The organism is Terribium retamae (genome assembly GCF_022347545.1).
GTDB classification, from domain to species: Bacteria; Pseudomonadota; Alphaproteobacteria; order Rhizobiales; family Rhizobiaceae; genus Mesorhizobium; species Mesorhizobium retamae.
Window position 1 is genome coordinate 1 of the sequence record NZ_JAKREW010000011.1, and the last position, 57,671, is coordinate 57,671.

Annotated in this window: 49 protein-coding genes and 1 pseudogene (1 of these 50 running past the window's edge); 22 read left to right on the plus strand and 28 right to left on the minus strand. The window is 59.4% G+C overall.

Annotation, left to right across the window (positions count from 1 at the left end; genetic code table 11):
- Positions 1-226 (minus strand): annotated as a pseudogene (locus L4923_RS13300) (hypothetical protein); the annotation flags it as partial.
- 491 nt (positions 227-717) lie between these two features.
- On the opposite strand from L4923_RS13300, the gene L4923_RS13305 reads away from it, so the two are divergent.
- The 7 genes from L4923_RS13305 (at position 718) to L4923_RS13335 (ending at position 6,990) form a co-directional block, all read left to right on the plus strand.
- Positions 718-1,509, plus strand: a complete 792-nt coding sequence (locus L4923_RS13305; RefSeq protein ID WP_239365744.1) for a hypothetical protein — start codon at positions 718-720, stop codon at positions 1,507-1,509.
- 170 nt (positions 1,510-1,679) lie between these two features.
- Entirely contained in the window at positions 1,680-2,273 is a 594-nt protein-coding gene (locus L4923_RS13310; protein WP_239365747.1) for a helix-turn-helix domain-containing protein, read from the plus strand.
- Between the two features lie 448 nt (positions 2,274-2,721).
- On the plus strand, positions 2,722-3,372 hold the full coding sequence (locus L4923_RS13315; protein WP_239365749.1) for an ABC transporter permease subunit: 651 nt from the start codon (positions 2,722-2,724) through the stop codon (positions 3,370-3,372).
- Entirely contained in the window at positions 3,369-4,133 is a 765-nt protein-coding gene (locus tag L4923_RS13320; protein ID WP_239365751.1) for an ABC transporter ATP-binding protein, read from the plus strand. Before L4923_RS13315 ends, L4923_RS13320 begins: the two co-directional genes overlap by 4 nt.
- Positions 4,134-4,142: 9 nt before the next feature.
- Positions 4,143-5,183, plus strand: coding sequence for an ABC transporter substrate-binding protein (locus L4923_RS13325; protein WP_239365753.1), 1,041 nt, complete (start codon positions 4,143-4,145; stop codon positions 5,181-5,183).
- 2 nt (positions 5,184-5,185) lie between these two features.
- On the plus strand, positions 5,186-6,559 hold the full coding sequence (locus tag L4923_RS13330) for an LLM class flavin-dependent oxidoreductase (RefSeq protein ID WP_239365755.1): 1,374 nt from the start codon (positions 5,186-5,188) through the stop codon (positions 6,557-6,559).
- Complete coding sequence (locus L4923_RS13335) at positions 6,556-6,990, plus strand: OsmC family protein (RefSeq protein WP_239365757.1); 435 nt, start codon at positions 6,556-6,558, stop codon at positions 6,988-6,990. Before L4923_RS13330 ends, L4923_RS13335 begins: the two co-directional genes overlap by 4 nt.
- 230 nt (positions 6,991-7,220) lie before the next feature.
- Here the strand turns inward: L4923_RS13335 and L4923_RS13340 are convergent, their stop codons facing one another.
- From L4923_RS13340 to L4923_RS13380, 9 genes are all read right to left on the minus strand, one after another.
- A complete protein-coding gene (locus L4923_RS13340; RefSeq protein ID WP_239365759.1) occupies positions 7,221-7,631 on the minus strand; it encodes an acyl-CoA thioesterase in 411 nt (136 codons plus the stop codon).
- Between the two features lie 8 nt (positions 7,632-7,639).
- Positions 7,640-8,656 carry a histone deacetylase family protein gene (locus tag L4923_RS13345; protein WP_239365762.1) on the minus strand — a complete coding sequence of 339 codons (1,017 nt, stop codon included), beginning with the start codon at positions 8,654-8,656 and terminating at the stop codon, positions 7,640-7,642.
- A 121-nt stretch (positions 8,657-8,777) separates the two neighbouring features.
- Positions 8,778-9,704: a 3,5-dioxohexanoate:acetyl-CoA acetone transferase gene (gene kce, locus L4923_RS13350; RefSeq protein ID WP_239365765.1), complete on the minus strand. Its 927-nt coding sequence runs from the start codon at positions 9,702-9,704 to the stop codon at positions 8,778-8,780.
- Between the two features lie 4 nt (positions 9,705-9,708).
- Entirely contained in the window at positions 9,709-11,067 is a 1,359-nt protein-coding gene (locus tag L4923_RS13355) for an aminotransferase family protein (RefSeq protein WP_239365768.1), read from the minus strand.
- Positions 11,064-12,704 (minus strand): N,N-dimethylformamidase beta subunit family domain-containing protein, encoded by a 1,641-nt coding sequence (locus L4923_RS13360; RefSeq protein WP_239365771.1) that lies wholly within the window; start codon positions 12,702-12,704, stop codon positions 11,064-11,066. Before L4923_RS13360 ends, L4923_RS13355 begins: the two co-directional genes overlap by 4 nt.
- Positions 12,705-12,708: 4 nt before the next feature.
- Complete coding sequence (locus tag L4923_RS13365) at positions 12,709-13,455, minus strand: amino acid ABC transporter ATP-binding protein (RefSeq protein WP_239366005.1); 747 nt, start codon at positions 13,453-13,455, stop codon at positions 12,709-12,711.
- 14 nt (positions 13,456-13,469) lie between these two features.
- Positions 13,470-14,126: an amino acid ABC transporter permease gene (locus tag L4923_RS13370; protein WP_239365773.1), complete on the minus strand. Its 657-nt coding sequence runs from the start codon at positions 14,124-14,126 to the stop codon at positions 13,470-13,472.
- Positions 14,127-14,129: 3 nt separating this feature from the next.
- On the minus strand, positions 14,130-14,777 hold the full coding sequence (locus L4923_RS13375; protein ID WP_239365776.1) for an amino acid ABC transporter permease: 648 nt from the start codon (positions 14,775-14,777) through the stop codon (positions 14,130-14,132).
- Positions 14,778-14,827: 50 nt separating this feature from the next.
- Entirely contained in the window at positions 14,828-15,610 is a 783-nt protein-coding gene (locus L4923_RS13380) for an ABC transporter substrate-binding protein (protein WP_239365778.1), read from the minus strand.
- 126 nt (positions 15,611-15,736) lie between these two features.
- On the opposite strand from L4923_RS13380, the gene L4923_RS13385 reads away from it, so the two are divergent.
- Positions 15,737-16,687 carry a LysR family transcriptional regulator gene (locus L4923_RS13385; protein WP_239365780.1) on the plus strand — a complete coding sequence of 317 codons (951 nt, stop codon included), beginning with the start codon at positions 15,737-15,739 and terminating at the stop codon, positions 16,685-16,687.
- 402 nt (positions 16,688-17,089) lie between these two features.
- On the opposite strand, the gene L4923_RS13390 is transcribed toward L4923_RS13385, so the two are convergent.
- From L4923_RS13390 to L4923_RS13410, 5 genes are all read right to left on the minus strand, one after another.
- Entirely contained in the window at positions 17,090-17,470 is a 381-nt protein-coding gene (locus L4923_RS13390) for a hypothetical protein (protein WP_239365782.1), read from the minus strand.
- A 14-nt stretch (positions 17,471-17,484) separates the two neighbouring features.
- The gene (locus tag L4923_RS13395; protein ID WP_239365784.1) at positions 17,485-17,850 is read right to left on the minus strand and encodes a lysozyme inhibitor LprI family protein; all 366 of its coding nucleotides are present in this window, start codon (positions 17,848-17,850) and stop codon (positions 17,485-17,487) included.
- Positions 17,851-18,156: 306 nt separating this feature from the next.
- Positions 18,157-19,305: a GGDEF domain-containing protein gene (locus L4923_RS13400; RefSeq protein WP_239365786.1), complete on the minus strand. Its 1,149-nt coding sequence runs from the start codon at positions 19,303-19,305 to the stop codon at positions 18,157-18,159.
- Positions 19,306-19,521: 216 nt separating this feature from the next.
- On the minus strand, positions 19,522-20,592 hold the full coding sequence (locus L4923_RS13405; RefSeq protein WP_239365788.1) for a helix-turn-helix domain-containing protein: 1,071 nt from the start codon (positions 20,590-20,592) through the stop codon (positions 19,522-19,524).
- Between the two features lie 813 nt (positions 20,593-21,405).
- Positions 21,406-21,633, minus strand: a complete 228-nt coding sequence (locus tag L4923_RS13410; RefSeq protein WP_239365789.1) for a hypothetical protein — start codon at positions 21,631-21,633, stop codon at positions 21,406-21,408.
- Between the two features lie 1,621 nt (positions 21,634-23,254).
- On the opposite strand from L4923_RS13410, the gene L4923_RS13415 reads away from it, so the two are divergent.
- Both L4923_RS13415 and L4923_RS13420 read left to right on the plus strand, forming a co-directional pair.
- A complete protein-coding gene (locus L4923_RS13415) occupies positions 23,255-26,602 on the plus strand; it encodes an autotransporter outer membrane beta-barrel domain-containing protein (RefSeq protein ID WP_239365790.1) in 3,348 nt (1,115 codons plus the stop codon).
- Positions 26,603-26,733: 131 nt separating this feature from the next.
- Positions 26,734-27,372 (plus strand): L,D-transpeptidase, encoded by a 639-nt coding sequence (locus tag L4923_RS13420; RefSeq protein WP_239365792.1) that lies wholly within the window; start codon positions 26,734-26,736, stop codon positions 27,370-27,372.
- A 486-nt stretch (positions 27,373-27,858) separates the two neighbouring features.
- Here L4923_RS13420 and L4923_RS13425 read toward each other — a convergent pair whose 3' ends face one another.
- From L4923_RS13425 to L4923_RS13440, 4 genes are all read right to left on the minus strand, one after another.
- The gene (locus L4923_RS13425; protein WP_239365794.1) at positions 27,859-28,374 is read right to left on the minus strand and encodes a L,D-transpeptidase; all 516 of its coding nucleotides are present in this window, start codon (positions 28,372-28,374) and stop codon (positions 27,859-27,861) included.
- Positions 28,375-28,563: 189 nt separating this feature from the next.
- Positions 28,564-29,361, minus strand: coding sequence for a DUF6065 family protein (locus L4923_RS13430; RefSeq protein WP_239365796.1), 798 nt, complete (start codon positions 29,359-29,361; stop codon positions 28,564-28,566).
- Positions 29,362-29,444: 83 nt separating this feature from the next.
- Positions 29,445-30,887: a collagen-like protein gene (locus L4923_RS13435; protein ID WP_239365798.1), complete on the minus strand. Its 1,443-nt coding sequence runs from the start codon at positions 30,885-30,887 to the stop codon at positions 29,445-29,447.
- Between the two features lie 442 nt (positions 30,888-31,329).
- Positions 31,330-32,085 (minus strand): response regulator transcription factor, encoded by a 756-nt coding sequence (locus L4923_RS13440; protein WP_239365801.1) that lies wholly within the window; start codon positions 32,083-32,085, stop codon positions 31,330-31,332.
- Between L4923_RS13440 and L4923_RS13445 the strand changes: the two genes are divergently transcribed.
- Positions 32,056-34,173, plus strand: a complete 2,118-nt coding sequence (locus tag L4923_RS13445) for a sensor histidine kinase (protein WP_239365804.1) — start codon at positions 32,056-32,058, stop codon at positions 34,171-34,173. The two genes, L4923_RS13440 and L4923_RS13445, sit on opposite strands and share 30 nt — an antisense overlap.
- A gap of 438 nt (positions 34,174-34,611) precedes the next feature.
- Entirely contained in the window at positions 34,612-35,433 is an 822-nt protein-coding gene (locus L4923_RS13450) for a universal stress protein (RefSeq protein ID WP_239365807.1), read from the plus strand.
- A 121-nt stretch (positions 35,434-35,554) separates the two neighbouring features.
- Here the strand turns inward: L4923_RS13450 and fixJ are convergent, their stop codons facing one another.
- Together fixJ and L4923_RS13460 are read right to left on the minus strand one after the other, a co-directional pair.
- Positions 35,555-36,163: a response regulator FixJ gene (gene fixJ, locus L4923_RS13455; RefSeq protein WP_239366007.1), complete on the minus strand. Its 609-nt coding sequence runs from the start codon at positions 36,161-36,163 to the stop codon at positions 35,555-35,557.
- Complete coding sequence (locus L4923_RS13460; RefSeq protein ID WP_239365809.1) at positions 36,159-37,667, minus strand: PAS domain-containing sensor histidine kinase; 1,509 nt, start codon at positions 37,665-37,667, stop codon at positions 36,159-36,161. Before L4923_RS13460 ends, fixJ begins: the two co-directional genes overlap by 5 nt.
- A 142-nt stretch (positions 37,668-37,809) precedes the next feature.
- Between L4923_RS13460 and ftsH the strand changes: the two genes are divergently transcribed.
- Entirely contained in the window at positions 37,810-39,648 is a 1,839-nt protein-coding gene (gene ftsH / locus L4923_RS13465; protein ID WP_239365811.1) for an ATP-dependent zinc metalloprotease FtsH, read from the plus strand.
- Between the two features lie 187 nt (positions 39,649-39,835).
- Here the strand turns inward: ftsH and L4923_RS13470 are convergent, their stop codons facing one another.
- From L4923_RS13470 to L4923_RS13495, 6 genes are all read right to left on the minus strand, one after another.
- On the minus strand, positions 39,836-40,495 hold the full coding sequence (locus tag L4923_RS13470) for a phosphoribosyltransferase (RefSeq protein ID WP_239365814.1): 660 nt from the start codon (positions 40,493-40,495) through the stop codon (positions 39,836-39,838).
- 4 nt (positions 40,496-40,499) lie between these two features.
- Complete coding sequence (locus L4923_RS13475; protein ID WP_239365817.1) at positions 40,500-40,928, minus strand: DUF2267 domain-containing protein; 429 nt, start codon at positions 40,926-40,928, stop codon at positions 40,500-40,502.
- Positions 40,929-40,997: 69 nt separating this feature from the next.
- Positions 40,998-41,534: an Hsp20/alpha crystallin family protein gene (locus L4923_RS13480; RefSeq protein WP_239365820.1), complete on the minus strand. Its 537-nt coding sequence runs from the start codon at positions 41,532-41,534 to the stop codon at positions 40,998-41,000.
- Positions 41,535-42,076: 542 nt separating this feature from the next.
- Positions 42,077-43,699 (minus strand): chaperonin GroEL, encoded by a 1,623-nt coding sequence (gene groL / locus L4923_RS13485; RefSeq protein WP_239366009.1) that lies wholly within the window; start codon positions 43,697-43,699, stop codon positions 42,077-42,079.
- A gap of 225 nt (positions 43,700-43,924) precedes the next feature.
- The gene (locus tag L4923_RS13490) at positions 43,925-44,140 is read right to left on the minus strand and encodes a hypothetical protein (RefSeq protein WP_239365822.1); all 216 of its coding nucleotides are present in this window, start codon (positions 44,138-44,140) and stop codon (positions 43,925-43,927) included.
- Positions 44,141-44,360: 220 nt separating this feature from the next.
- A complete protein-coding gene (locus tag L4923_RS13495; RefSeq protein WP_239365825.1) occupies positions 44,361-44,945 on the minus strand; it encodes a hypothetical protein in 585 nt (194 codons plus the stop codon).
- A gap of 196 nt (positions 44,946-45,141) precedes the next feature.
- Here L4923_RS13495 and L4923_RS13500 point away from each other — a divergent pair, with 196 nt between their 5' ends.
- From L4923_RS13500 to arcC, 9 genes are all read left to right on the plus strand, one after another.
- Positions 45,142-45,768, plus strand: coding sequence for a hypothetical protein (locus L4923_RS13500; protein WP_239365827.1), 627 nt, complete (start codon positions 45,142-45,144; stop codon positions 45,766-45,768).
- Entirely contained in the window at positions 45,765-46,835 is a 1,071-nt protein-coding gene (locus L4923_RS13505) for an HlyD family secretion protein (protein ID WP_239365830.1), read from the plus strand. Before L4923_RS13500 ends, L4923_RS13505 begins: the two co-directional genes overlap by 4 nt.
- On the plus strand, positions 46,832-49,582 hold the full coding sequence (rbbA, locus tag L4923_RS13510) for a ribosome-associated ATPase/putative transporter RbbA (protein WP_239365832.1): 2,751 nt from the start codon (positions 46,832-46,834) through the stop codon (positions 49,580-49,582). The genes L4923_RS13505 and rbbA overlap by 4 nt, the downstream gene beginning before the upstream one ends.
- Positions 49,582-50,694: an ABC transporter permease gene (locus L4923_RS13515; RefSeq protein ID WP_239365834.1), complete on the plus strand. Its 1,113-nt coding sequence runs from the start codon at positions 49,582-49,584 to the stop codon at positions 50,692-50,694. Before rbbA ends, L4923_RS13515 begins: the two co-directional genes overlap by 1 nt.
- A 134-nt stretch (positions 50,695-50,828) precedes the next feature.
- The gene (locus L4923_RS13520; protein WP_239365836.1) at positions 50,829-51,266 is read left to right on the plus strand and encodes a DUF2267 domain-containing protein; all 438 of its coding nucleotides are present in this window, start codon (positions 50,829-50,831) and stop codon (positions 51,264-51,266) included.
- A 311-nt stretch (positions 51,267-51,577) separates the two neighbouring features.
- On the plus strand, positions 51,578-53,044 hold the full coding sequence (gene arcD, locus L4923_RS13525) for an arginine-ornithine antiporter (RefSeq protein ID WP_239365838.1): 1,467 nt from the start codon (positions 51,578-51,580) through the stop codon (positions 53,042-53,044).
- Positions 53,045-53,055: 11 nt separating this feature from the next.
- On the plus strand, positions 53,056-54,270 hold the full coding sequence (locus L4923_RS13530) for an arginine deiminase (protein WP_239365840.1): 1,215 nt from the start codon (positions 53,056-53,058) through the stop codon (positions 54,268-54,270).
- 11 nt (positions 54,271-54,281) lie between these two features.
- Entirely contained in the window at positions 54,282-55,283 is a 1,002-nt protein-coding gene (gene argF / locus L4923_RS13535; RefSeq protein ID WP_239365842.1) for an ornithine carbamoyltransferase, read from the plus strand.
- Between the two features lies 1 nt (position 55,284).
- Positions 55,285-56,190, plus strand: coding sequence for a carbamate kinase (gene arcC, locus L4923_RS13540; RefSeq protein ID WP_239365845.1), 906 nt, complete (start codon positions 55,285-55,287; stop codon positions 56,188-56,190).
- Positions 56,191-56,252: 62 nt separating this feature from the next.
- Here the strand turns inward: arcC and L4923_RS13545 are convergent, their stop codons facing one another.
- Positions 56,253-57,671, minus strand: partial view of a cation-translocating P-type ATPase gene (locus L4923_RS13545; RefSeq protein ID WP_239365847.1) — the 3' portion only. It continues 1,170 nt past the right edge of the window; 1,419 of the gene's 2,589 nt are visible here — the last part of the coding sequence; its start codon lies off the right edge, out of view — the gene reads right to left on this strand; the stop codon is at positions 56,253-56,255.

Below are 57,671 nucleotides of genomic sequence, written 5' to 3' on the forward strand. Positions count from 1 at the left end.
CCCCGGCACCGCCGCCGCCGGCGCCGGCCGGCCTGGTGATGTCGAGCGGGGGATTGCCAGCTTCACCTGTGTAGCCTTGCCCGCCCGTGCCGTACCAGTAGCCAAACCCGGTGCCGCCATTACCGCCGCCTGCCAACGCAGGTCCCACGGCAGCCGCAAGCAGCGCCATGGCGGTTGCCGCCCTCAGGGCAACCGCGTAATTCGAGATCTTTCCCGGTGCGTTCATGTCAGCCTCCCCGCCGCGGCGCGCAGGACAGGAAGGCCCCGTGAGTTGGGGTAGGACTGCAATCAGTCCGGCTCTGGCCCGCTCGCCGCGCTCTAGATGCAATCGATTGCACCACATTTACCCGATCGACAACCAACGTCGGGTTGTTTTTGTTTGTCGCAATACTTGGAGATTGCCTTATTGCCGAAGCAACACACCTCCATGACGAGGTGTACGACGCGCAAAGAACTGCGATAAGCCACCCCAAGTCCCGTTGCCCGGCGGCAATCTCTTCCCGATCGCTCGCCCCGTGTGCCGCCGCCACTTGCTCGCCATGTCGCGCGCTGAACCGAAAAACCGAGCCTGCCGGAGCTGCCACGCCGAATTCACCCATAATGCTTCGATGGGTAAGGCTTATTGCGCATCGAAGAGGGTGTTCACCAATCCAAACTTTGCACCATTCCCAATTTTCGGGTTGCTTAGGAAGGGCATCGCTGGCAGCGGAGCGGAGGATGAGGAACCACCCCAAGTTCAAAGAGGCGGTCGCGCAATATTGCGAAACGATGATCGAGCCTCCGCCATCGGCCTGGCCGTTGCGGAAACTGCTCAATCAGTTCGATCGATACTACGCCGCCTATATGCTCATCTGGAACTACTACGGTTGGGTGGAGGAAGGCACGCCCTCGCCCACCTTGGCGCGCTTGAAAACCGTCTCCGGGCTCAGTCCTCGCCAGTTGACGAGTTTGGTGAACGTCCTCAAGCGGGCGGAACTCGTGTCGGGCGAAGCGGACACAGGAAATCGTCGCCGCATGTTGCTGAGGCCACAACCGCTTCTCATCCAGGAGATCAGCCGATCCTGCGTCGCTTTCCTGGCAGCGCACGACCATATTCATGGCGGAAAGCTGGCGCGCCTCGCCGCAGCCTCCCCAGACAGGCTTGGCCGGATGATCTGGGGGTCGGCCAGGCTTGTCCTGTCCTCCGGAACCATCATCGCCCCGTTTCCGACCGTACTTGCAATGGCAGGCTACGACGGCGGCTATCCCGTGTTGACGGCCATCATGGCCGATCACTATCGGCGCATGACAGGGCGAGGCAGGATAGCGCTCGGCTACGCCGCGCTGGCCGAGAGATTTCAGGTTTCGCGGTCACATATCGGAAATGTCCTCACTTGGCTTTATCAGAACGGGGCGATCGATCGTGATCGCATGGCGAGCAGCGCTCTTGTCGATGAGTTCGAGCAATGGGGCATCTCCGAGATGAGCCACTACGCCGATCTGGTGGGTTCGGTTTTGCAAAAAACATAAAGGTGCCATGATCGCCCTACGCCGGAAGCCACCGCGCAGCGTGGAGGTTCGATGGCCTCCACGATATCTACTGTCGGGCCAAGCCTGGTTTGCGGGGACCGCGCATGGCGGCCACCCAACAACCTCCCTGCCGATCGCTCATTGTTCCAAGAAGGGTGCTGGGCGGAATAATGCGGGGCACGCTGAAGCCGCGCCTTGACGCGCCTCGCAACGAACTCCTCAGCGCCTACATGCGTTCGCTGCACGAACGCAGCTCCCAGATCTGGGAACACGAGGTTCCTCGCATCGTTTCCGACACAGCGGATTTCCTGAGACGGTTGTTGCTGCAGCCGGACTTCACCTGCAGAAGTTCGCTACAAGCCGATGATGACCTCCTGTCGCTGGCCGAGGCAGCAATTCGTGACAATCTCTCCGTTGGCAAACTCTCTCCGGATTTCCTGGCGGAGAAGCTCGGCATCTCGCGGGCGACGCTCTATCGCGTCTTCGCCCCGCACGGCGGCATCATGCGTTACGTACAAGAGCGCCGGCTCATCGCTGTGCAGGCAGCCTTGAGCGACCCTCTCGAAACGCGCAAATTGTCCCAAATTGCATTGGATCTCGGTTTCAACAGCGAGGCCCATTTCAGCCGCGCCTTCCGCCAACGGTTCGCCGGGACCGCGAGCGAATACCGCCGAGAGCAATTGGAGGCCTCGGCGCGGACTCAATTGACCAGCCCGGAAGTGGTGAACCGATGGTGGCTGGAGGTGGCCGCGAGGGCACGGTGAGTTTGTCGGGCACGGATCGCCGGATCATCTGCGAGGCTGCGTGAGTTGTCAGCCGGGAAGTCGATTCCAACGAGATTTTCCAAAATACTTTCTAAATATGGAACGTGTTTTCTATCAAATGACCGCTCGCTCCTTACTCTATCGAATTAGTAGAGTAACACGGATCGAACGGGCGGGATGAGTTTGACAGGGCACCAGGCCCCTTCATATCTGTGGTGGGCATCCACTACTGAAATCCAGCAGTTGCGCCATGGTTGATGCAACCAGCGGCAACCTTTCGGCGTCCGGTGACCTTCCGCCTTCAGGGCTGTGGCGCCTGTCAGGCCGAGTTGCGTGGCAACTGCTGCCGTGGGTCCTCCCAGTCTTACTCATCCTGCTTTGGCATGGGGCGGCCATCAGCGGCCACCTGAACCGAAGTGTTCTGCCGGGGCCGTTGGACGTGGTCGACGTGACGATTTCGCTCGTCAACCGCGGCCAGCTTCAGCACCACATACTGGTGAGCCTGCAACGGGTGGCTTTGGGCTTCGCACTGGGAGCTGTGACGGGATTGGCTCTCGGCATCATCGTCGGCTTGTCGATCGCGGCTCGCCAAATAGCGGACCTTACGGTGCAGATGGTCCGGACAGTACCGCATCTGGCGCTGGTTCCCCTGATGATCTTCTGGTTTGGCATCGGGGAAGAGCCGCGCATTCTGCTGGTTGCCCTTGGCGTCGTGTTCTCGGTCTATATCAATACCGTATCCGGCATCCGCAGTGTCGACCCGAAGCTCGTCGAGATGGGTCGGAGCTACGGGTTGTCGAAGGCTGAGCTGATCTGGTCCATCATCCTTCCGGGCGCTCTGCAACAGATCTTAACAGGAATCCGATACGCGCTGGGCGTGGCTTGGCTGACGCTGGTCGTGGCCGAGACCATCGCGTCGCGTGAAGGTCTTGGTTTCCTGGCCCAGGATGCGCGCGAGTTGCTTCGTCTTGACGTGATCGTCCTTGTCATCCTGATTTATGCCGTGGCTGGTTGGCTCGCAGATTTCCTGACGCGGCTTGTCGAAGCCAGATTGCTGTCCTGGCATCCCTCCTACAGCCAGCAAGGGTCGCGAACGTGAGCGGGGCGATCGTCAATGTCCGCCATCTCGCTCGGAGCTTCGGTGGCAAGAGGGTGCTTGACGGCATCGATCTGGACGTCGGCGCGGGAGAGTTCGTGTCTCTGATCGGCGCGAGTGGCGTGGGCAAGTCCACATTGCTTAAGATCGTTGCGGGGCTGGATCAACCCACCTCCGGCACCCTACGCATCCATAAACCCGGCAAGCCTGCCGAAGTCCGAATGATGTTCCAGGAAGATCGCCTGCTCCCATGGCGCACCGTCCTCGGAAATGTCATTTTAGGAACCAAAGGCCACGAAGCCGACGGCGTTGACATCCTGTGTGCCATCGGTCTCGGCGGACGTGAGAACGAATATCCCTCGGTCCTTTCCGGAGGCCAGCGGCAGCGTACCGCCCTGGCCCGAGCCCTCCTTCATCAACCTGACCTCCTGCTCCTCGATGAGCCCTTCGGAGCTTTGGACGCTCTCACGCGCGCCGCCATGCAAGAATTGCTGTCGTCGCTTTTGCGGGAGTCACCACGCACCGTGCTTCTCGTGACGCATGATGTCGAAGAAGCGTTGCTTCTCTCGGATCGCGTTATCGTCATGCGATCCGGAAAGATCGCGCGAAGCCTCTCCCTGCCCGGTCCCAGACCCCGGGCGCGAGGAGACGCTGAACTCGCGCGGCTCAAGGAAGAACTCATCAGCAGCCTCCTCCATGACGAGGGGGCGCCCGCACCATCGAACGCGGCGCGCCTTGAGCGCGCTCTGCAACCTCACGACTAGGAACGAGCTATGATTACCCTCAACCGCCGCAGCTTCATCGCCGCCGGAGCAACCTCCATCGTCGCTTCCACTCTCGGGCTTCCCGCGATCGCGCAGGCCGCGCCCGAGGTGACGATTGCTATCATCGGTGACGGCCGCACAGGTCCCTGGGCGGCCGCCCGGGCCAATATCACAGGATATGACTTCGAAAAGGCGATCGGCGCGGCCCCGAAATGGCAACCTGGGTTCACCGCTTCCTTGCCTGTCATGGAGGCAATCCGATCAGGCGACGTGGACTTTACCTTCGCGACGTCAACAGCCGTTGTGAACGCTGTGGACGTCGGCATCCCGATTGTCCCCATCGCAGCGTTCCCGCTCCCGGTGAACACTGTCGACGGCGTCGCGCGCAAGGAAAGTGGTATCACCGATGCCGCCAGCCTCCGCGGCAAGAAGGTCGCTTACCAGCGAGGCACTACCGGGCACTTCAGCCTGCTCAAATATCTGGAAGCGGCCAAGGTGGACTTTGGCGAGGTTCAGGGTGTGAGCCTTTCAGGTGCGGACGGATTCACGGCACTCTCCCAAGGTGAGGTGGACGCATGGTTTCACTGGCAACCCGCAGCGACGATAGGACTGTCAAGGCTGACAGATCAGGTCGTCAGGCTCGAGAATGTGCCAACCTACGACTACGCGTTCTACGTCGCACGGGAAGGGTTCTACGAAGAGCAACCGGAGATCGCCGTGAAACTCGCAGTCGCGGTGCGCGAGGTCCAGAAGCGCATCAATGACGATCCGGCAGGCACGGTCGCGCTCTGGGCTGCCAACGGCGGCTTCGAGGCGGGCAGCGTTGAGGCGAAAGCGTTCGAGCAATTGTTGAGGGAGAAGCGTGTCTCGGAATCGACGGCCGTCGATCTGCATCCTGCCGACAGGCGCGCTGCGGATGCCACACAGATACTTGCGACGAGCTTTTATAAACACGGCGTGCTGCCGCGCGAAGTCGATCTATCGGCATTTGTCCTCAATCCAAAGTTCGACGCCGTGCGCGACGCGGTGGCGAGTGCTCTGGCGGCCTGACCATGACTGCATCAGATCGCAACGAGCAACTCCACTTGGGCGCTTTCGTCATTGCAGGACCGGGACGGCCGGGCGGCTGGCGGTATCCCCAATCCGAAGACGGCTGGCTGGACATCGATTATTACCGCCGAATTGCCGAGGTACTTGAACGTGGACGGTTCGACCTGGCCTTCTTTGCGGATATCCTTGCGGTTCCGAACCGCTATGGGAGCTCACACGACAGCCAGTTGCGCTACGGTGCGCTGGGGTCCCTTCGGCTCGAACCCTTGCAGGTTCTCGCGGCCATGGCAGGGGCGACGAAGCACCTCGGCCTGGCAGCGACCAAATCGACCTCCTACTACGAGCCGTTCGATATCGCGCGCGGGATCGCCACGCTGGATCACCTGAGCGGCGGTCGGGCGGCTTGGAACATCGTGACATCGTTCCAGGACGCCGAGGCGCGCAACTTCTCGCGCGAGGAGCACATCCCGCGCGACAAGCGTTATGATCGCGCCGATGAATTTCTGGAGGTGACACACAGACTCTGGGACAGTTGGGCCGACGATGCGCTCGTCGCTGATCGCTCAGCACCGCTCTTTGCGGATCCGGACAAGGTGACGCCTATACTTCACAAGGGCGAGTGGTTCAATGTCGACGGCCCCCTGAACGTCCCGCGCCCTCCCCAGGGGTACCCAGTCCTCATTCAGGCTGGAGCATCAGATCGGGGTCGCGATTTTGCCGCTCGCTGGTCGGACCTGATCTTCGTCACGCACTATTCAATGGAGAGCGCCATCGCCTTCTCGAAGGAGATGAAGGAACGTGCGGCTCGTCATGGGCGAAATCCGAAGGACTTGAAAATCCTTCCCGGCATAACCCCCTTGGTCGGCGAGACGGAGACCATCGTCGCCGAGAAACGACAGGTTCTCGGAGACCTGATCGAGCCTGTCTCCGGTCTGACCACGTTGTCTTACCATCTCGATGTCGATCTCTCGGTCTATCCGCTCGATGAACCGCTTCCACATCTGAAAGTCCCGGGCGTGACCGGACACTACGACGAAATGCGCGAAGCCTCCGACAAAGGTGGACTTCCACTTGCCGAGGTTGGACGCATGTATGCCAACCGCTACGAAGGCGATTTCCTGGGTACGGCAGGGCAAATCGCCGACAAGATGCAGGAATGGTTCGAAGCAGGTGCGTGCGACGGCTTCATGGTAGCCGCGCATTGGCAACCTGGAGCCTTCGACGAGTTTGTCCGACTGGTCGTTCCCGAGCTCCAGCGCCGAAAGCTCTTTCGCACCGAATATTCCGGCACCACTCTGCGCGATCACCTTGGGCTGACCCGTCCCGCCGTCGGCGGTTGGCGACGCTTCAACGACCAGCGAAAGGATCAAAAATGACCCAGGAAGTTCTCGATCCGGACGTCGGTTCAAGAGTAAGCGGCCAGGCCGGGGAGACCTATGGGCGCTTCATCTTGTCATCTCGGCACAATCATTTCGTATCGGACGGCCGGGCATCACAAGGCGCACCGGGCGAAGCGATCTTCGCTGGGGAACTGCTACTGGCCTCACTCGTCTCATGCGGCTTGGGCCTGGTCCATGCAAGCGCGCGAGAACGGGGCGAACCGAAGCCGGAAGTCAAGCTGACGGCGCAATTTCTGCGCGACACCGACGATCCGACACGCTTCGCCTCTCTGACGTTGACTTACAAATTCAACGCCGTAGCACGTGAACTGGCTGACATCTATGTCAATCATTTCACATCGAAATGCCCGATCTACAATACGCTTAAGCGCGGCGGCCCCATTGAAGTCATCGTGCAGACCGGCTGAATCGAAACTAGGTCTCTAACGGAACGACCGAGGCTGAGCACCAGTCTTGAGCTCGAAATTCCAGTCGCGGCAACGACCAAAATTAGGCGCTCCCTTAACGCTCCGGAATCATCGTCTGCTGGCAGTTCAGTTAGGCCAAGTGTCGAATTGTGTCCGATTTAATTCCCTGACAAGGGAATGATGGGGTCCGTTTCCGAGCGCGACGATCGCAAGCTGCCGAACCACCGTGCTTAGACGAGTGAGAGCGCGTTGGCGCGCTCGTCAGCAGTCAATGGGCGCTTCCTGCGCTCGGAGAGATCGAACCGGACACTGACCACCGACATGGTTGCGTGCAGTTGATCGTCGATCGACCCGTGCATCCAGTGTTTGTAGCGAAGAGACGACGTTCCAAGCTCTTCGACGTGACTGCGAACGGTGATCAACTTGCCGGCCGGAAGCTCTTGCAGGTAATCGACCTCCATTCTGACATCGGCCCAGCCGTCCGGATCGGGATCCTTTCCCGCCACCCGTCCCAACAGCTGAAAACTGGCATCATCGAACATCGCCACGTAATGCCGGACGTTAAGATGGCGCATGGCATCGCACATCCATGGGTGAACGAGCCCCGCATAGGTGACGATGCGTGTCGAAGGTTTTGTCATGCCTCGAGTTACCCGTATGCGCCCAGAAAAGCGGTGAGGTTCTGGCCGAGGTCGTCGCAGAGATAGCCGCCTTCCTGAACGACGACCGTCGGCAATCCCAGCATCCGGATCGCCTCGGCCATACGCGAGAAACCCGGCGTGCTGACGCTCAAGCCTCCGAACGGATCTCCTTCGAATGCATCCAGGCCAAGCGCTATCACCAGCGCCTCAGGCGCAAACGAGCGAATGCGCTTCAGCCCCGCGTCGAGTGCCTTGAGGAAGCCCTCGTCGCCGGTCTTGCGCGGAAGCGGGAGGTTGAGGTTGTAGCCGAGACCCGGCCCCTCCCCGCGCTCATCGGCATGCCCCCAGAAGAAAGGATAGAAACGCACGGGGTCTGCATGGATTGACACGGTCAGCACGTCGCTGCGGCCGTAGAAAATGCCTTGCGTGCCGTTTCCGTGATGAAGGTCGACATCGAGAATTGCAACACGGTGCGACTGCGAGAGAAGCCGCTGTGCAGCGACTGCCGAGTTGTTGATGAAGCAGAAGCCGCCGGCAACGTCGGCGAATGCGTGATGGCCCGGCGGGCGGCATAGCGCGTAGGCGGATTGTTCGCCGGCCAGTACCGCGTCTGCTGCGTCAACTGCACTCCAGGCACTCCAGCACGCGCTCTCCCAGGTCTCGGCAGAAATCGGGCACGACGTATCGGCCATATGGTATCCGGCCTGACCGACAGCTGAGGCCGGATAGGTACCATCGCGAGCAATCGGATGGATGTTTGGTATGACTTCCTGCGACGCACCTTCGATGCGCTGCCAGCGAGGATAGATGTTTTCGAGGAACTCCAGATATTCTGGCTTGTGCACGGCTGAGATCGGACCCAGGCCGTGGGCTATTGGCCGTATGATCTCGCAGCCGGCGGCCTCCGCGCCTGCAAGAAGACGCTCGACACGTTCGGGTTGTTCAGGGTTGGGTTGCGGTGCACCGGATGAAAGAAATGCCTTTGGATCATGGCGCTTCTGCTCTTCGGCGTAGAAGGCTTTCATGGCTGCTCCAGTTTGTTGGATCGGTCGCCGACGGAATGGTTTGGTCGAACGGCATCAAAACTCAGGGTCGAGAGGTTTGCGAACACCAACCCACAAGCTTGATAAAACTTGCGCAACACAATCAGAACGCTACCCGGTCGCCGCCCTTCAGGCCCAACATCTGGCGCGCTTCAGCAGGTGTTGCCACCTCGAGCGAAAGTCCCTCGAGGATTCCGCGGATGCGCCTGACCTGATCTGCGTTCGAGCGCGCAAGTTGAGCCCCGTCATAAAGGCTGTCTTCAAGCCCGACACGGACATTGCCTCCCATTGCCGCTGCCATGGTTATCAGTGGAATTTGCTGCCGACCGGCGGCGAGTACTGAGAAGCGGTAAGTGTCTCCGAACAGCTTGTCGGCGATGCGCTTCATGTGCATCAGATTTTCTGGATCGGCTCCGATACCGCCAAGAATGCCAAGCACGAACTGCAGGAAGATAGGTCCTTCGACGAAGCCTCGGTCGCGCAGATGCGCAAGGGTATAGAGGTGGCCGACATCGTAGCATTCGAATTCGAAACGGGTCCCGCAGCCGCTGCCGAGCCGGTCCAGAATCGTCTCCATGTCTGAGAACGTGTTTTTGAAAATCGTCGAACGCGTTGCTTCCAGAAGTTCCGGCTCCCAGGCGTGCTTCCAGGCTCGCGGCTTGTCGAGCATCGGATACAGGCCGAAGTTCATCGAGCCCATATTGAGCGAGCACATTTCCGGCTCGGCCAGCAATGGCGCGGCCAGCCGCTCGTCGATCGACATCAGCGACGAGCCGCCTGTGGTGATGTTGACGACGGCGTCACTCGCCTGTTTGATCCGCGGCAGGAACTGCATGAACACGCCAGGATCTGCTGTCGGGCGACCATTTTCCGGATTGCGTGCATGCAGATGCAGGATCGACGCGCCGGCCTCGGCCGCCGCGATCGCATCGGCAGCGATCTGATCCGGGGTGACCGGCAAATAGGGGCTCATCGTCGGCGTGTGGACCGAGCCGGTGACTGCGCAGGTGATGATGACTTTGCCGGCCATGGTATTATCCATTCACCGGAAGATTGAATTCGCCCGCGGCGATCGTGATGGCTTCGCCGAGGATGGAGGCGATCTCGGCTATGTCCTGACGGGTGGCTATGAGTGGTGGCGCGATCATGACGCAGTCCCCCTGCACTCCCCCCTTCACGCGGCGGAAATAGACGATCAGTCCGCGCTCATATGCAAGATCGAGGACGCGTTGGCCTATGTTCACCTCCGGCGGCAGAAGCTCCATCGTCACCGGATCGGCGACGAATTCGATCGCCGTCAAAAGCCCCTTACCGCGAACGTCACCGATGAAGGGAAAGCGTTTCTGGAGATTGCGAAGCTCCTCAAGCAGATCATCGCCCCGTGCGGCTGCGTTGTGGGTGAGGCCCAGCCTGTCGATCTCACCCATAACGGCAAGGCCGGCCGCACAGGCGAGCGGATTGCCCGCATAAGTGTGCCCATGTGCGAAGCCGCCCATGTCGAGGACTGGCTTCACGATACGCATCGGCGCCGCCATCGCCCCGAGCGGCACATAGCCCGAGCCGATGCCTTTCGACAGCGAGACGATGTCCGGGCGGCAGTTCCAGTGATCGCCGCCGAGGAAGCGTCCGGTGCGGGCGACCCCACTCATCACCTCGTCATGGATGAGCAGGATGCCATAGCGATCGCAGATCTGGCGGATGCGCGCGTAGTAGCTGTCGGGCGCAACCAGCGCATTGGTCGCTGCGCCGCCGATCGGCTCCATGATGAAGGCGACGACAGTCTCCGGACCTTCGGCGAGGATCTTTTCCTCAAGCATATCGGCATATTTGGTGCCGCGCTCCTCCATCGAGAGGTTATCGCGGTCGCGATAGGCCGTTGGCGCGGGCACGGTAGGCATCGGCCTCATCTGTTCGGCGAAATGGCCCGTCAACGCTGCGTCGCCGGTGACTGAAAGCGCACCAAGCGTACCGCCGTGGTAGGACGGCATACGCGCGATCACTTTCCAGCGCTTCGGCTGACCTGTCGCGACGGCCCATTGCCGCGCCAGCTTGATGCAGGTCTCGACGGCTTCAGAGCCACCGGACACGAAGAAGATCCGATCGAGATCGCCCGGCATGCGACCGGCAAGGTCGCGCGCCAGGTCCTCGGCGGGCTGGTTCTCGAAATGCAGGCGATAGGCAAAGGTGGTCTTTTCCATTTGGCGCCGCATCGCATCAAGGACAACATCGTTGCCGTAACCTATGTTGACTGCGACAGGGCCACTCGATCCGTCGATGAAACGCCGGCCGTCCTTCGTCCAGAGGTGGATACCCTTGGCCCGCTCCACGACGGGACGGCGCAACCGCGTGACGTAGAAAAGGTGGGAAGGCGCGGGTGTCTGCAAATCGGTCATGCCTGTCTTCCAAGATAGCGGTCGAGCACATTTGCGGTAACGCGCTCGACCATCGCGTCGCCTCTCTTCAATGCCGCAACCCATTCGCAGCTGCCGGCGTGGAACACTTCCCCATCGCCCCTCGGGAAATTCACGATCATGCCGCAACCGCGCTTGATCTTCTCGACCGACGCCTCGCTCCGGTCGCCCCTGAGGATCTCGGCGACGAATTTGGCGTCTTCGTCAGTAAGGAACTGGTCTTCGACCGGAATATCGGCGCTTTCTTCTTTCAGCGACGACATGCCCAATGCCAGGATCTGCAATCCGTCAGGTGCGCCACTGTCGACGTCGGGTTCAGGCAGGCCGTTGCGGATGACATAGTCGAGCCCATCGACTTCGTAGCCGAAGGCATGCCCCTCGCTGCCGAGAATATCGCCGTAATAGATCCCGGTACCAGCGAAGGCCCAATGCTCCGGCCGATAGACCGGGAACCCTCGCGCACCGCGCGGGGCGCAGCCACCCCAACCGACATAGAGCCCGCGCAGCGCATTGAGGCCGAAGGTTTGTGCCGCAGGCCGACCCGTCTCGACCGCTTCCCAGCAACCGCTGGTGCGCGTCTTGTCTGCAGATCGATAAACGGGATCTTCCGCTCGGGCACGATATTTGTAGCAAACCTGTCGACGACCTTCGTCCTCGAGCCGCGTCTGCCACATGAAGTTGCCGGCGAAGCGGGCAGCCCGGCCGCCGCGTTCGACCCAGTTGTCGACGGCGTCCCGCATTTCCCAGGTCCAGTATTCATCGTGGCCCACGAAGGCCACGCAATCATAGCCGTCGAGGATCTCCGGCGCGAAATGCAACTCGTGTTGGCTTGCGAGGTCGATTTGATAGCCGGCACGCTCCGCCCAGCGGAAGAACAGACTATCGTAGCTCGCCCAACCCGACGATGCGTACTTCTTCGAATAGCCGTTGGCGAAGGCCCATTCCATGTGCGGGTAGCGCGGCGGCGCTGCGGGCGCCGTGTGCATCTCCAACGGCACGCGCGGCGCATCCGACGGCAAAAGTACGAATCCCCGGCACCACGGGCGCTGTGTCGAGACCGACGTAGCGTACTGGTTCCGGCCCGGCCCGGTGATGCCCTGATAATGATTAGACCCGCCCCAGGTGTTGTAGGAGGTCCAGGTACCGGTAGCAGCCACTTGCAGGATCCGGCCGGATTTCCGACCGGCGGTGGGCTGGACGATCAGGACATGATGGCAGGCAATGCGTTGGCCGTTTCGTCCGTCGGCTTCCAGCGTCAGCCGGTATGCACCCGATGGCCAGTCGGAACCGATCACGAACTCAAAAGACGTTTCCCATCCACATCCCTCTACCGAGCATTGGTCGGGCGTGTCCTGCCACCGCGCCGCAAGCCCGCACTTTTCAAAAACCTGCGTCTCGATTGCACCATCGCGGATGATGCGCAGATCAAATACAGGCGCGGTCGAACTGACCTGAAGCCGTACCGTCGTGCCGGCGCGGTAGGACATTGCGTCGGTGTAACACCAGATCTCGCCGCGATCGCCGTCCATGCCGGGATATTCATAATAGTGGCCGAGAACGGCCTCCCTGCGCTGCTCGGGCGTCAGGCCGAAATCCGGGAAAGTCGTTCCAAGTGTCATCGCGTCACGCGTTCAGATATTTCTTGAGGAAAGCTCGCGTGCGCTCATGCGTCGGGGCCGTGAAGAGTGTCGAAGGCTGTCCCTCTTCCACAACCGCGCCACCGTCCATGAACAGAACGCGGTCGGCGACTTCGCTGGCGAAGCGCATTTCATGCGTGACGATGATCATCGTCATGTGTTCGGCTGCGAGTTGTTTCATGACGGCGTTCACCTCGTCGACCAGTTCGGGGTCGAGTGCCGACGTAGCTTCGTCGAACAGCATGACTTTCGGCTTCATGGCGAGCGCGCGTGCAATCGCGACCCGCTGCTTCTGCCCTCCCGACAGCCGCGAGGGATAGGAATCGATCTTGTCGGCAAGTCCGACCTTCGCGAGCAATTGCGCAGCAAGCGCGTCGGCCTCATCGCGGCCCATCCCCTTCAGCACGATCGGTCCCTTGGTGATGTTGTCGCGGACCGTCATGTGCGGAAACAGATTGAAGTGCTGGAACACCATGCCCATCTGCTGGCGCACGCCGTTGATGTGGCGTTCAAAGGCACGGCCTTTCAGCGGCTGATTCACCTGCACGCCGTCCAGCCAGATTTCGCCGGCATTGAGCGTCTCCAGGTGATTGATAGAGCGCAACAACGTGCTTTTGCCCGAGCCGCTCGGGCCGATGATGGCAACGATCTGACCGCGTTCGACCGACAGGTCTATTCCCTTCAGCACTTCGAAATTGCCGTAGGACTTGCGGGCACCCCGCACTTCGACCATAGAACCCGAAGGCCTCATCGCGATGCCTCCACGCGCTTCTCGATCATGTTCAATCCGGCCTCCAGGATGAGGTTGGCAAGATAATAAAGCGCGGCTGCTGCGATGTAGAACTCGAACGGCCGATAGGTCTCGCTGATCGCCAGTTGCGAGGCATGGACGAGTTCGGCAATGCCGATCACCGACACGAGCGACGACTCCTTCAGGAGCGCAATCATCATGTTGCCGACCGCAGGCGTCGTGTTGCGCACCGCCTGCGGGATCACGACGTAGCGCAGCGCCTGCCAGCGGCCAAAACCGATGCTGCGCGCACCTTCTGTCTGACCGGGGTCGACGGCAGCGATCCCGGCGCGGATGATGTCGCCATTATAGACCGCGAAATGCAGTCCGAGCCCAACAATGCCCGCCACCAGCGCCGGCAGATCGATACCGATCTGGACGAGGCCGTAATAGATCAAGAAAAGCTGCAGAAGCAGCGGCGTACCCATGAACAGCCATATGAAAAAGCGGACAGGATAAGCGATCACCGCAGGCGCGTAGAGCACGGTGACCGCAAACAGGATCCCCATCACGAAACTGACAATCCCGGCCGAGACCGTCAGCACGATGGTCCACCAAAGACCGACACCGAGCAACTCTGCGTAAGGGGGAAGAACGCTGAAATCGAGGCCCATGGATCACGCAATCGCAAAACGGCGGTCGAGGAAATCCACGGCGCGGGCAACGACATAGATGATGACCATGTAAAGCACTGCAGCAATCGCGAAGATCTCGAAAGGCTTGTAGGTCGAGCTGATGAAGCGCTGCGCCGTGTAGGTTATTTCGATTACCGAGATGGCTGAGATAAGCGCCGACCCTTTGATCAGTGCGATGGTATTGACGCCAAGCGGTCGGATCATGAGCCGAGCGGCCTGAGGCAAGAGCACGTAGCGCATCGTCTGAGAACGGCTGAAACCGATGGTACGCGCGGCCTCGGCTTGGCCTCGATCAACGGCAAGGACCGCACCTCGAACCGACTCGGCCATGTAGGCTCCGATGTTGAGACCGAGACCGATGACACCGGCTGCGAAAGGTTCGAGATTGACGCCCACCTGCGGGCCACCGAAGTAGAGCAGGAAGAGCTGGATCAGGCATGGGGTACCGCGAAACAGACTGACATAGGCGTTTCCAAGCCAACGGATCGGCACGAATCCGGAAAGTTTCGCGGAAGCCGCGAGCGCTGCCATCGCCAGCCCGAGAACAAGCGAAAGCGCCGACACCTCGATGGTCACTACAGCCGCCTCCATGAAGAATGGAAGCACCCGCTGCATCAGCTCGATATCCATAAAACACTCCTGGAGGTATCCGCGCCCGGATGAACCCAGTGCGCAGACCGTCAGCGAATATCGCTGCCGATCCACTCCTGCGAGATTTTCTCATAGGTGCTGTCAGCCATCATGTCGTCGAGGGCTTTCTGCATGGCGGCTTTCAGGTCGGGATTGCCCTTGCGGATCGCGATGCCGATTGCGACGCTGCCGCCCTCGATGTCGGGCGTGTCGAGCTGGCGCACCTTTTCCCCCGACTGCTTCATCGCAACCTTGACGGGGATGTTGTCGACGACGATGGCATCGACACGCCCTGCCTTCAGGTCGAGCAGGAGTTCAGGCAAACCCTTATAGGTGCGGATATCCCATCCACCTTGCGCACGTGCCCACTTCTCGTGTGTCTCGCCCAATGTCACACCGAGAGTCTTGCCTTTGAGATCGTCGAGCGTCTTCACCGGCGATGCCTCTGAAACGAAGACGCCACGGCCCGCGTGATAGTATGGGCCGACGAAATCGACCGCCTTCTCGCGTTCCGGTGTGATCGTCATCGATCCGACGATGGTGTCGTATTTGTTTGCCAGCAGGCCGGCTATGATACCGTCCCAGGCCGTGGTGACGATCTTGCCTTCCACGCCGAGGCGCTTTGCGATCTCCATACCGATCGACGCGTCGAAGCCGACGACCTGGTTCTGGTCGTTGACGAAGTTGAACGGCGGGTACTGACCAGTCATGGCGACCGACAACGAATTGGTCGACTTGACCTTGTCGAGGTCATCGGCGCCGGCGGTCGAGGTCATGAACGCGACGGCAGCAAATGCGCCCAACGCGGCAAATGCCGCCACTAACTTTCTCATCCAAATTCCCCTTTTTATCGAGGGCATCGCTGCGGTTTTGCGTTCGCGTGCCAACACAATCATTGCGGCGTCGAATACATTGCGCAAATAGATAATGGGAATGAGCATCATAATTTTGGAGAATGCATGCGACCGGAGCGTCTCGTCTGGGATCTAGACTGGAACCTGTTGCGCACCTTCGTGGTGATTGCGGAGGTGCGAAGCATTACGCGTGCCGCGGAACATCTGAACCTCAGACAGCCAACGGTCTCCAACGCGCTGCGTCGACTGGAAGACCGCATCGGTCGACAGTTGGTCGAGCGTGATGCGACGCGCTTCGAACTGACGGAGGTGGGCAAGCTCCTGTACGAACAGAGCGTCGAGGTGTTCGGCGCCATTTCACAGTTGCCTCGATTGGTCCGGGGCGTCAGCGATGATGTCACCGGACACGTCACTATCGCTGTCGCAAGCCACGTCGTCTCGCCGCTCTTCGATCGTGTCTTGGGCGAATTTCACCAGAGCTACCCGCGCGCGACCATTACGATCCAAGTGGCGCCAAGCATCGAGGTCACCAAGCAGGTTCGTGAACGTCGCGCATCGTTCGGGCTATGTCTTGTCAGCCAGCGCGATCCCACCCTGACGTACACCATGGTTTATCGCGAATTCTTCGGCTTCTTCTGCGGGCCGACACACCGTCTCTTTGGCCAGAAGGAGCTGAGGCTGGAGGATCTCGAAGGCGAGATGTCGGTATCTTTTCAAACCGACCATATCACCGACGCGCTGCGCCCGGTGGCCCTGCTGCGCAGCGAGGCCAGGCTCGACGCATCCGTCGTCGGCGTATCGTCGAGCCTCGAGGAAGTGCGCCGCATGATCATTGCGGGATTGGGCATCGGTCCGCTTCCCCTGCATGTCGCGCGCAGAGATGTCAGCGACGGCACGCTTTGGCGCCTTCCTCCCTACAAGGACGTTCCGGCCATCGATATCTACCTGCTGGTCAATGAGCAAAGGCCGATGAACCGGGCAGAAAGCGCGCTGCTCGATGGGTTGCAGCGAGCTATTGCTGACACTCCTGTGGAGGAGCGCACCTATCTTCAATGATGCACTGCCTATCTGGTTTCGTTCTCACACTGCCGCGGACCGGCGAGTGAAGCGTCGCAATGAAGGTGCATCCCTCCAGGATTTCGCCTGGGTGCGATCTGAACGCTCAAGCGTCTACGCCACATCACAGCTATGAAAGGTACAATGCCGCGCCGCTGGAGCATGCCGGTAACCCTCATAGCCCAAGGCCAGCGGAACAATGATGTCCGCGATAGGCTGACCCGATTTGATCTGTTCGCCTAAAGAGGCGAACAGACGTTGATGCGAACCACCTGCTCCCGCGAGGCGGAACAATACCGTCGCGATGAAGGCCAGCAGCGATCTCCGTCGGTGTTTCCTAAGGTACTCAATATTCTCCGAGCGACATCTGCCTCGCCTTCAGCAATTATCGGCCAATCGAAGTTAGCTGTCGTCTGGATTGTCGACTGCGCAACCTACGCCGTTGCACCCTTGGTAATTGCCTTCTGTATCAAAGTTTGGATTGCCGTCCTTGTCGTAGCTTGGACGGGTGTCGATGGCTTCGTCATTGTTACGACGGGCGGCCTTGCGGTCTTTCTCGCGTTGTTCCTGGTCGTGGATACGGTCGAGAGATCTCTGGTTGTCTGCGTCGCGTTGAGCGTTTTGTCTCATCATACAGTTTGCAAAGGCGTCAGTCCCCGGCTGGAAGCCAAAGGAAGTGCATTTTTCCTGATCCGCCGCGCGTTGATCTTCTGCGCTGACGCAACCCGCTGCGGCCAATGGGAGAAGCACAGCCAGTAAATATCTCGCCTTGAATGCCGGCATCGTCGTTTTCCTTGTTATTCTGTTGGAACCGGACAGGCGAGGTCGCCTTCCTGGCAGTTGAGATAAGCCTTCAACTGCTTGGTGCGTTGGGTCGTCAGCGTTGCCTTGCATGCGGTGGCAACCATCGGGGCAGCCGATCCGCCGTCGTCGCCGCTGGATTGGAAAGTGCACTCAGCATCGCGAAATGCAATCCAGGCTCGCTGAGCTTTGACGAACCGGGCCTTGCCCTCCGTGTCGTCCGACAGACGCTGCCCGATTTTCTTGAACGTCGCGTTCAGTGCTGCATCAGCTCTTTTGAAATCAGAGGCCGGGTCGGAACCCGCAAATGCAGCGCAGCAACTTAACGAAAGTACTGTTGTAGCAAATAGTATGTGTCGCATGATTTATCCATCAACCGAGAAACACGAATACTATTCATCCGCACAAAAAGAATTCAATCAGCTTTTGGTATTTACCGTTAGCGTAAGGTTGACGGCTGCCTGCAGAAGGCGAGCGTCCGACTTATGCCCGGGCTAAAGAGCGGGCGCTGCAAGACAGCTCGGCGCTGGACATATCGGTTTATTCCGGCAGCCTTCCCGCCTCTCCGACACGGGCGCGAATGACGGACTGGTAAGGAGTGATGCCGGCTTGCCTTCCAAACAGGCGGATAAAGCATTGTGACGAGGGATGGGAGGTTGGCTTTCCGATTAACCCACAAGGCGGATCTCGTCGCTTTTGACTCTGTTTCTGCCGTCCGTCTTTGCCCTGTAAAGGGCTTGATCTGCGCGCTCCAAAAGCATGCCAAAGCTTTCTCCGTGACCTGCGGAATACGCCACGCCGACGCTGACCGTGACTGCGATCTGCCCTTTGATCGAAGCAACCGTTTTTTCCTCGGTCTTCATTCGAATGCGCTCTGCAAATTCTACGGCCATCTCCCGGTCGACGTTGTGAAGGATGGCGCAAAACTCTTCCCCGCCCACCCGAGCTGCGATGTCTGAAATGCGCATTCTTGTAGAGAGTATCTCTGCAAAATGACGGAGGACGAGGTCCCCCGCGGCATGGCCATAGGTGTCGTTGACCGATTTGAAATGGTCCAGATCAAACAGGATGGCGGCGGTGCGAGGTCGAGCTGGTGACGAGTAGCGATCTATCAGCGCCCGTCGATTGAGAAGGTTGGTCAGCGGGTCGGTCAACGCTTCCATCCGGTGAAAGCGAGAGATTCTCGCCTGATTGACGGTGAGTGACAGAGCGCCAATACCCGTTAGACCGATGATGACCACCACGGAGTTGATGCCTTCGGCCCAATTTGCGGGGAGTTCCGTCAGGATCCATTTGCGCTCAAGCGCAATCGCCAGGCTGCAAAGGGCGAACGAGATTGCGGTTATTGCGTAAAGGACGGCAGTCGCAACCATAGCAACCGGCGATTCCGCACGACCATCCCAGTACTGCCGTCCTGTCAGCACGAGCAGGAGCGCAATCCCAAGGTTGGCCGTTATTGTGCCTATGCCGGAGAATCCCAGCATAAAGGCGCAGGCCGTTGAGAGAACTCCCAATCCCGTGGCTGCCCATACCGCGACCCAATGCGTCATGCCCACACGAAATTGCATCGAGCCTGCGTAGATGAATCCGAAGCCTGTAAGGAGCGCAGTGAAAGACGCAGCCTGGAGCACGGGATCATAATGGCGGCCTATCGCACTGAGCAGCATGATGCCCACGACGATGAAACCCAGGCCAACAGACCAGTCGAGCAGAAAGCTATCGCGACGCGACCCGATCCATGCCCCAAACAGTGTCACACAAAGCGCACCGCTAGAGACGCCAATAGCAAGCAAAAAGGTAATCTGATCAAAAAACATGAGCTTTCAACGACTCCGACCAACCAGCTTATTTCCTACGCCCTGGAGGCTGGTTGAACCGCGTCTGATCAGGCTGACCAGAATGTCGGAGCCAGTATGAAGTTTCCCGTGATAAGGTCTTTCCAATTGACCGGAGGCGTGACCCTGGACAAGAAGATAGGTATGACATTTCTTACGTGATCGGGGTGTCTGATGCCTCATCCATTCGTCTCATTTTTATACGCTTGGCGTCTCATGCTGTTGGTTGCTCAGGCTCGACGCCCTTTTTCCGAATTCTAAGAAATGCGCTTGAAGTTCGGGAGCTAGCTGGCCAGAGGGCCTTTCCCGCCGCGCTTCGCTGGGCGTCAGTCCAAAACGCGTCCGGAAACCACGCAAGAAGTGGGTGGCATTCGAAAAACCAAGCGCAAAAGCGATGTCTGAGACAGATCGAGTGACAACATCGGTTCGCGTCAACTCGAGGAAGGCTGCGTCCAGCCGCCGGTCACGGATCACACTTGAGATGCCGCCATCCTCTGCAAACGCTCGATAGAGATGGGCACGGGAGACATTGAAGTGCCGAAGAATGAGGTTTGGACTGAGGTCGGGATTTTGGATGTTGTGGTCAATGAAGTCCAAAGCCCGTTGACGCAAAGCTATACTCAAAGGACGGAGTTCTCCGGCATCATCGGGTTGCTCCCCTCGCAGCGCTGCAGCGAGTATCGTTACCAGCGCGTCCTGCACTGCGGCAGCTTCACCGTCCGACAGCTGATCCCTGAGGTCGCCTACTCCCCCAAGATAGGTGGTGAGTAACTTCGTCATCGGCAGATGCGCCTGGAGAACCAGGCCATGCAAATTTGCATGGCCTGTTGCCTTTGCGAGGATTTGGCGCGGTATGAGGGTTGAGAACATTCCACCGGCGGTCACATCGCTTTGAAGGATCTGCGCCAGATCCAGGACGCAAATATCCCCAGGCCGAGCCTTGACGCTGGTGTCGGCGAAGTTACCGGACATATCTGCTGCAACAACCGCAATAAGATACTGGTCAAGGCCGCTCCAGGCGATGATGCGTCGATCGCGATTGTATCGCTGTGCGTTGAATGTGACGGAACCGATCTGGAGCCCCGCCACCTGCCGTGACTTTATCGTACCTTCCAGCGGGCTTTCGCTCCCAATCAGCGGCGTGGTTTCGTAGAAGGGTCGCGTCACCTCTCGCCAGAAGTCGCTCCTGAGACGATCCTCGACCAGATCGGTCGAAATCGAAACCTCATCAGTGGAGTTCACTTCACGACGATTGTTCTCAATCGACATCTGTTGCCTTTATCGTTTCGAGCCGTCACGAAGAGCTTGGCCGCTTCACTACATTGATCCGACAACTACGTCACAGGATTCAGTACTAATTGCCGGTCCCGCAATAATTCCCTACCGACTGAACTGTGTCGATGTTATTGCTCAGCTCGGTCATTTCGACACGTGCGAAGAACCCTTCCCGCTCTAAACTGGTCGGCTGACTTCTTCTTCCTGCGGGATTCCGATCCGGGGTTCATCCATAAGAATGATCGGTCCTTCTTCGATGCGAAAGACCACGGCTGATAACGATAATGTTGGGCCTGGGGAGAATCTGGCTGCGCAGAAAAAGGAATGGTTCGGTGGTTGGTTAGCCAACCCAATATCCTTCGTATGATCTCCCATGGCTGGACGAACGTTCCTCCAAAACAAGCAGTCGACGGCAGAGCCGAAGTGCCGCCACCCACCCTGTTCAACTCAGCTGTGCTGGCAACGCTCGAGCTGATGCTGGCGTTGCCAAGCGCCGTATCGTCAGCGTCGTGCCGCCAAGCGTCAGCGTGCCGCCGGTGGTGTTCCCTGACGTTGAAGTTGAGGCTGCCAGCGGTGATCGGCCCGCCAAGCGTCACTGCCCGGCTGGACAACGGCGTTATCCGGGGTAGCGTTGTTCCAGGTGACGGTCGGGCGATGACATTGTCGGTGGTGTTCAGGAGCGGAGGCGCCGCGGGGTTAACCGATGTGGGAAGGTGGAGCGCTGAGAGACAACATGATTGTGGTTGCCGGTGACAAGCAAAGACCAGACGAATTCTTTTGGCCCTGCGCTCCCGTTCTCCGGCTCACTCAGTCAGCGAGTATATATCCATCGACTTTCGTTTCCATTTCATTGAACGCGATCTGAGCCGCCAATACAGCAATGGCGGTTGCCGCGTGCCGAGGATCCCAACCTGCCGCCGTGGCCAGTTTCATCAGGCCATACACCGACGGCTCGAGCACGAACTGGCATTCGGTGAAGTAGGAAGGGTCGGTCACTTTCTTCGTCGGAGCGTTGATGCGGTTTCGATTCATCATTCACTTTTCTGCTGCTCGGCTCGGGTCGCTCACTCGCGTGGGGGCGGCACAGAGATAAAATAGCCCTGAACGTGTGGGCCCCTGAAGCCCGTGCGACAGCGATCCGGGCGGCGGCTTCCACACCTTCGACGACCACCAGAGTGACAAAGCTCGACGCGTCGAAACAGGAAACAAATGCACTAGCTGCGTAACCCCTTCCATCCGAGCCGGTCAGTTGCGCGAGGCATTCGCCGTATGGAGTCTCTTCTGGAGACAACGCGACCGAACGTCCTGAGCCGCACCGCTGATGCTATCGTCAGCAATGGCATTGGCCGCAATCGCCACGTATTTTTGTCGAGAACATCAAGCTGCTCAAACATACCTTACTCCGCCAGCGCCAAGCAAAGCGCGCCCGCAAACCTCCCGATGGACAACCAGGAAAAGTAATGACCGCTGCTGGCGGGATACTGAGCGCGCCGCACCAGATACCTTAAGAAAATCTTGCCGGGCACGACCTGCGCGCAACCCAGTTATTGTTTAAAAATATGACTTTGGGAGAATGCGAGCAATGTCACCGACTTTCACTAACTGACACATGCAAAAGTTCGAATATAATCTATCAATATTTATTTGGACTCCTGGGAGCCGGAATGAGCCAGATTTATCTAGAAAGAACTGGTTTAAGTCGCCTAGTCGGTAAAGACGAACGCTTCTCCGAATCGTGTGAAAAGGGAGCAGCCATATCCTCCTTACTAGCCCCTCGACGTAGACGGTAATAACGCGCCCGCAGGGTGATGCTGTAGCTGCCGCGCCTGATGACAGCGCGCTCAATGCGTTGGCGACAAGGAATCGGGAAGAATATCCGGGTTCAAAAACTGACAATTAGTGCAAGAAAGTGAAAGATTCTGTCATTGAAGATAGTCATTTCAGTATATATCGTTTAAGCAAATCGTTAATTGGCGTGATGTGAAAGCCTGAGCAAGAATTCTTACGGAACTGGTGGGGCAGATGCCGGAAAAGTCACAGTTGAGACGCGGAAATCCTGACAAGCACTGTCGACTCATTGTTCCCAGTATCTGAGATTTCGAGAGATTGTGGATCCGGCAACGATGTCACGTTGATACGAGAACGATTGAAGACGGTACCGACAGACCTGCGAGGTGAATTCTTGGCGAAAATGCGAGGCTCGCGGATCACGTCATGACCTTTCACTCACATCGCTGATGTCGGAAATGATCGATTTAGTTTCCAAGCGCCTAGGGGGCACACCTAAATGCATTCCGACCATATGGACAAGCCAATTTGCATTCGCAGTCTTGACACCTCCGCCGTTAACTCCCTGAAAAAGGCGCTGCTAAGCTCGGTCTACAACCATCGCTACATTCTGGCTGCCGCGGTGACCGCACTACTGCCCTCCACGCAGGCCTTGGCGCAATGCGCACCGGCACCGGATGCGCCTGTGAGCATCGCCTCGGGTAGTTGCACGGATTCAGGTACGCCAGGCACTCCAACTCGATCGAGCAATGATGCCACGGACGTGGTCGGCGCCTCCGGCACCGGGGTATACACAGGAAACGTTGTTGGCTTGGAGGCAAGCGGCACTGGTGCCGGCGCCCACGCGAGCGGCGACGGAACGATCAATTTGAACGGCGCACCAGATGGTAGTGGGGGATACGACACCGCTTATGTCAATACGACTGGCGTAGGCAGTCACGGTCTCTATGCCGATGGCGGCGGCCAGATCAACGGAAAGGGTGTCCTCGTCAGCACATGGGGCGACGGCAGCCACGGCATCTACGCAACCGGAGCTGGCAGTGATGTGAATGCTGACTTCAGCGGCGTGACGTTACCGCCGAATGTCGGGCAACAAATCGTCGTTACGGCCGGCAACGGTGCATATGGCGCCTATGCAGCCAATGGTGGCACAGTCGAAATTACCGGCCTCAATGCCCTGCAGTCCGGCATCTTAACCTATGGCACGGGCAGTTCTGCCTTCGTCGCCGAATCGGGGGGCCAGATCATCCTCACCGGTGTGAGTGGATTCATTAGCGGCGAGGATACGGCGGGTGCCTTCGTTTCGGGTGCCGGCAGTACTATCGTCACCAACGCCAGCTACATCAACACCTATGGCAATAACAGTGCCGGGATGTCGGTTGCCGACGGGGGAGCGGCCACCATCCATGGCGGCGCGGTCGTGACCGGTAATTATCATGGACAACTCATCAGCAATTCCGTGGCTCTTCTTGCCCAGGGCAGCGGTAGCCAGATCACGATTGACCGGGGGGGCAGCGTAACCACCTATGGCGCGGCCAGTGCGGGCGCAACGGCTCAGGGCGGGGCTTTTATCGATTTCAAGGGCTACGGCATTTTTACCTATGAGACCGCTTCCGCCGGCGCAGTCGCGGATGGGACCGATGATAACGGAGCGGCCAGCAGGGTCGCTATTGCTGATGCCATCGTCAGGACGACCGGCCCGTCCAGCGCCGGTGTCCGTGTCACGAGCGGCGGCACGATCAGTGTAGCCGGCGGTGAGATTACCACCGGGTACAAGCCAGGATTCAACACGTCCGGCGGCCACTACTCGTCGACAGAGATTGGCAGGGAATCCAATGGTGCGGAGGTGATCGGGATCGGCAGTACGCTTACGATCACGGACAATAAACTCACAACCACCGGCGATGGTGCCATCGGCGTCGCTGCCAATGCCGGTGGCTCCGCCACGGTTGCCGGTGGCACCATCAAAACCAATGGAGCCGAGACCGCGAACGCCAGTGCCGATGGCGTGCGGGCGACCGGCCCCGGCAGCACGGTCACGCTGATGAGCAGCGCGAAAGGCGGCACGGCGGTCACCACTTCGGGTGTCAACGCCATGGGCTTGCACGCGATGCAGGGCGGTGTCGTCGACGCCACGAATGCTACCGTCAACACCAGCGGCGCCGGCGCCTTCGGTGCGCTGTCGGAAGGGGCGAACAGCAATGTCAAACTGACGGCCTCGTCCGTCACAACGCAGGCCGCTTCGGGCCTTTCCGTCAACGGTGGCGGCCAGATCAGCACGACCGGCACTGCCGTGACGGCCAACGGGACCGGCTCGTCGGGTATTCTCGGGACCGGAGATGGCACGGTGATGATGGCGGGCGGCTCCCTGAGCGCGACGGGGGATCTGATCACCGGAACGGCAGGCAATGTCGTTGCCAATCTGACCGGTGTCGCTCCCACAACAGGCAGCGGCATCGTGGTACATGCCGTTGGCGGCACCACCAGCGGCAATTTCACCAACATGGCGCTGACCGGCAATGTGGTGGGAGAGGGAACCGCCAGGGCCAACGCGACACTGAACAGGAGTACATTGACCGGTGCTGCGTTGAACGCCGACAATATGGCTATCGATGCCACGAGCACCTGGAACATGATAGCCAGTTCCACAGTCAACAACACCGCTGGCAGCACCACCGAGAATGCAGGGCTGATCGTCTTTGCACCGCCTGTGAACGGCGCCTACAAGACACTGACGACCTCTAATTTCGTTGGAGGCGCCGGGGGCGCAGCCGGTACGGTTGTCTTGAATACTTACCTGGGCGGCGATGCCTCCCCGTCCGACCTGATCGTGATCGATGGTGGCACGGCAACTGGCCAAACCGGACTTGTCATTAACAACATCAATGGTGGCGGGGCTGCGACCACTGACGGCATCAAGGTTGTCAACGCCATCAATGGCGGCACCACGACCACGAATGCGTTCTTCCTTGGTAATGGCGACTACGTGACGAACGATGGCCAGAACGCCAAGGTGGCAGGCGCCTATGCCTATACACTCCACCGTAGCCCTACCTCCAGTGGCACGGATGTCCATGGGGATAGCTATGCCGCCAATGACTGGTATCTACGCTCGATGTTGATCGATCCGATCGTGCCTACCGGTCCAGAAACGCCCCGTTATCAGCCAGGCGTGCCGGTTTATGAGAATTATCCGAACGCACTGCAGGTCCTTAATCGCTTGCCGACGCTTGCTCAGCGCACCGGCAATCGATACGGGGGTGAACGGGCGCCTGCCGAGACCGTGTTCTGTAAAGATCCAGCTCAGAACTTCAAATGCACGCCGACACAGGACCAGAACGCCTATTATCAGGACGGCGCTACGACAATCGTTGGCGGCATGGGCGTCTGGGGTCGCATCGAAGGGCTGCATGGTAGACAGCAGCCAGCTGTCACCACAAGCCAGTCGGACTATGACTACAATATGTGGAGGCTGCAGGCGGGCGTAGACGGCCAGCTTTATGAAAGCGACGCTGGCAAGCTCATCGGCGGCGTAACCGTTCACTACGGCCAGGTCTCCACCGATGTCGCGTCGCTCTTCGGCAATGGCAATATCGACACCACGGGCTATGGCTTCGGTGGCACACTGACCTGGTATGGCAATAACGGCTTCTATCTCGACGCGCAGGGTCAGGTTACCTGGTACGACAGCGATCTCTACTCCGATACGCTGCGTCAGGGACTTGCCGACGGCAACGATGGTTTTGGTTATGCCCTGAGCCTCGAGGCTGGCAAGCGCATCGCTCTCGACGAGAATTGGACCCTTACACCACAGGCACAGTTGACCTGGTCGTCGGTCGATTTCGACAGCTTCACCGATCCCTACGGGGCCCACGTCTCGCTCGACAAGGGTGAAAGCCTGAAGGGGCGTCTGGGTCTGGCCCTCGGGCACGAGCGCAGCTGGAAGGACGAGGAGGGTCAGACAAGGCGTGCGCAGGTCTATGGCATCGTCAATCTGACCAACGAGTTCCTTGACGGAACAAGGGTCGATGTATCGGGCACGAAGTTCGACAGTCGCGCCGACCGGCTGACCGGTGGAATTGGTTTTGGTGGCACCTACAGCTGGGCCAACGACACATATGCCGTCTATGGCGAAGTGTCAGCCGACACCCGCCTGAAGAACTTCGCGGACAGCTACGAATTAGGCGGAACGCTCGGACTGCGCGTCAAGTTCTGATCGCACACGAAGAGACGCTCCCGGCATCGAACAGATGCCGGGAGCGTCTCTTTATCAGGCCGTCAATTGTGATGATAACAATTCCGCGAAAGCCAGAGTCCGATAGCCAGACAATTCTTGGATCTTTTCTCGTGACAACGATCCCGCTTGCGAAATCGCTTTCTTATCCTGCCATCTCACGGCGGAGTTTCATACTCGGGCTGCTGGCGGTGCAGGGTTGCAGCGCTGTAAGCGGACCTGTGTCTTCGTCGCCTGCGGAAGGTCCATATGCGTCCGAGCTGTTTCCAGTTCGTCCCGTCAATCGTAGCAAATTCGCAAAAGATCTGCAGCCGGTCACGATGGCTAAACAGGTGGATGCCGCGCCCGGATCGATCATTGTCGATCCTCACAATAAGCATCTGTATTTTGTCGAATCCCAAGGCACAGTCAGGCGCTACGGTATAGCTGTTGGTAAAAGCGGGTATAGCTGGCACGGGACGGCAACGATCGAGCGAAAGGCCAAATGGCCGGCGTGGCATCCCACCGATGATATGCATGCCGAAACGCCGGGCCTGCCCAAACGGATAGCGCCGGGGCCAGCCAACCCGTTGGGAGCCCGCGCTTTATACCTGTTCAGCGATGGCCGTGACACGCTGTATCGCATTCATGGTACGAATGAACCGTGGACCATTGGCACGGAAGCCTCCTCGGGCTGCATTCGCATGCTCAACGAAGACATCATTGAGCTATACGAAAAGGTGAAGGTCGGCGCCACCGTCAAAGTTCTGTGACGAGGAGCAACGCGTCGAAATCCCTGCCATGCGGGCCCAGTCGGCCCTTAACGATCGCACCATTTCAATTCGGGCAACCGGTCATCAGCCTCATCATTACGGTGACACTCCTCTCCGAAAGCCTTTTCGCGACGATTCTCCTGGCGCTGTTTCTTATCTCTTGCGGCGTGCATCTCTCGCGCCGCGACTATAAGGGGTCGGTCCGGTAGGGGTGAAATGATACTCCAAGGTGCGGTAGCCGCCGTCGAGCCGCTCACGAGCCCTGCGGCAACGCGTTTAACATATCGGACTGACGGATTGCTGGAGCTATCGAGTGTGAGTTTTGTGCGCTCCGCACAGGCCGAGGCTTGATCCCGGATCGCCTCGGGACTGGCGGTAGGCTCTTCCAAGGAAACGTCGTTCGAATCCGCCACGTCGGATTCGATTCTTCTTCATTTGGGACGGTGGCGAAGGTGGAGCCCTGCTCATAGCGGGTATGACGCATACCTACCTCACGATAACCGTCGCGCCTTCTGTCACCAAAGTATACAGTTCGATTACGTCCTCGTTTAGCATGCGGATACAGCCTGAGGAGGCTTCAGTCCCAATGGTCCAAGGCTCCGAGGTGCCGTGGATGCGATAGAGCGTGTCAACGCCGTTTTTGTAAAGATAGAGAGCCCGCGCCCCAAGTGGATTATGCTCGCCTGGCTTGATCGCGGCTGGCAAGTTGGGCGAGTTGTTGCGCATGTCGTCAGTCGGATACCATGTAGGCCACTGTGCCTTACGTCCAACGACGGCTTTGCCTGACCACCTATGTCCGCTGGAGCCGACGGCGATACCATAACGCCGTGCCACGCGCTGGGTCCTGTAGAGATAGAGAAATCTCCGGTCCGTATCTATTAGTATCGTTCCGGCAGGAAGAGGTTCCGGAGCCTCCACTTCGACGGGCAGGAATCGCTTGTCAAACTTGGTCCGGTCGACAATGTAGACCTCATACGGTTCATCCGCATAGGCGGCTTTCATGCGGCTGAGTTCCGCAGTCGAGATACGATTGCTTCCAGCCGAAACACATCCGGTAAGAAAAACGCTCAAAGCGAGCACGCATCTCGACAGCAGATGAGCACTACTTATTCGGTCGAAATTCATGGGAGCGAACCGACGCACTAAACTAACAGGCACCAGCGGGCGGCACGAGGAACGCGCCTGGGCCGTTCAATCTTCACTGGGGGCATCGACCTTCACATTGTCTCTCGCTCGCATCTGGTCGATGTGAATTGGTTGCTTCAGTGTCCGCTTCACCCTGTGGTTATCATCTGCAACGGATTTTCCGGTTGGTGAGCTTCCCTTGAGATAGTGCTTTTGCCACTTCTGCTCCCTGGTCAACTCGTCGTTCATCTTCAAGCCAGCAGCAAAACGGCGGCGCTCACTGCTCCACACCTTGTGCTCCTTGTGGAACTCGGGATCGTCCTCCATCGGACGGATGACTGGTTGGACCTTTTCGATCGCAACGCTCGGCGTCATGGTCACGAAGCAGAATGGCTCGCCTTTCGCGAAGGTGACAGACCCCGGCCGGGTGAACCGCCAGTTCATGGTAAAGCTGAAGGGCAGCCAATTGGTCTCGACAAGTCCGTCCAGCGGAGCGATCCCATCCTTCATCCTGTTCGGAGAGCCCCGCGCCCAAACCATCCATCCAGGATCGGTACGGAACACGTAACCCGGATGAAAAGTCACGATGCCATGGCCGAAAGTCGAACTGATGAAACGGTGCGTTACACCTGGCTCGTTCACATGGAAGGTGACGTCATTGACCGTGTTGTATCCATTCCAGGTGACGGTCACGCTTATCGGGTTCAGCAGTTCCCAGCCGCTGGCGTTGGCGATCGAGAGCGGCGTGCAGCGATAAGCAAAATGGTCGCTGGTGGCGTCCATCCAATCCCGCGTCGCATCCGCAGCGACAAGCTGGGGCGGATTCGGAGCCTGGATCATGCAATCAAGACGTAGGCCTGTCATAGCCTTTCCTCAGTCGATTCAAAATGGGCAACGACCATGCCGGACGAGTCGCGGCATGGTCAGCAGGTTTTGAAGGAGCGCTGTTAGCCCGGAGTGCCGGGTTCACCCGGCAATCCCGGTTCGCCCGGAACTCCTGGCTCACCCGGCGATCCTGGTTCACCGGTGTCACCCGGCACTCCGGGCGCTCCGGGCAATCCCGGTACCCCGTCCTCGCCGTCCAAACCTGGCGTTCCGGGCTCACCCGGCAATCCGGGCTCGCCCGGTGTTCCATCCAGGCCAGGAGTTCCCGGTTCCCCTGGGACTCCATCGACGCCGTCCACGCCGGGAGTCCCCGGTGTTCCATCCACGCCGGGAGTCCCTGGCGTTCCATCTGAGCCGTTCGAACCCGGTGTCCCGGGCGAACCTGCTGTCCCGGGGGTCCCCGGCGTTCCGGGTGTTCCAGGTGCTCCGGGCAGCCCCGGTTGTCCCCACTCGTTTGTGGAGGGCTTTGGCAAGTTCCCGACTTCGCCTGCAAGGCGCGATGGCATGTAGTCACCGCGATCCCGCTGGATCAACGAGCGCCCTGGCTTATCGGCGTAATAGTCGTTCTGGCCGTCGGTGACGTCACATTCGTAGTTCTGAGCAGGATCCTTGCAGAACACCGTCTTGGGTCCAGACTGGACGTTATTGGTGCCCAGGTGGAACCGGAGACCGACCAGGGCAGAAATATCACCGCTGCTGTAGCGATCGGTGTCGTTCAGGTTAACCGCGACGTCCCCGTAAATCGAGGTCGCCACCCCCGTACCGCCGAACTCCGTAAGATACTCCGCGCCCCCAACCAGTTGGGTCGCGCCATCGAATGCGCCCCGATAGCGCAGGCCGGCATTCACCTTAAAATTGTCGGTGGGGTAATATCCGACACGCCCCTCGGCGAACGGACTGAACGCCTCCTCCAGGGAGTTCCACTCGACGCCCGCAAGGCCTTCGAGTGTCACCCGATCCAGATAGTACTGCCCTTCGACACCGAGCTTCGCCTCGACGTAACCGTTTTCTATAGTGTCGCCATTGTCGTAGCCGCCGCTGCCATAAAGATAGCTGCCGTAAACTCCCAATGCGCCGACCTTGGGGTCACGACGGAAAAGGTGCGCGGCCGCACCGGTAAAGTTGTTGTCTGCGGTGACGCCGCCGATCCCGTCGATCTGAAAACCATACTTCTCGCCGAGTGGTACGGCCACCGAACCGTCGGTATACGCGTATGCGTCGCCGGCGTTCACGCCGACGCCAACGCCGGCGCGCACGTTCGGCGCGGCGACAGCCCGGGTGTCCGACAGCGGGCCAGCTAAATACATTCGCCTTTCCGCGGCCGCTATCGAGGCCCGATCTGAACTGCGCGCAACCGCTCCCCGAAGCGCGCCCAGCTCTTCCTTGACGCGGGCTGTCTCCGCATACGCCGCTTCGAGCTTGCGTTCCATCTGATCCTGTTTCTGTTTTAGGTCCAGGATCATCTGGTAGAGTTGCTTATTGGTGGGCGTTTGCGCCATTGCCATGGGAACAGAAGCTGCAAATGCCGACGCAAACGCGAATACCGAGCAACTGATGGATAAAGTGCGTACGTGTCTACTCATCCGTTTTCGACCCCCTCTCTTCGGTTTCGGCTAGCCCGGCAAAAGACCCGAATTCTGCTTGCGCCCGGCGGTCCCTCCGAGCGTCAACAAGAAATCCGGACCTGGCATGCAATGGGCCCCATTGAAGATAGCGACTTCGGGTATCCACCCTCCGATGTGTTCGAGACGTCGCTGACGAATCGCACGGAATGCGGATAACCACCCCTTTTCTCAAGTTAGATAGCGCGAATATTCTTCACAATCGCAGTAACGGGCACATCCTTGCACTTCCTGTCGTGCGAGGAATTGCTCAAATACTCTCTCCTGCCTCATCCAAATCAATGGAATCGGCAATCTTCTCTGGACAAAAGTCTGCGTGATTATTCTAATCGGTGAAGGCGAAGCCTAACCCGCGAATTGCGTGCAAGGGGAGGATCATGTCGGCTTTCTGGGCTCTTCGACGCAGCCGGCTCACGATGGTGTCCAGGTGAGCATAGTTGAAGTCGTAGACGTCCCCGCCGATGGCTTCGACGAGTGCGCGCCGCCCAACGGTCTTGCCCCGCTCGTTGAACAAGCATTCCAAGAAGCGCCGCTCCGAAGTGGTCAGGCGAAGGCGATGGCCCATGCCGTCGGCAAGCACCCACCCGCCTTCCGCCAGGGCCCATTGTGGGGCTGCGGGCGGCGAAGGGGTGCGGTGCCTGCTGAGACGGTTATTGAGCGCCACCACCGTGGCGGCAAGCTCCCGGACGTCGATCGGTTTGACGAGGTAAGCGTCTGCGCCCGTTTTGAAGCCGCCGACCCGGTCATCGATGGAACCCCGGGCGGTTGCCATGATGATCCCAACGGATTGCGAGGCCCGCAAATGCGTGGCTATGGACAGACCGTCTTCGCCCTCCAGGCCGATGTCCAGGATGACTATGTCGGCCGGCCTGACGGCATAGGCGCGATAAAGGGCTGCGGCATCGTGGAATCCATGTACGTCCAGACCAAGCCTGGATAGGCCAAAGACCATTTCCTCGCGGAAATCCCCGTCGTCATCGACGATGTAAACAAGGGGGGCAATCGCGACGCCATCCTGCTTAAAGCCTTCTCCGCTCATCGACGAAACCCCATGCCGCATCGTCATCACAATCGATTTCATTTAATCGCTGTTTTGTCCATCTTGTTTGGATGCCTGCTGCCGCAAATTTCATCGGCGCTTCCGCTGAATCCGGCAGATGGCCTCAATGCACCGGTTTCTCTCAACGGTCACCTCTCGATCCTTCATGATCCCACCGGCGCGCTCACGATCGATGACATCGTTTCAGAGCACTCTAACGTTCAGTTCCAGGCCATCCCTTCGATGCTCACGCAAGGGTATCGAAAGGGCGCCATCTGGGTCCGGCTTTCGCTGTTCGCCCCGGAAGGTCCGAAACAGTGGCTACTGCAAATAGAGCGGCCCTTGATCGAATATGTAACGCTCTACGTTCGGGACGAGGCAGGACGGTTTGTGGCTTCGCCCCCAAGCCCCCTTCGACCGGGGGACAAAGGCGGCGCTGGCGCTTATCCGAATCTCTTTCCGATCTCGGTGCCTTCAGTTCAGACGGATTATTACGTTCGCCTTCAGTCATCGACTTCCATGACCACCGCGCTGAATATCTGGCAGAAAGATGGTTATGCAGGATATCGTCAAACCGACGATTGGATCATTGGATTTGTAGTTGGATCCATTGTTTTACTTATATTAATTAATGTAATGTATTCCATAATTTTGAAGGATTCACTGTATTTTCTTTACTCGTTAGTACTCATTGAATCCGGACTTCTGACCGTATTTCACATGGGATACGCTTCATATGTATTATTTTTCTTAAGCAATGAGCAGATCTATCGCTCTTGGGGAGCGATTGTTTGCTTATACAATGTCGTCATGATCCTGTTTCTGGCGAGGCTTTTCGAGTTCCGCCGCCACTGGCTCTGGGTATGGCGCGCTTTCCAAGGCATTATCTTACTCAATGGCGTTGCGATGCTTCTCGCGATTGCAGGACGTTATGCTGATGTTGGATTTTTTGTAGCGCGGAATCTTCAGCTTTCTTTTATTGCTGTCGGCTTGCTCGTCCTCTACTTGCTCGTCGTGCGGCGGCAAACTCAATATTTGCTTCCGGCATTGGCCTTTGCCAGTGTGATTACCATCAGCCTGTTGATGCAAACGCAGTATACCGGGGCCAATCCGCTTCAGATCAACAGCTCACTATCCAGACTACATGCCGTCGGATCCTTAATTCATCTTGTGCTTCTGAGCGCCGCTATCGCGACGAGGACGCGGCGAGCCGAGCGAAGCCTTAACGAGGAAAAGGATCGCGTCTTGGCCATGTCGCGGTCGGCCGAGCAGGAACTGGCGATCAAAGTACGCGAGAGGACTGCAGAACTTGCGGAAAGCAACGCTTCTCTCAAGGAGGAGATAGATCGACGTCATCTGCTTGAGGTGAAGCTCAGGCAATCCCTGGACTCCGTCAACGACGCTCTGGCCCAGCAACGCGATTTTCTGGCCGTTGTGTCGCATGAATTCCGCGGCCCCCTGTCCGTCATCGCTGCGGCGTCGGACAACCTGCTGCATTATGCATCTGAAAGCCCCCATAACATCAAGGGCCGCGCCATCAAGATAAGGCAGACCGTCAAACGGATGTCGATGCTTATCGAGAACGTCCTTGCGGGCGACCGGCTCAATGCCGGCCAAAAGACATTCGACGCGATCGAGACGTTTGACTTGAATGGAATTTTTTCCAGTGTCCACGCGGGGCTGGACGATGATGCCGCCAGGCGCGTGAGCTTCGTACCCGGCAACGAGGCGGTGGTGAAAGGTGATCGCATCCTGCTGGAGATCGTGTTGCAAAACCTGATCCAGAATGCGCTGAAATACTCACCGCCGACCAGTCCCGTAACGGTCCAACTGTCGACCAATCAAGACATTGTGCTTGTAGACGTGTCAGACCAGGGAGCAGGGGTGGCGCCCCACAACCGCGAACTCATATTCGCGAAGTACTTTCGCGCCGCCGGCCAGAACGTGAATGGCTCCGGCCTCGGGCTCTACATCTCGAGAGAGATTGCTCGGCAACACGCTGGCGATCTCAGACTGATCGCCAGCGATGCCCGCGGGTCGACATTCCGCCTCTCACTTCCGATCGAGGGTAACTGGAAAGCCTTGAGCGGCGGATCGACGACGCCCTCCAGCGTCCTTGGGCACAGGTGATCCAGTTAGGGTCGGTTGTATTCTGCATCGGAGTCCATCATCCACGAGAGGGAGCATCTCCAGATGAACCACTACACCGATCTGGTCAGCTCGGTTCTGCTAAATGCTTCGGGCCCGTCGGAATCGCTGTAGAGACGCTGACCGCTTTCGCAACAATCTCACCTAAGCCCGACGCGACCCCAAAATGCCATTCGCGTGGTGGCGTCCTAATTCAGGCCGCAGCGCTAAGATCCGATGGCACCGCGACCTCTGCTTTCGGCTCAAGCAGTGTCTGCCACTATGGCGCGTTGTACCGCACGGTTGCCGGCGCTTGAGAAGCGCTCGAACCTGACTTTATTGGGAAGAAACCTCTGGCGTACTTGATCCGCGTCAATGCTAGTGGTGCGCCTTGCTTGCAATATGCTGGCCAGGCCCCAACCCGAATGGAAAGGACTGGCCGTGAGCTACAGATCCATTTTGGTCAATATCGATATCGATGGACCGGTCGCGCCTATTGTGATGGCCGCGATCGATCTCGCCCAACGTCATGGAGCAAGGCTGATCGGCCACTGCGCTGCAGATACGCCACTGCCGATGCCGTTGCCGGAAGGTGGGTCCCTCTTCACGTCGACTTGGCAGCAGTTGAGAGAGGGCATCGAAACGAGGCTGGAAGAGGTGCATGTCGGCTTCGAGCGATTGACATCGGGCTCTGTGAAAACCGAGTGGCGCCAACATCTCAGAAATCCCACACACGCCGTTGTGGAAGCATCCCGGTCGGCCGACCTGATCGTTATGGCGGCCTCGGACGGAGCCGCAACGGGTGACAATTACCGCTTCGCCGATCCTGCGGGGGTCGTCGTACGCGCAGGCAGGCCAGTCTTAGCGACAGGCGACCAGTTTGAGCGGATCAGAGCCGAGAAGATCATCGTGGCGTGGAAAGACACACGCGAAGCACGCAGAGCCGTAGCCGATGCAGTGCCTTTGCTTGCTGCGGCTAAGGAGGTCACCGTCGCAACAGTGGCGACCGAGGCGGATCAATGGCTGCGGGATGGGCTGAACGATACAACTGCCTTTCTCGCCGCACACGGCATCAAAGCCGAATCCAAACTGATTGAGAGCCCCGATGAATACATCGAGCTTTTCAACTTCATTGACGCAAGCGGCGCAGACTTGGTGGTATCAGGGGCCTACGGACACAGCCGCTTGCGTGAGTGGGCGTTCGGCGGCGTGACGCGTTCATTGCTGAATGAAACCCGCCTCAGCCGTTTCATGTCGAGTTGACCGCTGTCTGGCCGGTGGTCCGCCGAAGGGCGCAAGGCAAGCGTGAGACGTCGGCATTGATGAGATCATTGCCAATACCTGACAGGAAAGCATCGATCCGGTCCGCGGAAAGACGTCACCCTCAAACGGTGGAATCCAGGGCCATCATCATGCGCACAAGCCCGGGCAGGCTTCTGGCCTCCATCTTGGCCATGATATTTGCGCGATGAACCTCGACGGTTCTCGGGCTGATCCCAAGATCGTGCGCAATGGTTTTGTTCGGTTGCCCTGCCACGACACCTGACAAGACTTGCCGCTCACGTTCCGACAATTCATTCAGACGCGCGCGGAGGGATTCAACATCCTCCCGCGCAGGCGTTTCGTCGAACTGGCTGGCTGCGCGTTTGATAGCTTCCACAAGCACTTCGTCCTCGAATGGCTTTTCGATGAAATCCACGGCGCCCGCCTTCATGGCCGCGACTGCCATCGGAACATCGCCGTGCCCACTGATGACGACTGCCGGCACCATGCAGCCCCTTTCTTTCATCTTCTCGAGAAGATCCACACCGCTCATATCGGGCATACGAAGGTCGGTGACGAGGCAGGTTTTCCCGCTGTGCGGAGCAGCCGCGAGATAGCTTGTCGCAGACTCGTGAACCTCTACCCTAAAGCCTATCATCGTGAGCAGAAAGGCCAGGGACTTGCGGACCGGTTCCTCATCGTCGACGATGTGAACCACGTAGCTGTCAATCTCCATTCAAGATCTCTTTTCCCGCTACCGGCAACGAGACCCGAAAGGTGGCCCCGCCTTTGCTGTTGCGATCGACCAATATTTCGCCGCCATGGGCCTCGACGATACGTTTGGATATCGAAAGACCTATGCCCATGCCGTTGGCCTTGCTGGAAACAAAAGGTTCAAACAGCCTTGGAGCAACGTCATTGGAGATGCCTGGCCCTGTATCGGAAACTTCTATGTCGATGTGGTGGTCGCCATTACGAACGGTTCGCACAGTCAGCTCCCGCTCGTCGCTTTCGCGCATGGCCTCCATCGCATTGCGCATGAGATTGATCAGGACCTGTTGAATCTGCACTTTGTCAACGAGGACTTCCCCCTTGCCCGCGGTGAATTCGAATACCGATCGAATTCCCATTTCCCGTGAGCCAACCAAGGCCAAGGCACCGGCCTCCTCGATTAGCTTTCGCATATCCTGGGGCGATTTCTCGGTCTCGCCTCTCGTGACGAATTCTCTGAGATGCCGAATGATGCCTCCTGCCCGCAACGACTGTTTGGCGGTCTCCTCCAGCGCGCCCCTTATGCGGCTAGCCGTCGGATCATCGAGCCCCTTGAGCGAGCGCACACAGCCCTGGGTATAGTTGGCAATGGCTGCGAGCGGTTGGTTGAGCTCATGAGCCAGCGTCGATGCCATCTCCCCAAGCTCATTGAGGCGGGCAAGTCGCGCAAGCTCGCTTTGGACCTCCTGGAGCCGCGCTTCGGATTCTTCGCGCTCGGTCAGGTCGCGGATGAAACCGGTGAAGAACCGGCCGGCAGCCGATTTCATCTCGCCGACAGAGAGCTTCATGGGAAAGGTCGAGCCATCCTTCCTTCGGCCAACAACCACGCGATCTATTCCGATGATCCGCTTTTCGCCTGTCGAAAGGTAGCGACCGATATAGCCATCATGTTCGTGACGATAGGGTTCCGGCATCAGGGTGTTCACGTTGCGGCCGAGGATTTCCGCTTCCGAATAACCGAACTGTCGGACGGCTGCCGCACTGAAAGAGGTTATGTGACCATGTTCATCAATCACGACGGTCGCGTCCGGCACGGTGTCCAGGATCGAGCGAAGATGAGCCTCCCGGGCCTTCAGGGCTTCTTCAGTCTTGTCGAGGGTGCGACGGGCGTGGTGAAGCATCTCTCCCATCCAGGCGATCGCGATCCCCACCAAAGCGAAAATTGGCACCTGCAGCCCGAAAAAACCGTTCGCGTCGGAAAGAACATAAGCGCCGACAAGCGACAGCGCTCCCGCGAGAACACCTGGACCGATCCCGCCGGCGACTGCCGCGATAAGAATCGCAGGCGTGAATATGACAAACACGGCGGCATTGCCCAATGTGCTTGCCAGAGCCAAACGGATGACAAACACAACTGCGACGGCGCCTATGGCGAGCGCGTAGCCGGCGATGCCCTCGAATCGGCTGGAAAAAACAGCCTGAAGAAAGCGGCCCTGAAAACCACCGACATCTCTAGCTGGCATCTATCCCCTCAGCCGCTGTTGCAACGCCCGCCGCGTGGGCGGCATTCAAGGCCTTTGCAGGTGCAGTGCCTTGACCAGTGTCAAGGATAAGCCCGCACCAACCTGGAATAAAGCGGACAGTCAGCTGGATGTCGAGCACGCCATGGACCGCAAGCATACCTTCAACATCGCCTATTTGATCGTCGCATTGTCAGCAATCGGACTTTTCCAGATGTTGCTGGCTTGGCGTGACATTGCCCAGCTTTCCCACACCGAACTGATGCGTATGGTGAATGAGGGCAAGATCGCGTCTGTGACCATCACCGAAAGCACGATCCAAGGTCGCTTCAAGGACCCGCAATACGGCAAGAGCTTTTTCTTCTCCACACGTGTCGATCCGACCGCCGCGGCGGATTTCGAAAAGGTAGGGGTGCCCGTGACCGGTGCCACCGACAACAACTGGGGCGCGACGCTCCTTTCCTGGGTCCTGCCAATGCTGATCTTCTTCGGCATCTGGCTGTTCCTGTTTCGGGGGACGGGGGGACGTCAGGGGATGGGCGGCCTTGTCAATATCGGCAAGTCCAAAGCCAAGGTCTATGTCGAGCACCAGACCGGAGTGACGTTCGACGACGTTGCCGGCGTCGATGAAGCCAAGGCGGAACTTCAGGAGATTGTCTCGTTTCTCAAGGACTCGGACAAGTTTGGGCGCCTCGGCGCGCGTATTCCAAAGGGCATCCTCCTGGTAGGCCCACCAGGCACCGGCAAGACGTTGATGGCACGCGCAATCGCCGGCGAGGCTGGCGTTCCGTTCTTTTCCATCTCCGGCTCGGAGTTCGTGGAGATGTTTGTCGGCGTCGGCGCGGCCCGGGTGCGCGATCTGTTCGAGCAGGCCCGCCAGGCGGCGCCATGCATCATTTTCGTCGACGAACTCGATGCACTCGGCCGGGCCCGCACCCCATTCAGCGGATATGGTGGCGGCGACGAGAAGGAACAGACGCTCAACCAGCTTCTATCCGAACTGGATGGTTTCGATCCTCGCGTGGGCATTGTGCTCCTCGCTGCCACAAACCGGCCGGAGATCCTTGACCCGGCGCTGACCCGAGCCGGCCGATTTGACCGCCAGCTGGTGCTGGATCGCCCCGATCGCAAGGGGCGCGAAGCGATCCTGATGGTGCATATGAGGGCTGTGAAGACCGCTCCAGGTTTGAATGTCGACGACATTGCGGGGATCACGCCCGGTTTCACCGGTGCCGACCTGGCCAATCTCGTCAACGAAGCGGCGATTTTCGCCACCCGACGCAATGCAGACCAGGTGACGATGGAAGACTTCACCGAAGCGGTGGAGCGCATCGTTGCGGGCACGGAAAGACGCGGGCGCCTCCTCAGGCCCCAAGAACGACAGCGGGTCGCGTACCACGAGATGGGACATGCACTCGTCGCGGCTTTGCTGAAGAGTGCAGACCCCGTACAGAAGGTGTCCATCATACCTCGCTCCATCGGCGCGCTCGGCTACACCTTGCAACGACCGACCGACGACCGCTTCCTGATCACGGCCGGCGAATTGAAGGAGCGCATGACCGTGCTGCTCGCCGGTCGTGCGGCAGAAGAGGTCATTTACGGCGAGGTCTCAACCGGAGCGGCCGACGACCTGGCCAAGGCCACCGATGTTGCCCGCCAAAGTGTCACCCGCTTCGGTATGAGCCCGGTCGTGGGTCAGGTCGTGTTCGAGGAAGAAAAGCAGCAGTGGCTCGGCGATGGCTCCCGCCTCCATTCAAAGGACTATTCTGAAGCGACCGCACGGGAAGTCGACCTCGCAGTGCGCGACATGCTCGATGAGGCCAGCACATCGGCCAGGGACCTGCTGCGCTCACGCATGGACGACCTCAAGGCCGGTGCTCGGCTGCTTTTGGAGCGCGAAACCATCACGCCGGACGACTTTCCACCACTTCAGCGTCATGCTGAGGCCGTTCCGCCTTCAGAGGCGCAAGTCTTACCGAACTGATCGCTGTAGGGCATCCTGCTGCAGGGGATCCTCAAGATGGACGGCGTCCCCCTATGCTCCGCGAGATCGGCGCGACCATGCAATTCCTCGTGCCGGTCTCGGACGGCACCGCAGGCGAAAGTGTCCTTTCACATGACGACGTTCGGCGATGATAGGCGAAAACCAAGTCGATGCAGGCAAACACCAGTCAAGATCGCGGTGAGGAAGCCTTCGGTGCAACCCCTTGCAGCGTTTGCGCGACCTCCTCGTCCGTGACCGGGGAAAAATCGTGATAGTGATAGCCCAGGGCAAGAAAGCGGCTGGGGGTGCTGAGGCAAACGATCCGGTTGGCTTCATCCGACAGCTCCGCCACGATATCGGGTGGAGCAACAGGGAGAGCAACGACGATCTCACTGGGCGAGCGCCGCTTCATGGCGCGGATCGCCACTTTCATGGTTGTGCCGGTTGCCGCGCCATCGTCTACCAGGATTACCGTCTTGCCGGCCGTTGACGGCGGCTTGCGGTTTCCGATGTATGCGAGCCTGCGCCGTTCGAGTTCCGGGCGCTCCCGACTGACGAGACCTCGCAGATCGGCATCGTCGAGCCCATAGGCCTCGACGATCTCGCGGTTGAGCACCACGTCTGGCGGATTGCCGTCGACGATGGCGGCCACCGCCAGTTCCGGGTTGCCGGGCGCACCGACCTTGCGCACGATGACGAGGCCGAGCGGTGCCTTGAGCACGCCGGCAATCTCGACTGCGACCGGGACGCCACCGCGCGGCAGTGCCAATACGATTGGATCGGCAAGCTTAAGCTTGCGAAGTTCACTTGCGAGCAACTGCCCCGCTTCGTGGCGATCCCGGAACATCGGTTCAATCCGCCGGCCACAAATCGCGCAGGGTCTTTTTCATCGAATTGCGGACCTGAACAATCTCGCCATGCGAGACATGGCGGTCCAGCAGACGGAAGACCGCCGCTACAGCCGCCTCGGGATCGACCAGCAGGTCGTCGGAGAACGCATGCTGTACGCGTTCGATGAAGTCGGCTTTCTTGCGCTCCCAGACGGGAGTCTCGAGCGGCTGCCATCCCTCGAAATATATGCCGCGGATGAGCACCGGGAGCTGCGCGGAAAGATCGGCCATCTCCTCCCGGGAAACCCAGTCGCGCAGCGTATGAAGGACACACCGCAGCAAATGATAGGCACATCCCTGCTCCCAGTTCAGGTCACCGGCAAGCTCGTTGACCCATTGCTGGGCCTGCTGTGCTGCCTGCGTGAAATTGACAGCGGATGTCGGATGCATGCGACATCTCCTCCGGGTTCAACTAGACCGGATCGGTGCGGCACAAAACGCACCGATCCGTTATCGGCATTACGCCGCCTTGACGGTGATCTTCTTCTCGGCCTTTGCCGCCGGCGTTTTCGGCAGCTTCACCGTAAGCACCCCCTTGGAGAAGCTTGCGGCAATCTTGTCGACGTCAACGCCATTGGGAAGACGGAAGCTGCGTTGGAATGAACCGTAGCGTCGCTCGGACATGTAATAATCCTTACGCTTGTCTTCCTTTTCCTCGCTCTTCTCGCCCTTGACGATGAGGGTGTGGTTGGCGAGCTTGATGTCGACGTCCTTGTCGTCAAGGCCCGGCAGCTCTGCAGTGATCTCGTAGGCGTCGTCCTTCTCCACGACGTCCATGGCCGGTGCCACTTGCCATTCGGCACGCGCAATGCGCGGGACTTCGAGGCCAAACACGCGCGACGGCAGATGCCAGTCGAACGGATGAAAATCGTCGAACAGTCGATCGATCTCCCGGCGAAGGCTTTCAAAGGGCGGCAGATATTCCGACTTCGCGGGTATTGCGGGTTTCTCGGCGGGCTGTTTGGTGATGGGAAGTTTGGTGGCTGCTTCGGCCATGACTGATCTCCTCAGTGGAACAGATCTTCTTGCAGGGATCCGCCTCCTCGGCTCTTGTGCCCGGACAAGGGCGCAAGAGGCGAGAGTGACGGCTCCGCCTGCTGGACGCTCTCCCGGATCTCGGCCTTTCGGCCCGGTTTGATGCACGAAAGCGCTTGACCCGCTTCGCCCGAACCGGCTCGATCCAGCAAGAATTTCACTTAACTACGTTCCGTGAGCTGCTTCATTGACGCGGATCAAAACCCAGAAGAACCACCCTGCCCAATGCAGATTTCGTCCTTTGGGCCGCCGGGGCAGTCGATAGGACCATGCCTGGAACGAGGCTTTCGGCAAAACGGCGGCTCACCGGAGATATCCGGCCATGGGCTCATTGTGAGCGTCTTAGCTCGCGCAGTGGTAGTCCTCACCGACGCTCGCTCGTTGAGCTCAAGTCACAGTTGCGCTTTTGACAATACCGGCAGGAACCTCGCTTCTCAGAACACATCCCAGCCGGTTCGGATCTCCCCCGCAGGGTCATCGTGTCATCGAATAATCCGCGCTGGCTACATGCCCATATCGGGGGTCATCGCCTGCGATGGCTTCTCCTCCGGAAGATCGGTCATGGTTGCCTCGGTCAGCAACAAGGTGCTTGCGACCGAAACCGCGTTCTCAAGTGCCACACGCACGACCTTGGTCGGGTCGACGATTCCCGCTTCAACGAGATCGACATATTGCTTGCGGCCGGCGTCGAAACCAAAACTGCCTTTGCCTTCCAACATTTTTGCAACGACGACGCCGCCGTCCACTGCGGAATTCTCAGCGATCTGCCGCACCGGGGTCTCCAGTGCCCGTTTCAGGATAAGCACACCCGTGCGCTCGTCGCCTTCCACGAGCTTTTCCTCCTCCTCGATGGCAGCGGTGCAGCGCAGCAAGGCAAGACCACCGCCGGGCACGATACCTTCCGCGACTGCCGCTTTGGTGGCGCTGATCGCGTCGTCCAGCGCTTCCTTTCTTGATTTCATCTCCGACTCGGTCGGAGCACCCACCTTGATCACCGCAACGCCTCCGGCCAGCTTTGCAAGCCGCTCCTCCAGTTTCTCGCGATCGTAGTCGCTGGTCGTGTTTTCGATTTCCCGGCGGACCTGCTCAATTCTCGCCTTGATCGTCTTGCCGTCACCCATCCCGCCCACGATCGTCGTGTTTTCCTTGTCGCTGACAACGCGCTTGGCATGGCCGAGTTGCTCCATCGTCACATTCTCCAGCCTGATGCCGAGCTTCTCCGAAATGACCTGAGCCCCCGTCAGCACCGCTATGTCCTGCAGCATGGCCATGCGCCGGTCGCCGAAGCCGGGAGCCTTGACTGCACAGCTCCTGAGCGTGCCTCGGACGGTATTGACGATGAGGGTGGCGAGCGCGTCCCCTTCCACGTCCTCGGCGACGATGAGGAGGGGCGCGCCCGACTTTGCGACAGCCTCGAGAAGTTTGACCAGATCGTTCAGGGAGCTGATCTTACGGTCAACGACCAACACCAGCGCATCCTCGAGCACAGCCTCCATCTTCTCGGCATCCGTCACGAAATACGGCGAGAGGAAGCCTCGGTCGAATTGCATGCCTTCGACCACGTCGAGCACGGTCTCGGTCGTCTTCGCTTCCTCGACGGTAATGACACCTTCGTCGCCGACCTTCTCCATTGCCGCACCGATCAACGTTCCGATATCGGCATCGTTGTGTGCGGAAATCGTTGCGACCTGTTCCTTTTCCCGCCTGGTTTGAACGGGCTTGGAGATTGCTTTCAACGTCTCGACGGCGCGTTTTGCTGCCCGGTCGAGACCGCGCTTGATGTCGATTGCACTGGCGCCGGCGACGACGTTGCGCACACCATCGGCAAATATCGCCTGCGCAAGAACGGTCGAGGTGCTGGTCCCATCGCCAACCATGTCGCCTGTCTTTTCCGCGGCCTGCCTGAGCATGCGGGCGCCGAGATTCTCCTCCGCATCCTTGAGGTCGAATTCCTTGGCGATGGTGACCCCGTCGTTGCAGACAATCGGTGCGCCCCATTTCCTTTCGATGAGCACCGATTTCGAACGTGGTCCGAGCGTTACGCGTACGGCATCGGCAAGCTGCGTGGTGCCACGCAGAATCTTCTCGCGGGCTTCGGAACGAAAGAGCACCTGCTTGTGACCCATGGAAAAACCCTCGACCTGACAAACGCGCAACGTCGAATGCTGGTTGCGCAAGGTGCGGTCACTGTGCCACCGCAGCGCGTCCTGCGATTTGACGCGGATCAAGGTTGCTGTTTCTCTCGCCCGGGCTGTACGGAGCGGACCTCGGGTCAAGCGCTCCACTCTGATAGCAACTCGAATGAAGGCAAGCGTTGGCAGGGCTATCTGTTAGATGCTGAGAAAGATACCTTAGTCGAGGTGGAAGCCACGGGCATCCGAAATCAGGAAGCCGCCGGTGATCAGAGGAATTTTCAGGAAGGGACCGAGTTCATTCTTATCCTGGATAGGCAGTCCGGCAACATATGGATGCCGCTTCAGGACAGTCTGCCAGATCGTCGGAAAATCCAGTCCCTCACTCAATGCCGAATTGCTTTTGGTCAGGAGGCGCGAGACGGGATCGACCATAAAAGGGCACTTCTGCGGGTGATTTGTTGGCTGCCAAAATATCTATCCGCGACGCGTACGATTTGATTCAGATCAAATCTCAGCTTTGCCTGGGGTCGTGCCACCGAGGGACGCAGCTTCGAATTTTTTCAGAAGTAATCCGTCACGAGGGAGCCGAGTCTCGGGCGTGTCGTCGCACCGTTTCGACTGTTCTCTGCCGCCAGACTTCTGCATCCAATTCCTACAAACTCGAAACGGCGGGAGAAATCAGGTGCTCAACGCAAGTGCCGAAGCGATCCTGCGCTTCAGCCGGCGGGCCTTCTGAAATCGCGTAGGAAGAACTTGAAGCGGCGGGCTCGCGGCTCTCCAACCTGATCTCGAAATTGCCGGCGAAGAACGCCCGAAGAAAATCCCCGGCCGCACCCCTGTTGTCGGTGGCTGCCATGAAGCTGCCGTTGTTGCGGACCTCGTAATCCAACCTGTCCTTGGATTGAAAGGTCTTCGACACGAATGCGGCGTCAGAGAGCGGAATTTGACTGAAATCGTCCGCTCCGATCAGCTTTCCCGCCACCGCGATGAAGCCAACTGCAACGGTTTTGTCCACCTTGCCATAGCCCGCAAATGCGGTGAACTCGATGAGCTCCGGCGCAACGGGACTTTCCAGGTCCAAGATGATTTCGCAAAGTTTGGTCTGGGAGTTTTCTTCCAGGGTGTAGGTATAGGTAATGCCACTCGGCGTAAGGGCTTGCGCCCTGGTGTTGGGCGTGCCCAGCCCCATCAGGATCATCGACAGTACAACGCGCCAGCACGAGGGCTTCATCGCCAAGCCATCCGTCTCTACAGATCAGGTTTGGTAGGATAGTCCCCGGCAGGACAAGCGTGATTGATCGATATCAATTCATGCTGGAAATGCAGCCGACACCCACCATTCGCACAATATCGGCTCATGATTGATGCCGATCAAAGCCGTCGTCCCTCGGCCTTGTACTCATGCCACGGATCGCAATCTGTGGAGCACTGCCATGATCGGCATCACATTGAGCCCTGAAGAGATCGAAGGCGCGCCACCTGAGGTGCGACGGTGGCTGGAACGCAAGATTACCGTCCTGCTTGGGCAAACGACACACGTGCTACCGCACTCGCCGCAGCTCGCCAACTGCACGCTCCAGGAGGCGGAGGCGATCTATGTTTCGCTCCGCGATGTGGTTCCGGTCGTCAACGTGTTCTTTGAACTCGGCCGCGGGGCCGCAAGCGTCGTCCAGGACGACATGGAAGCCTTCACGCTTGCTGACCTGTTGCATCACACACGCCTGCCGGACCTGCAGCAGCTTATCGCCTGCCTGCGGCTCATCGACCGTGCTTTCCACGAAACGCATGGCGAGAACGACGCGCTGTTTGCGGTGGACCAGGAAGGATACTGCATCATGCTTGCCGAGACGCGGCGCACCATACGGTTGCTTTGGAACCACCTGATCGCAGCGCATGCAATTGTGCCGCAGGAAGAGGCGACTGCCGCAGACGCGGGATTTGCGCTGCCGTTCACCATGTCCGGCACCGTACCATCCTCTTCCATCCATTTGAGCAATGTATTTTCGAGTTCAGGCGCGCCTGAACAGTCCGCGACCAACAACGGGGCAAGAAAACAATGATTGCCGACTGGCGCACCGGCATGGTGCTTGGTCTCGTCGTCCTCATCGGTGGCGCAGGATATTATGCCTGGCAGCAATCCCGCACCGATGCGTTGCCGGACGGGATCGCGAGCGGCAACGGCCGTATCGAAGCCGTGGAGATCGACGTATCGGCAAAGTCTCCTGGCCGCATCAAGGAAATCCTTGTCGACGAGGGTGATTTCGTGAAGGCGGGGGATGTGCTTGTGCGCATGGATACGACCCAGCTTGAAGCGCAACGCCGGCAGGCCCAGGCCCAGTTTCAGCTGGCGAAGATCGGCGTCGACACGGCCAATACGCTGATCGTCCAGCGCGAGGCGGAACGGACCGCAGCGGCGGCCGTGGTGACACAACGCGAGGCTGAGCTCGATGCAGCAGAGCGAACGCTCAAGCGGTCCGAACGTCTTGCCGATAGCAACACCGTCTCGCAACAGGTTCTCGACAACGACCGGGCCACCGAGCGGGGTGCGGCAGCCACGGTGGCGGCGGCTGAAGCGCAGCTTGCGGCCAGTGAGGCGGGCATCAATGCAGCGAAAGCGCAGGTCGTCGATGCAACGGCGGCGGTGGAATCTGCCCGGGCGGCCATCGAGAGCATCGAAGCCGAGATCGATGATGCAACGCTGCGTTCCCCGCGCGATGGGCGTGTGCAATATCGCATCGCCGAACCCGGCGAGGTTTTGGGCAGTGGCGGCAGGGTCTTGAATCTCGTCGATCTGGGCGACGTCTACATGACCTTCTTTCTGCCCACCGCCCAGGCGGGACGCGTGGCGATCGGCACCGAAATCCGCCTCGTCCTGGACGCCGCGCCGCAATATGTGATCCCCGCCAAGGCGATATTCGTCGCCGACGTCGCGCAATTCACGCCAAAAACTGTCGAAACTGAAGAAGAACGTCAAAAGTTGATGTTCCGGATCAAGGCGCAAATCGCACCGGACCTGCTGCGCAAATATATTCAGCAAGTGAAAACCGGACTGCCTGGTGTGGCCTATGTCCGGATCGATCCCGAAGCAGAGTGGCCCACCGCTTTACAGGGGACCTTGCTCCAATGAGCGGCGACAGCGATCCGAGCCGCTGTGTCGCGCGGTTGGATGGTGTCGACCTTTCTTTTGGGAAAGTGCGCGCCCTCGACGCCATCACCCTCGACATTCCTTCCGGCCAGATGGTTGGGCTGATCGGTCCCGATGGGGTCGGTAAGTCCTCCATGCTGTCGTTACTCGCCGGCGCCAGGGCAATCCAGAGGGGACGGGTCGAAATCCTCGGCGGCGACATGAGCAGCGCCGCACACCGTCGCCGGACCTATTCGCGTATTGCCTATATGCCGCAGGGACTGGGGCGCAATCTCTACTCCTCGCTTTCGGTACGAGACAATGTCGACTTTTTTGGCCGCCTCTTTGGTCATGCACGTGGGGAGCGGGAACGGCGCATCGCTGAACTCCTACAAAGCACGGGTCTTGCCCCCTTCGCAGACCGGCCGGTGGCCAAGCTTTCGGGCGGGATGAAACAGAAGCTCGGCCTCTGCTGCGCACTCATTCACGACCCGGACCTTTTGATCCTCGATGAGCCGACCACCGGCATTGATCCGCTGTCGCGGCGGCAGTTCTGGCAACTGGTCGACCGCATAAGGAACAGCCGCAAAGACATGAGCGTGATCGTCGCGACCGCCTATATGGAGGAAGCGGCGCGTTTTGACTGGCTTGTCGCGATGGATGACGGTCGCGTGCTCGCCTCGGGCAGCCCGGCAGAGTTTCTGGAGCGGACGGGCGCGAGCGATCTCGACGCAGCCTTCATCGCGCTGCTTCCTCCCGAGAGACGTTCCCAATACAGCAAGGTGATCATTTCGCCGCGACCGGAACGATCAGACGGCGAGGTTGCGATCGAGGCAGAGCAGTTGACCAAGCGGTTCGGCGATTTCACCGCGGTCGACGATGTCAGCTTCCGCATCAACCGCGGCGAAATCTTCGGCTTCATCGGCTCGAACGGCTGCGGCAAGACGACCACGATGAAGATGCTGACCGGCCTGTTGGAGGCAAATGATGGCCGGGCGATGCTTCTGGGCCGCGAGGTCGACGCGCATGATACCGAGGTAAGGCGCCATGTCGGCTACATGTCGCAAGGATTTTCCCTCTATTCCGAACTGACCGTACGCCAGAACCTGGAACTCCATGCGCGCTTGTTCGGCCTGCCTGCCGAGAGCATCGGGGCACGGGTCGACGAGGTCGCGCGGCAGTTCGGCCTGGCAGGCATGCTGGACATGTGGCCACAGGCGCTGCCGTTGGGCAATCGCCAGCGCCTGTCGCTGGCCGTTGCAATGATACATGCACCCGACGTCCTCATCCTGGACGAACCCACATCCGGCGTCGACCCCGTCGCCAGGGACGGCTTCTGGAATATCCTCATAGACCTCTCGCGCCGGCTCAACGTAACGGTCTTCGTTTCGACCCATTTCATGAATGAAGCGGAGCGCTGCGACAGGGTCGCGCTGATGCACGCGGGCAAGGTACTGGCCAGCGACACACCTGCCGCGATCATTGCCCGCCGCGGAAAGCAGACGCTCGAAGCTGCCTTCATCGATTATCTCGAGGATGCGGCAGCCGTAGACCAGGTTTCCGCTACGTCCGCCGAACCGTTTGCAGAACATTCCGATCTTGCCGGAACCGACCGGCACCACTTTTTCGATTTCCGCCGCATGTATGCCTATACGTGGCGCGAAGCACTTGAACTGGTCCGTGATCCGATCCGCGCGACATTGGCCATCATCGGCAGTCTCATCCTCATGTTCGTGATCGGCTACGGCATCAACATGGACGTTGAGGACCTCACCTTTGCCGTGCTCGATCATGACGATACGGCAATCAGCCGGGATTACGCTCTGCAGCTTTCCGGCTCCCGCTTCTTCACCGAGAAACCGCCACTTGCCGGCTATGCTGACATGGACCGGCGCATGGAACGCGGCGAGATCGCGCTGGCCCTGGAGATCCCGCCGGGTTTTGGGCGCAACCTGGCGCGAGGCCGCGAGGTTTCGGTCGGCGCGTGGATCGACGGCGCGATGCCGGCCCGGGCCGAAACGGTGCGCGGCTATGTCGAAGGAATGCATGTGACCTGGCTCACGCAGAAGGCGCGTGAGCTCTACGGTGACAATGCGGCTCGAAGCGAATTCCAGCTTGAAGTGCGCTATCGCTACAATCCGGACGTGCGCAGCCTGGACGCCATCGCGCCGGCGGTCATTCCCATGCTGCTCTTGATGATCCCTTCCATGCTGGCAGTGCTGAGCGTCGTGCGTGAGAAGGAACTCGGCTCCATCGTCAATTTTTACGTCACTCCGGTGACGAGACTGGAGTTCCTGCTCGGCAAGCAAATGCCTTACGTCTGTATCGCCATGCTGAACTTTGTCCTGCTGGTCGCCCTCGCGGTCTTTGTCTTCCGCGTGCCGCTGACCGGCAGCCTGGCGACCCTGACGGCGGCGGCCTTCCTTTATGTCGTTGTCGCGACTGCCGTGGGCCTGTTCCTTTCCACTTTCATGCGCAGCCAGATCGCAGCGATCTTCGGCACGGTGTTGATCACCATGATCCCTGCCTCGCAGTATTCGGGCATGATCGACCCCGTGTCGTCGCTGGAGGGCGTCGGCGCCTGGATCGGCCAGATCTATCCTGCCACCTATTTCATGATGATTTCGCGCGGGGTCTTCTCGAAAGGGCTCGGCTTTGCCGACCTGTCGGGAGCATTCATTCCCCTGTTGGTAGCCATCCCCATCCTGATCGGCCTCAGTGCCGCTTTTCTCCGAAAGCAGGAACGCTGATGCTGTTGGCCAACATCTTTAATCTCGGTGTGAAGGAACTGCGCGGCTTAAAGCGCAACACCATGTTGCTGGTGCTGGTGGTGTATGCCTTCACGGCAGCGATCTATGTGGGATCCAAGGCGATGCCCGAGACCTTGAATCGGGCGCCGATCGCGATTGTGGATGAGGATCAGTCTTCGGTATCGTCACGCATCACCGAGGCATTCTACCTCCCTTACTTCATTCCGCCCAGGCTCATCGCGCAGCCTGAGATGGACCTCAGGATGGATGCCGGCCTCGACACCTTCGCGCTCGACATTCCGCCGAATTTCCAGCGCGACCTGCTGGCCGGGAGCACACCGACCATCCAGCTGAATATAGACGCCACACGCATGTCCCAGGCTTTCACCGGAGGTGGATATGTCCAGTCCATCGTGACGGGCCAGATCCGGGAGTTCCTGACCCGTCACAGGGCCGAAAACAGGATGCCGGTGGAGATCGACCTGCGCTCGCGATTCAATCCGGAGCTGAACAAGGGATGGTTCGGCGCGATCAACGAATTGATCGAGGCCGTCACGATGCTTTCCGTCATCCTCACTGGTGCCGCACTGATCCGCGAGCGCGAGCACGGCACGATCGAACACCTCATGGTCATGCCAGTCACTGCTTTCGAAATCATGGTCGGCAAGATCTGGTCCATGGGAGCTGTCGTTCTGGCGGCGACGGCATTTTGCCTGTTCTTCGTTGTCCAGGGTTTGCTTGACGTGCCGATCCAGGGATCATGGGCGCTGTTCATGACCGGTGCAGCCCTCGACATATTGGCCATGACCTGTCTGGGCCTGTTCCTTGCGACTGTCTCGGGATCGATGCCCCAGTTTGCGCTGCTGGTGATGATGATCCTGATGCCGCTTCAATTGCTGTCGGGCGGCGTGACGCCGCGCGAGAACATGCCAGAAATCATCCAGGCCATCATGTACGCCGCTCCCAACACACATTTCGTGATCCTGGCGCAAGCCGTGCTCTTTCGCGGCGCTGGTCTGGCCGTGGTTTGGCCGCAGCTCGTCGCACTGGCGGTCATAAGTGCGGCGCTGTTCTTGTTCTCGCTGCGTCGTTTTCGCCAGTTCCTGCAGTAGGTCATTGGAACGCATCGCTTGCCCGTTATGGCTCGCGCCCGCGCGCAGCGGCGTCCAACGAACTTGATTTGACGCAAGGCGCCAACCGTTCGTGCGCTTAGAGTGATCACCGGTCAAACGACGAGGCGATGATCATGGCAAGCACGGCATTGCATACTTCGCAAAAGAGTTTCCAGCATGCGGCCGAACAGGCCCAACAATGGGTGAACGAACTGGCCAAGGACCTCGACTGGAGCGAGCAGGATGCCTTGCGGCTGTTGAGGACGGTCCTGCATGCGCTGCGCGATTGGCTCTCCCTCGAGGAGATCGCTGATTTATCCTCCCAGTTGCCGGCGCTCATCAGGGGGATTTTCTTCGAAGGCTGGAGCGCGACTGAACCGGCGAGAGACCGCAACAAACGCGACTTCGTCATCCGCGTCAGGCATGGTTTCGGCTACGAACCGAACCTTGACTATGACATTGCCATCGGGGCTGTGTTTCGGCTTCTCGACCACCACCTCTCCCATGGTGAGGTTGTCCAGGTCCGCAACTCGATGAAGAAGTCCCTTCGGCATCTGTGGCCGCACGCGTGAGCGTTGCTTGGCGACAAGCTAAGGCAAGGGCAATCGCAAACGACGTCTCGCGCAGCTCGGTTGAGAGGTTATCTCACCCGCGCCGGACAACTTGATGTGGACACGACGGCCGCCGAGGCAACCAAGTCCTGCGAGCGTCACTTGTCTGTCTTGGCGAGACCATTGCCGTCACCCAAGCTCAGATGATGACCTCCGTGACCGGCCGCGGCTTGGGTCGATCGGCAGCCCCACGCCAAAATTGACGAGCGTCAAGGCTTGCCATCTCTGGATGCTGTTCACTGCCCCTCACGGTTCCAACAGCGGAGGGCGCCATGTCCACAACCGAAATCAACATTCCCATCCACGATGCCGCACCGGCGTCATCGACGAAACTGAAACTCGGATCCCTGACGGCACTGGTGATCGGCTCGATGGTGGGGTCGGGCGTGTTCAGCCTGCCGCAGAACATGGCAGCAGGCTCGGGCCCGCTGGCGATCCTGATCGGCTGGGCAATCACTGCAGTCGGCATGCTCGCGCTGGTGTTCGTCTACCAGTCGCTGGCAACCCGCCGGCCAGAGCTCGATGCTGGTCCCTATGCCTACGCCAAGGCCGGGTTCGGCCCCTTCATCGGTTTCACCAGCGCCTGGGGCTATTGGATCAGCGCCTGGGTCGGCAACGTATCCTATGCCGTGATCGTGTTCAGCGCGCTGTCGTATTTCTTCCCGGCTTTTGGCGATGGCAACACATGGCAGGCGGTGCTGGGCGCATCGATCCTGTTGTGGATCATCCACGTTCTTGTCCTGGCCGGTATCCGTCAGGCGGCAGTCATCAATCTCATCGTGACGGTGGCCAAGATTGCTCCTGTCGTGCTTTTCGTCGGCGTGGTTGCGGTCGCTTTCAAGCTCGACGTATGGACCTTGGACTTCTCCGGTTTGGGCAATCCAGCCCTCGGTACGATCACGGCCCAGGTGAAAAGCACCATGCTGGTCACGCTTTGGGTTTTCATCGGCATCGAGGGAGCGAGCGTGTTTTCGGCCCGTGCCGAGCGCCGCAAGGACATTGCCACCGCGACGGTGCTTGGCTTCTTCACCTGCCTGGCACTTTATGCCCTGGTTTCGCTGCTGTCGCTCGGCATCATGAGCCAACCTCAGTTAGCCGCCTTGAAGAACCCGTCCATGGCCGGGGTTCTTGAAGCCGTCGTCGGGCCGTGGGGCGCCATACTCATCAATCTCGCTTTGGTGGTGTCCGTCGTCGGCGCGTTCCTGAGCTGGACCCTGCTGGCAGCAGAAGTCCCCCATGTCGCTGGCAAGGACGGGACCATGCCCCGGTTTTTCGGCAAAGAGAGCACACGGGGCGTGCCCTCGACGTCGCTGCTCATCACCAATCTGCTGGTCCAGGCCTTTCTAGTGATAACGCTTTTTGCCAACAGCACCTATCAAGCCCTCTTCTACATCGCCTCTACGGCCATCCTGGTCCCCTACATCTTCTCGGGAGCCTTTGCAGCCAAGCTGGCATTGACGGGCGAGAGCTATCGAGAGGGCGAGCAGCGCGCAGGACCTTTGGCCGCAGGCCTGCTGGCCACGCTGTATGGCGCGTGGCTCGTCTATGCTGCAGGGCCAGCGAACCTGTTCATGTGCGCAATACTTTACGCACCAGGTGTCGCCTTCTTCATCTGGGCACGCCGCGAAGACAACAAACGTGTCTTCCATCCCGTGGAAGCGATCCTCGCGATCGCCCTGATCGCAACCGCCATCTTCGCCGTCTACGAAATGTGGACCGGCGCTGTGAGCGCACTGTGAGCGTCGGCACCATGACAAATCTCGGAGTCCATTCAGAAACCGGCCGTCTGCGCGAGGTCATGGTCCACAGGCCGGATTTGAGCCTGCGCAGATTGACGCCGGATAACTGCAAAGCGCTGCTCTTTGACGACGTTTTGTGGGTAAAGCGGGCGCGTCAGGAGCACGATGTCTTCGTCGACGCCCTGCGTGAGCGCGGTGTGATCGTCCATTCCTTCGGCGAACTGCTTGCGCAGACCATGAACATCCCGGAGGCGCGTCAGTGGCTTCTCGACCGCCGCGTGCACGCTGGCTTCGTTGGCCTGGACATGGTCGATGAAATGCGGGGATGGCTCAATGAAATGCCATCGGACCTTCTGGCGAGCTTCCTGGTCGGCGGGATCGCCCGGGCGGAGCTCCCATTTGAACCGAAGGGGCTGACCGGCAGGGCCCTCGCGCCACAAGACTTTGTGCTGCCGCCTTTGCCGAACCAGCTTTTCACCCGTGACAGTTCCTGCTGGATCTACCGCTCGGTTTCCGTCAACGCGATGTATTGGCCGGCCCGGCGGCCGGAAGCGGCCAACGTCGAAGCCGTCTACCGCTATCATCCGCGTTTCGAACCCGACGGTTATGCCTTCGTGTCTCCCACGCCTGGAACTGGTGTCAGCCTCGAAGGCGGCGACGTCATGCCGATTGGCCATGGCATTGTGCTTGTCGGCATGGGAGAGCGCACCACACCGCAAGCGGTAGGAGAGCTGGCCCGCAGTCTGTTTGCCGCCGGAGAGGCAACGCGCGTGATCGCAGCTTTGATGCCGCGCGATCGCAGTTTCATGCACCTCGATACGGTCTTTACGCTATGCGACCGGGATCTCGCCACCATGTACCCGCCGGTGGTCGATCGGCTTCGCACGTTTTCGATCCGTCCGGGCGAGGGCGACGCGGCAGTCGATGTGCGGGAAGAGAATGCGCCATTCACGGAGGTTGTCGCTGACGCGCTCGGGCTCAAGGCGCTGCGCATCATCGCCACCGGAGGTGATCGCTATGAGGCCGAGCGCGAGCAATGGGATGATGGCAACAACGTGGTCGCGGTCGAGCCAGGTGTCGTCATCGGCTACGACCGCAACGTCTACACCAACACGCTTTTGCGCCGTGCCGGCATCGAGGTGATCACCGTCGAAGGCGCCGAGCTCAGCCGCGGCCGCGGCGGCGGCCACTGCATGACCTGCCCTATCGCGCGCGATCCGCTCTGAAAGGAAGAATTATGTCGATCAACCTGCATGGCCGCTCAGTGCTTTCGCTGGATGACCTTACGGCGGCAGAAATCCGCTTCCTCCTGAAATTGGCGGCCGATCTCAAGGCCGCCAAACAGGCAGGACACGAGATTCCGCGCCTGGTACGCAAGAACATCGCCCTGATCTTCGAAAAGGACTCGACGCGCACGCGAACGGGTTTTGAGGTGGCTGCCTATGACCAGGGCGCGCATGTCACTTATTTCGGTCCGACCGGCAGTCACATCGGGCATAAGGAATCCATGAAGGATACGGCACGCGTGCTTGGCCGCATCTACGATGCCATCGAATATCGCGGCTTTGGCCAGCATCAGGCCGAATTGCTTGCGGCGCATGCCGGCGTACCCGTCTACAACGGCCTGACGGACGAGGCGCATCCAACACAGATCCTCGCGGACTTCATGACCATGCGCGAATTCACGCATAAGCATCTGTCGGACATGACCGTGGTGTTTGTCGGTGAGGGACGCGACAACGTTGCCCAATCCCTTGCGATCGGCGCCGCCAAGGTTGGCATGGATATCCGCATAGCTTCGCCCAAAAAGCTTTGGCCGGACGACGCCTTCTGTGCACATGTACGGGATCTGGCCCAGCACAGCGGCGGCCGCTTCAGATTGGATGAGGATCTGGTTGCCTGTGTCGAAGGCGCCGACTTCATCTACACCGACGTCTGGCTGTCGATGGGTGAAGACAAGGCCGGCTGGGCGGATCGGATTGGTCTTTTGACACCTTACCGCGTGACGAAGGACGTGATGGCATCAAGCGGCAATCCGCATGTCAAATTCATGCATTGCCTGCCGGCATTCCACGATACCGACACCGAAGTTGGCGCCTATATCGCGCGCGAATACGGGATCGACTGCATGGAGGTCACCGACGAGGTCTTCGAGTCTGACGCTTCGATCGTTTTCGAGCAGGCGGAAAACCGTATGCACACGATCAAGGCGCTGCTGGTGGCAACGATCGGCAATTGACATGCGCATTGTTGCAGCCCTCGGGGGAAACGCGCTGCTGCGGCGTGGCGAGCCGCTCACCGCACAAAACCAGCGCAAGAACGTCAGGCGCGCCGCGTCCGCTTTGGCAGCTTTGATCAACGAGGGTCATTCGCTGGTGGTCACCCACGGCAACGGCCCACAGGTCGGCCTGCTTGCGCTCCAATCCGCAGCAACATCCGACACAGAAGCCTTTCCGCTGGATGTGCTGGGTGCCGAGAGCGCCGGCATGATCGGCTACATGATCGAGCAAGAGCTCGCCAATCTCGTCAGCGCAAAATCGTTCGCGACATTGCTGACCTTGATCAAGGTTGACCCGCGCGATCCGGCGTTCGCGCATCCAACGAAGCCGATAGGGCCCGTCTACGACGAAGCGATCGCAAAGCGGCTTGCTGGCGAGCGTGGCTGGGTGATCGCGCCCGACGGCGACAGATGGCGTCGCGTCGTGCCCTCCCCACGCCCTCTTGAGATACTGGAAGTATCGGTCATTTCGTATCTGGTCGAGCGCGACGTCGTCGTCATCTGTACCGGAGGCGGTGGCATCCCGGTGATTGCCCGTGACGACGGCAGCATGGTCGGCATTGAAGCCGTCATCGACAAGGACCTGGCAAGCTCGCTTCTGGCGCGCCAGTTGAAGGCTGACATGCTGCTCATGCTGACAGATGTCGATGCCGTCTATGCCGGTTACGGCACATCCGATCAGCGCGCGCTCGGCAAGGTTACAACGACAGAACTGATGGGCCACGACTTCCCGGCCGGCTCCATGGGTCCCAAGGTCAGTGCCGCAATCGAGTTCACCGAAGCGACCGGCAAACCGTCTGCGATCGGGCGCCTCGAAGACGCGCTCGAGATCGTCAAGGGGCTTCGAGGTACCCGGATCGACACCTGACCTGCCTGCGCAAATCCCTCCACAAGAGGCTGGCTTTGCCGGCGGTGCAATTGCACACGCCGTCAGGCGTTCAGTTGCTTCCGCCAAAAAAGTTTGAGGCCTTGCAGCGCACCGACCAGCACAACGGCTGCGACAAGCACTGCCGACAGATGAGCAAGGTTTGGCAGACCAACCTGGAAAAGTGCAGTGGCGGGCGGGAAGGCGAACACCAAGCCAAGCAGCACGAGATCGATGGCTACGACAGCCACAAAGGCGCGATTGCGTCGGCGCAGGCCCGCAGACGCATCGAAAGTACGATCGACCAAGACCAGTCCTACAATCGACACGATGAGCGATATGAAAGTAAGCGCACGCACCTCGTTTTCCGCAATACCAAAGTGGAGGCTCAGCAGATAGACGCTCGCAACCATCGTCAACGCCAACGCGCCCTGGGTAAAGCTCCAGGTCATCAGCGAGCGACTAAACAAGGCTTGCTGTGGATCGCGTGGCGGCCGATCCATGACGTTGTCTTCCTCGGATTCCGCTTCGAAGACGAGCGAACAGAGCGGATCAATCACCATTTCCAGGAATGCGATGTGCAATGGCCCGAAGACGATCGGCAGGCCAAACAGCAACGGCACCAGCGACAGGCCCGCGATCGGGACATGGACGGCGGTGATGAAACTCATCGCCTTGCGCAAATTGTCATAGATGCGGCGGCCCTGGCGGATCGCCATGACAATCGAACTGAAATCATCGTCCAGGAGAACGATTGAAGATGCCTCGCGGGCCACGTCTGTGCCGCGCCCGCCCATGGCAATGCCGATATCGGCCGCCTTCAGCGAAGGAGCATCGTTGACGCCGTCCCCCGTCATCGCAACGATCTCACCGTTGGCCTTGAGTGCCCTGACGATCGCCAGTTTTTGGTCGGGCATCGTTCGCGCAAAGACGCTCGTCGTCTTGACCGCCTGCAAGAGGGCTGCTTCATCCATCGCGCGAAGCTCTTCGCCGGTGACGACGGCGGCAGCGTCGAGCCCGGCCTCGCAAGCGATCGCTTTGGCGGTGACGGGATAATCGCCTGTGATCATGACCACCCGGATGCCAGCTGAGCGGCAGCTGGCGACAGCGTCCGGGACCTCCCTACGGAGCGGATCAGCCAACCCGACGAGACCCGCGAACTCGAACACAAAGTCGGCCTGATGGTCTGGCAGATCCGACCGGTTGTGGCGGGCGCATGCCACCCCGAGAACCCTCAGTCCCTTACCCGCCATAGCATCGGCGGATTTGCGGACCGCATTGGCGCGATCCTCGGGAAGATTGCAAAGCCGGATGATTGCCTCCGGGGCACCTTTGGCAGCAATCAGGTAAGTGCCATTGCCGCCAGTTGGTCGCCAGGCGTTGGACATGGCGAGAAGCTCAGGACGAAGTCCGTAAGAACGAAACAATCGCCACTCGCCAACGCCTAGACAGTTTCGTGCGTTTCTTAGAGCGAGTTGGTGAAA

What these genes read in the sequence shown, in the direction of transcription:
- L4923_RS13305 (WP_239365744.1), top strand. Translation starts at nt 718, where the DNA reads ATGAGGAACCACCCCAAGTTCAAAGAGGCGGTCGCGCAATATTGCGAA.
- L4923_RS13310 (WP_239365747.1), top strand. Translation starts at nt 1,680, where the DNA reads ATGCGGGGCACGCTGAAGCCGCGCCTTGACGCGCCTCGCAACGAACTC.
- L4923_RS13325 (WP_239365753.1), top strand. Translation starts at nt 4,143, where the DNA reads ATGATTACCCTCAACCGCCGCAGCTTCATCGCCGCCGGAGCAACCTCC.
- L4923_RS13330 (WP_239365755.1), top strand. Translation starts at nt 5,186, where the DNA reads ATGACTGCATCAGATCGCAACGAGCAACTCCACTTGGGCGCTTTCGTC.
- L4923_RS13335 (WP_239365757.1), top strand. Translation starts at nt 6,556, where the DNA reads ATGACCCAGGAAGTTCTCGATCCGGACGTCGGTTCAAGAGTAAGCGGC.
- L4923_RS13340 (WP_239365759.1), bottom strand. Translation starts at nt 7,631, where the DNA reads ATGACAAAACCTTCGACACGCATCGTCACCTATGCGGGGCTCGTTCAC.
- L4923_RS13345 (WP_239365762.1), bottom strand. Translation starts at nt 8,656, where the DNA reads ATGAAAGCCTTCTACGCCGAAGAGCAGAAGCGCCATGATCCAAAGGCA.
- kce (WP_239365765.1), bottom strand. Translation starts at nt 9,704, where the DNA reads ATGGCCGGCAAAGTCATCATCACCTGCGCAGTCACCGGCTCGGTCCAC.
- L4923_RS13355 (WP_239365768.1), bottom strand. Translation starts at nt 11,067, where the DNA reads ATGACCGATTTGCAGACACCCGCGCCTTCCCACCTTTTCTACGTCACG.
- L4923_RS13360 (WP_239365771.1), bottom strand. Translation starts at nt 12,704, where the DNA reads ATGACACTTGGAACGACTTTCCCGGATTTCGGCCTGACGCCCGAGCAG.
- L4923_RS13365 (WP_239366005.1), bottom strand. Translation starts at nt 13,455, where the DNA reads ATGGTCGAAGTGCGGGGTGCCCGCAAGTCCTACGGCAATTTCGAAGTG.
- L4923_RS13370 (WP_239365773.1), bottom strand. Translation starts at nt 14,126, where the DNA reads ATGGGCCTCGATTTCAGCGTTCTTCCCCCTTACGCAGAGTTGCTCGGT.
- L4923_RS13375 (WP_239365776.1), bottom strand. Translation starts at nt 14,777, where the DNA reads ATGGATATCGAGCTGATGCAGCGGGTGCTTCCATTCTTCATGGAGGCG.
- L4923_RS13380 (WP_239365778.1), bottom strand. Translation starts at nt 15,610, where the DNA reads ATGAGAAAGTTAGTGGCGGCATTTGCCGCGTTGGGCGCATTTGCTGCC.
- L4923_RS13385 (WP_239365780.1), top strand. Translation starts at nt 15,737, where the DNA reads ATGCGACCGGAGCGTCTCGTCTGGGATCTAGACTGGAACCTGTTGCGC.
- L4923_RS13390 (WP_239365782.1), bottom strand. Translation starts at nt 17,470, where the DNA reads ATGCCGGCATTCAAGGCGAGATATTTACTGGCTGTGCTTCTCCCATTG.
- L4923_RS13395 (WP_239365784.1), bottom strand. Translation starts at nt 17,850, where the DNA reads ATGCGACACATACTATTTGCTACAACAGTACTTTCGTTAAGTTGCTGC.
- L4923_RS13400 (WP_239365786.1), bottom strand. Translation starts at nt 19,305, where the DNA reads ATGTTTTTTGATCAGATTACCTTTTTGCTTGCTATTGGCGTCTCTAGC.
- L4923_RS13405 (WP_239365788.1), bottom strand. Translation starts at nt 20,592, where the DNA reads ATGTCGATTGAGAACAATCGTCGTGAAGTGAACTCCACTGATGAGGTT.
- L4923_RS13410 (WP_239365789.1), bottom strand. Translation starts at nt 21,633, where the DNA reads ATGATGAATCGAAACCGCATCAACGCTCCGACGAAGAAAGTGACCGAC.
- L4923_RS13425 (WP_239365794.1), bottom strand. Translation starts at nt 28,374, where the DNA reads ATGAAAGCCGCCTATGCGGATGAACCGTATGAGGTCTACATTGTCGAC.
- L4923_RS13430 (WP_239365796.1), bottom strand. Translation starts at nt 29,361, where the DNA reads ATGACAGGCCTACGTCTTGATTGCATGATCCAGGCTCCGAATCCGCCC.
- L4923_RS13435 (WP_239365798.1), bottom strand. Translation starts at nt 30,887, where the DNA reads ATGGCAATGGCGCAAACGCCCACCAATAAGCAACTCTACCAGATGATC.
- L4923_RS13445 (WP_239365804.1), top strand. Translation starts at nt 32,056, where the DNA reads ATGCCGCATCGTCATCACAATCGATTTCATTTAATCGCTGTTTTGTCC.
- L4923_RS13440 (WP_239365801.1), bottom strand. Translation starts at nt 32,085, where the DNA reads ATGAAATCGATTGTGATGACGATGCGGCATGGGGTTTCGTCGATGAGC.
- L4923_RS13460 (WP_239365809.1), bottom strand. Translation starts at nt 37,667, where the DNA reads ATGCCAGCTAGAGATGTCGGTGGTTTTCAGGGCCGCTTTCTTCAGGCT.
- ftsH (WP_239365811.1), top strand. Translation starts at nt 37,810, where the DNA reads ATGGACCGCAAGCATACCTTCAACATCGCCTATTTGATCGTCGCATTG.
- L4923_RS13470 (WP_239365814.1), bottom strand. Translation starts at nt 40,495, where the DNA reads ATGTTCCGGGATCGCCACGAAGCGGGGCAGTTGCTCGCAAGTGAACTT.
- L4923_RS13475 (WP_239365817.1), bottom strand. Translation starts at nt 40,928, where the DNA reads ATGCATCCGACATCCGCTGTCAATTTCACGCAGGCAGCACAGCAGGCC.
- L4923_RS13480 (WP_239365820.1), bottom strand. Translation starts at nt 41,534, where the DNA reads ATGGCCGAAGCAGCCACCAAACTTCCCATCACCAAACAGCCCGCCGAG.
- groL (WP_239366009.1), bottom strand. Translation starts at nt 43,699, where the DNA reads ATGGGTCACAAGCAGGTGCTCTTTCGTTCCGAAGCCCGCGAGAAGATT.
- L4923_RS13490 (WP_239365822.1), bottom strand. Translation starts at nt 44,140, where the DNA reads ATGGTCGATCCCGTCTCGCGCCTCCTGACCAAAAGCAATTCGGCATTG.
- L4923_RS13500 (WP_239365827.1), top strand. Translation starts at nt 45,142, where the DNA reads ATGATCGGCATCACATTGAGCCCTGAAGAGATCGAAGGCGCGCCACCT.
- L4923_RS13505 (WP_239365830.1), top strand. Translation starts at nt 45,765, where the DNA reads ATGATTGCCGACTGGCGCACCGGCATGGTGCTTGGTCTCGTCGTCCTC.
- rbbA (WP_239365832.1), top strand. Translation starts at nt 46,832, where the DNA reads ATGAGCGGCGACAGCGATCCGAGCCGCTGTGTCGCGCGGTTGGATGGT.
- L4923_RS13515 (WP_239365834.1), top strand. Translation starts at nt 49,582, where the DNA reads ATGCTGTTGGCCAACATCTTTAATCTCGGTGTGAAGGAACTGCGCGGC.
- L4923_RS13520 (WP_239365836.1), top strand. Translation starts at nt 50,829, where the DNA reads ATGGCAAGCACGGCATTGCATACTTCGCAAAAGAGTTTCCAGCATGCG.
- arcD (WP_239365838.1), top strand. Translation starts at nt 51,578, where the DNA reads ATGTCCACAACCGAAATCAACATTCCCATCCACGATGCCGCACCGGCG.
- L4923_RS13530 (WP_239365840.1), top strand. Translation starts at nt 53,056, where the DNA reads ATGACAAATCTCGGAGTCCATTCAGAAACCGGCCGTCTGCGCGAGGTC.
- argF (WP_239365842.1), top strand. Translation starts at nt 54,282, where the DNA reads ATGTCGATCAACCTGCATGGCCGCTCAGTGCTTTCGCTGGATGACCTT.
- arcC (WP_239365845.1), top strand. Translation starts at nt 55,285, where the DNA reads ATGCGCATTGTTGCAGCCCTCGGGGGAAACGCGCTGCTGCGGCGTGGC.